Source organism: Paenibacillus sp. J22FR5, assembly GCF_059691975.1.
On the sequence record NZ_JCAUAN010000029.1, the window covers coordinates 1 to 57,671 of the forward strand.

52 protein-coding genes, 2 pseudogenes and 1 other annotated feature (1 of these 55 running past the window's edge) are annotated in these 57,671 nt (G+C 41.5%); of the genes and pseudogenes, 16 read left to right on the forward strand and 38 right to left on the reverse strand.

Features of this window, described 5'->3' with window-relative positions; translation table 11 throughout:
* Positions 1-391 precede the first annotated feature (391 nt).
* The 10 genes and pseudogenes from AC58P7_RS26455 to AC58P7_RS26500 all read left to right on the forward strand — a co-directional run bounded on the left by AC58P7_RS26455 (position 392) and on the right by AC58P7_RS26500 (position 10,869).
* The gene (locus tag AC58P7_RS26455) at positions 392-811 is read left to right on the forward strand and encodes a transposase (RefSeq protein ID WP_497348327.1); all 420 of its coding nucleotides are present in this window, start codon (positions 392-394) and stop codon (positions 809-811) included.
* A 576-nt stretch (positions 812-1,387) separates the two neighbouring features.
* Positions 1,388-2,782 (forward strand): spore germination protein, encoded by a 1,395-nt coding sequence (locus AC58P7_RS26460; protein ID WP_497348329.1) that lies wholly within the window; start codon positions 1,388-1,390, stop codon positions 2,780-2,782.
* Positions 2,782-3,954: a Ger(x)C family spore germination protein gene (locus AC58P7_RS26465; protein WP_497348331.1), complete on the forward strand. Its 1,173-nt coding sequence runs from the start codon at positions 2,782-2,784 to the stop codon at positions 3,952-3,954. The genes AC58P7_RS26460 and AC58P7_RS26465 overlap by 1 nt, the downstream gene beginning before the upstream one ends.
* Positions 3,951-5,039 (forward strand): GerAB/ArcD/ProY family transporter, encoded by a 1,089-nt coding sequence (locus AC58P7_RS26470; protein ID WP_497348333.1) that lies wholly within the window; start codon positions 3,951-3,953, stop codon positions 5,037-5,039. The genes AC58P7_RS26465 and AC58P7_RS26470 overlap by 4 nt, the downstream gene beginning before the upstream one ends.
* A gap of 507 nt (positions 5,040-5,546) precedes the next feature.
* The gene (locus tag AC58P7_RS26475) at positions 5,547-6,464 is read left to right on the forward strand and encodes an oxidoreductase (RefSeq protein WP_497348443.1); all 918 of its coding nucleotides are present in this window, start codon (positions 5,547-5,549) and stop codon (positions 6,462-6,464) included.
* A pseudogene (locus tag AC58P7_RS26480) lies at positions 6,422-7,117 on the forward strand (transposase); the annotation flags it as partial. The gene AC58P7_RS26475 and the pseudogene AC58P7_RS26480, both read left to right, overlap by 43 nt.
* Before the next feature lie 296 nt (positions 7,118-7,413).
* Positions 7,414-8,694, forward strand: a complete 1,281-nt coding sequence (locus tag AC58P7_RS26485) for an IS110 family RNA-guided transposase (protein WP_497348335.1) — start codon at positions 7,414-7,416, stop codon at positions 8,692-8,694.
* Positions 8,695-9,206: 512 nt separating this feature from the next.
* The gene (locus AC58P7_RS26490) at positions 9,207-9,629 is read left to right on the forward strand and encodes a hypothetical protein (protein ID WP_497348337.1); all 423 of its coding nucleotides are present in this window, start codon (positions 9,207-9,209) and stop codon (positions 9,627-9,629) included.
* 163 nt (positions 9,630-9,792) lie between these two features.
* A complete protein-coding gene (locus AC58P7_RS26495; protein ID WP_497348339.1) occupies positions 9,793-10,323 on the forward strand; it encodes a peptidase M56 in 531 nt (176 codons plus the stop codon).
* Positions 10,324-10,563: 240 nt separating this feature from the next.
* A complete protein-coding gene (locus AC58P7_RS26500) occupies positions 10,564-10,869 on the forward strand; it encodes a hypothetical protein (protein WP_497348341.1) in 306 nt (101 codons plus the stop codon).
* A gap of 989 nt (positions 10,870-11,858) precedes the next feature.
* Here the strand turns inward: AC58P7_RS26500 and AC58P7_RS26505 are convergent.
* The 23 genes and pseudogenes from AC58P7_RS26505 to AC58P7_RS26615 form a co-directional block, all read right to left on the reverse strand.
* Entirely contained in the window at positions 11,859-12,776 is a 918-nt protein-coding gene (locus AC58P7_RS26505) for a hypothetical protein (protein ID WP_497348343.1), read from the reverse strand.
* A gap of 211 nt (positions 12,777-12,987) precedes the next feature.
* Positions 12,988-13,683, reverse strand: a complete 696-nt coding sequence (locus tag AC58P7_RS26510) for a DUF7002 family protein (protein WP_497348345.1) — start codon at positions 13,681-13,683, stop codon at positions 12,988-12,990.
* A 57-nt stretch (positions 13,684-13,740) separates the two neighbouring features.
* The gene (locus AC58P7_RS26515) at positions 13,741-14,667 is read right to left on the reverse strand and encodes a LysR family transcriptional regulator (protein WP_497348347.1); all 927 of its coding nucleotides are present in this window, start codon (positions 14,665-14,667) and stop codon (positions 13,741-13,743) included.
* 666 nt (positions 14,668-15,333) lie between these two features.
* Positions 15,334-16,317: an SLAC1 anion channel family protein gene (locus AC58P7_RS26520; RefSeq protein WP_497348349.1), complete on the reverse strand. Its 984-nt coding sequence runs from the start codon at positions 16,315-16,317 to the stop codon at positions 15,334-15,336.
* Between the two features lie 873 nt (positions 16,318-17,190).
* Complete coding sequence (locus AC58P7_RS26525) at positions 17,191-17,409, reverse strand: hypothetical protein (protein WP_497348351.1); 219 nt, start codon at positions 17,407-17,409, stop codon at positions 17,191-17,193.
* A gap of 564 nt (positions 17,410-17,973) precedes the next feature.
* Complete coding sequence (locus tag AC58P7_RS26530) at positions 17,974-18,513, reverse strand: NAD(P)H-dependent oxidoreductase (RefSeq protein WP_497348445.1); 540 nt, start codon at positions 18,511-18,513, stop codon at positions 17,974-17,976.
* A 372-nt stretch (positions 18,514-18,885) separates the two neighbouring features.
* Entirely contained in the window at positions 18,886-19,401 is a 516-nt protein-coding gene (gene ilvN, locus AC58P7_RS26535) for an acetolactate synthase small subunit (protein ID WP_497348353.1), read from the reverse strand.
* Positions 19,398-21,116 carry a biosynthetic-type acetolactate synthase large subunit gene (gene ilvB / locus AC58P7_RS26540; protein WP_497348447.1) on the reverse strand — a complete coding sequence of 573 codons (1,719 nt, stop codon included), beginning with the start codon at positions 21,114-21,116 and terminating at the stop codon, positions 19,398-19,400. Before ilvB ends, ilvN begins: the two co-directional genes overlap by 4 nt.
* A gap of 93 nt (positions 21,117-21,209) precedes the next feature.
* Positions 21,210-21,479: a binding site (T-box leader), on the reverse strand.
* A gap of 242 nt (positions 21,480-21,721) precedes the next feature.
* Positions 21,722-22,447 carry a LytR/AlgR family response regulator transcription factor gene (locus AC58P7_RS26545; RefSeq protein ID WP_497348355.1) on the reverse strand — a complete coding sequence of 242 codons (726 nt, stop codon included), beginning with the start codon at positions 22,445-22,447 and terminating at the stop codon, positions 21,722-21,724.
* Between the two features lie 14 nt (positions 22,448-22,461).
* Positions 22,462-24,054 (reverse strand): LytS/YhcK type 5TM receptor domain-containing protein, encoded by a 1,593-nt coding sequence (locus tag AC58P7_RS26550; protein WP_497348357.1) that lies wholly within the window; start codon positions 24,052-24,054, stop codon positions 22,462-22,464.
* Positions 24,055-24,194: 140 nt separating this feature from the next.
* Positions 24,195-25,673 (reverse strand): sodium:solute symporter family protein, encoded by a 1,479-nt coding sequence (locus AC58P7_RS26555; protein WP_497348359.1) that lies wholly within the window; start codon positions 25,671-25,673, stop codon positions 24,195-24,197.
* On the reverse strand, positions 25,670-25,873 hold the full coding sequence (locus tag AC58P7_RS26560; RefSeq protein WP_497348361.1) for a DUF3311 domain-containing protein: 204 nt from the start codon (positions 25,871-25,873) through the stop codon (positions 25,670-25,672). Before AC58P7_RS26560 ends, AC58P7_RS26555 begins: the two co-directional genes overlap by 4 nt.
* A 297-nt stretch (positions 25,874-26,170) precedes the next feature.
* Entirely contained in the window at positions 26,171-27,229 is a 1,059-nt protein-coding gene (locus AC58P7_RS26565) for an LLM class flavin-dependent oxidoreductase (protein ID WP_497348363.1), read from the reverse strand.
* Positions 27,230-27,272: 43 nt separating this feature from the next.
* Positions 27,273-27,758, reverse strand: a complete 486-nt coding sequence (locus AC58P7_RS26570) for a MarR family winged helix-turn-helix transcriptional regulator (RefSeq protein WP_497348365.1) — start codon at positions 27,756-27,758, stop codon at positions 27,273-27,275.
* A gap of 550 nt (positions 27,759-28,308) precedes the next feature.
* Positions 28,309-29,046: an SDR family NAD(P)-dependent oxidoreductase gene (locus AC58P7_RS26575; RefSeq protein WP_497348367.1), complete on the reverse strand. Its 738-nt coding sequence runs from the start codon at positions 29,044-29,046 to the stop codon at positions 28,309-28,311.
* A gap of 40 nt (positions 29,047-29,086) precedes the next feature.
* Positions 29,087-29,188 (reverse strand): annotated as a pseudogene (locus AC58P7_RS26580) (NAD(P)H:quinone oxidoreductase, type IV); the annotation flags it as partial.
* A gap of 14 nt (positions 29,189-29,202) precedes the next feature.
* Positions 29,203-29,742: an NAD(P)H-dependent oxidoreductase gene (locus AC58P7_RS26585; RefSeq protein ID WP_497348369.1), complete on the reverse strand. Its 540-nt coding sequence runs from the start codon at positions 29,740-29,742 to the stop codon at positions 29,203-29,205.
* A gap of 399 nt (positions 29,743-30,141) precedes the next feature.
* Positions 30,142-31,194, reverse strand: a complete 1,053-nt coding sequence (gene msrA, locus AC58P7_RS26590) for a peptide-methionine (S)-S-oxide reductase MsrA (protein WP_497348449.1) — start codon at positions 31,192-31,194, stop codon at positions 30,142-30,144.
* 434 nt (positions 31,195-31,628) lie between these two features.
* Entirely contained in the window at positions 31,629-32,291 is a 663-nt protein-coding gene (locus tag AC58P7_RS26595) for a response regulator (protein WP_497348371.1), read from the reverse strand.
* Complete coding sequence (locus AC58P7_RS26600) at positions 32,288-33,514, reverse strand: sensor histidine kinase (RefSeq protein WP_497348373.1); 1,227 nt, start codon at positions 33,512-33,514, stop codon at positions 32,288-32,290. The genes AC58P7_RS26595 and AC58P7_RS26600 overlap by 4 nt, the downstream gene beginning before the upstream one ends.
* Positions 33,515-33,652: 138 nt before the next feature.
* Complete coding sequence (locus tag AC58P7_RS26605) at positions 33,653-35,224, reverse strand: putative bifunctional diguanylate cyclase/phosphodiesterase (RefSeq protein ID WP_497348375.1); 1,572 nt, start codon at positions 35,222-35,224, stop codon at positions 33,653-33,655.
* A gap of 428 nt (positions 35,225-35,652) precedes the next feature.
* Positions 35,653-36,222 (reverse strand): TetR/AcrR family transcriptional regulator, encoded by a 570-nt coding sequence (locus tag AC58P7_RS26610; RefSeq protein WP_497348377.1) that lies wholly within the window; start codon positions 36,220-36,222, stop codon positions 35,653-35,655.
* A 132-nt stretch (positions 36,223-36,354) separates the two neighbouring features.
* Positions 36,355-37,524 (reverse strand): YbfB/YjiJ family MFS transporter, encoded by a 1,170-nt coding sequence (locus tag AC58P7_RS26615; protein ID WP_497348379.1) that lies wholly within the window; start codon positions 37,522-37,524, stop codon positions 36,355-36,357.
* Positions 37,525-37,658: 134 nt separating this feature from the next.
* Here AC58P7_RS26615 and AC58P7_RS26620 point away from each other — a divergent pair, with 134 nt between their 5' ends.
* The 4 genes from AC58P7_RS26620 (at position 37,659) to AC58P7_RS26635 (ending at position 42,107) form a co-directional block, all read left to right on the forward strand.
* Positions 37,659-38,528: a LysR family transcriptional regulator gene (locus AC58P7_RS26620; RefSeq protein WP_497348381.1), complete on the forward strand. Its 870-nt coding sequence runs from the start codon at positions 37,659-37,661 to the stop codon at positions 38,526-38,528.
* A 221-nt stretch (positions 38,529-38,749) separates the two neighbouring features.
* Positions 38,750-39,850, forward strand: coding sequence for a GerAB/ArcD/ProY family transporter (locus AC58P7_RS26625; protein ID WP_497348383.1), 1,101 nt, complete (start codon positions 38,750-38,752; stop codon positions 39,848-39,850).
* A gap of 39 nt (positions 39,851-39,889) precedes the next feature.
* The gene (locus AC58P7_RS26630; protein WP_497348385.1) at positions 39,890-40,990 is read left to right on the forward strand and encodes a GerAB/ArcD/ProY family transporter; all 1,101 of its coding nucleotides are present in this window, start codon (positions 39,890-39,892) and stop codon (positions 40,988-40,990) included.
* Between the two features lie 16 nt (positions 40,991-41,006).
* Entirely contained in the window at positions 41,007-42,107 is a 1,101-nt protein-coding gene (locus AC58P7_RS26635; RefSeq protein ID WP_497348387.1) for a GerAB/ArcD/ProY family transporter, read from the forward strand.
* Between the two features lie 233 nt (positions 42,108-42,340).
* Here the strand turns inward: AC58P7_RS26635 and AC58P7_RS26640 are convergent, their stop codons facing one another.
* From AC58P7_RS26640 to AC58P7_RS26690, 11 genes are all read right to left on the reverse strand, one after another.
* Positions 42,341-43,504: a Ger(x)C family spore germination protein gene (locus AC58P7_RS26640; protein WP_497348389.1), complete on the reverse strand. Its 1,164-nt coding sequence runs from the start codon at positions 43,502-43,504 to the stop codon at positions 42,341-42,343.
* Positions 43,501-45,018: a spore germination protein gene (locus AC58P7_RS26645; protein WP_497348391.1), complete on the reverse strand. Its 1,518-nt coding sequence runs from the start codon at positions 45,016-45,018 to the stop codon at positions 43,501-43,503. The genes AC58P7_RS26640 and AC58P7_RS26645 overlap by 4 nt, the downstream gene beginning before the upstream one ends.
* 140 nt (positions 45,019-45,158) lie before the next feature.
* A complete protein-coding gene (locus tag AC58P7_RS26650; protein WP_497319598.1) occupies positions 45,159-45,395 on the reverse strand; it encodes a tautomerase family protein in 237 nt (78 codons plus the stop codon).
* A 70-nt stretch (positions 45,396-45,465) separates the two neighbouring features.
* Positions 45,466-46,542 carry an NAD(P)H-dependent flavin oxidoreductase gene (locus AC58P7_RS26655; protein ID WP_497348393.1) on the reverse strand — a complete coding sequence of 359 codons (1,077 nt, stop codon included), beginning with the start codon at positions 46,540-46,542 and terminating at the stop codon, positions 45,466-45,468.
* Positions 46,543-46,647: 105 nt separating this feature from the next.
* On the reverse strand, positions 46,648-46,971 hold the full coding sequence (locus AC58P7_RS26660) for an NIPSNAP family protein (RefSeq protein ID WP_497348395.1): 324 nt from the start codon (positions 46,969-46,971) through the stop codon (positions 46,648-46,650).
* Positions 46,972-47,031: 60 nt separating this feature from the next.
* Entirely contained in the window at positions 47,032-47,775 is a 744-nt protein-coding gene (locus tag AC58P7_RS26665; RefSeq protein WP_497348397.1) for an SDR family NAD(P)-dependent oxidoreductase, read from the reverse strand.
* A 212-nt stretch (positions 47,776-47,987) separates the two neighbouring features.
* Positions 47,988-48,620 (reverse strand): DsbA family oxidoreductase, encoded by a 633-nt coding sequence (locus tag AC58P7_RS26670; protein ID WP_497348399.1) that lies wholly within the window; start codon positions 48,618-48,620, stop codon positions 47,988-47,990.
* Positions 48,620-49,159, reverse strand: coding sequence for an NAD(P)H-dependent oxidoreductase (locus AC58P7_RS26675; protein ID WP_497348401.1), 540 nt, complete (start codon positions 49,157-49,159; stop codon positions 48,620-48,622). The genes AC58P7_RS26670 and AC58P7_RS26675 overlap by 1 nt, the downstream gene beginning before the upstream one ends.
* A gap of 72 nt (positions 49,160-49,231) precedes the next feature.
* Positions 49,232-49,555, reverse strand: a complete 324-nt coding sequence (locus tag AC58P7_RS26680) for an NIPSNAP family protein (protein WP_497348403.1) — start codon at positions 49,553-49,555, stop codon at positions 49,232-49,234.
* Positions 49,556-49,615: 60 nt separating this feature from the next.
* The gene (locus AC58P7_RS26685) at positions 49,616-50,359 is read right to left on the reverse strand and encodes an SDR family NAD(P)-dependent oxidoreductase (protein WP_497348405.1); all 744 of its coding nucleotides are present in this window, start codon (positions 50,357-50,359) and stop codon (positions 49,616-49,618) included.
* A 392-nt stretch (positions 50,360-50,751) separates the two neighbouring features.
* On the reverse strand, positions 50,752-51,741 hold the full coding sequence (locus tag AC58P7_RS26690; RefSeq protein ID WP_497348407.1) for an AraC family transcriptional regulator: 990 nt from the start codon (positions 51,739-51,741) through the stop codon (positions 50,752-50,754).
* Between the two features lie 278 nt (positions 51,742-52,019).
* Between AC58P7_RS26690 and AC58P7_RS26695 the strand changes: the two genes are divergently transcribed.
* Positions 52,020-53,426, forward strand: coding sequence for an MFS transporter (locus tag AC58P7_RS26695; RefSeq protein ID WP_497348409.1), 1,407 nt, complete (start codon positions 52,020-52,022; stop codon positions 53,424-53,426).
* A 63-nt stretch (positions 53,427-53,489) separates the two neighbouring features.
* On the opposite strand, the gene AC58P7_RS26700 is transcribed toward AC58P7_RS26695, so the two are convergent.
* On the reverse strand, positions 53,490-54,749 hold the full coding sequence (locus AC58P7_RS26700) for a hypothetical protein (RefSeq protein ID WP_497348411.1): 1,260 nt from the start codon (positions 54,747-54,749) through the stop codon (positions 53,490-53,492).
* 170 nt (positions 54,750-54,919) lie between these two features.
* Here AC58P7_RS26700 and AC58P7_RS26705 point away from each other — a divergent pair, with 170 nt between their 5' ends.
* The gene (locus AC58P7_RS26705; RefSeq protein WP_497348413.1) at positions 54,920-55,399 is read left to right on the forward strand and encodes a hypothetical protein; all 480 of its coding nucleotides are present in this window, start codon (positions 54,920-54,922) and stop codon (positions 55,397-55,399) included.
* 89 nt (positions 55,400-55,488) lie between these two features.
* Here AC58P7_RS26705 and tlp read toward each other — a convergent pair whose 3' ends face one another.
* The 3 genes from tlp to AC58P7_RS26720 form a co-directional block, all read right to left on the reverse strand.
* Positions 55,489-55,704 carry a small acid-soluble spore protein Tlp gene (tlp, locus tag AC58P7_RS26710; protein WP_497348415.1) on the reverse strand — a complete coding sequence of 72 codons (216 nt, stop codon included), beginning with the start codon at positions 55,702-55,704 and terminating at the stop codon, positions 55,489-55,491.
* A gap of 69 nt (positions 55,705-55,773) precedes the next feature.
* Positions 55,774-57,447: a ribonuclease J gene (locus tag AC58P7_RS26715; RefSeq protein ID WP_497348417.1), complete on the reverse strand. Its 1,674-nt coding sequence runs from the start codon at positions 57,445-57,447 to the stop codon at positions 55,774-55,776.
* Positions 57,448-57,602: 155 nt separating this feature from the next.
* Positions 57,603-57,671, reverse strand: partial view of a hypothetical protein gene (locus AC58P7_RS26720; protein WP_497348419.1) — the 3' end only. The gene runs 150 nt beyond the window's last position; 69 of the gene's 219 nt are visible here — the last part of the coding sequence; the start codon falls outside the window, past its right edge; it ends in the stop codon at positions 57,603-57,605.

Consider the following 57,671-nt stretch of genomic DNA (forward strand, 5'->3'; position numbering starts at 1 on the left):
ACGGTTTTAATCAACTTACTTTCTGAAAAATACTGATTTATAAGGTGATGAAATCCTGCGAGTGAGTGAGCATACGTGAGATAAACCCTTAAAACCGAGGGACGGAAAACGTTTGATCAATATACAGTAATGGGAGGCTGCCGAGACGATCGGCAGCCTTTCGCTTACCTAACGGGCAGCATAGTTGAATCAGATTAAAGGAAGATTTTAAACTCCGAGCAAATAAAACAATATGGCTTTTGGTTATTGTGAAGTAAGTAATTCCGTCTAAGCCAGTTTTTTATTCGAATTTCGTTAATAAGACGTTATCTGAAATCATGGAGAACAAGTCTTAAATTCAAAACAACAAAATCAGGAGAGAATTAATGTATATTTTGTCGAGATTCTAGAGATGATTGGACAAGATATCCTGGTACTCCTGGATAAGATACCTTTGGCTCAACAACTTCGCTCCATTCAGGGTCTTGGGCCCATCTTCGTTGCAGCTATCCTTTCGGGTGCAGGTCATCTAAGTCTGTATTCTCATGGGCGACAACTACTGAGAAGAGCAGGTATGAACCTAGCTGAGAGTATGCTGGGGAAACGGAAAGGGCAGATCGTACTCTCAAAACGGGGTGATGCAACGCTGCGAAAGTATTTGTATTTAGCGACCTTACGTCTTATTGGTAACAATCCGTTGTTTCGGAAGTGGCATGAACATAACGTACATGTAAGGCACATGAAAAAGTACCGTTCCTTGTTTAAATTAGTTGGTAAACTAGCACGTATTCTGGTTGGTCTAGTTCAACGAGGAGAGTCTTTTTTCGCCTGACAAAGCCGTTATTCATGACTGTGTAGCTTAAATTAAATCTATATTACGTAGGTTGGTTCATTCGCAGGATTACAAAGAAAGCACGGAGTACCAAGCTTCCTGTATTCGGATTGAAAGAGAGCGCTTCGTTTGAAATTGAGCTGGGCAAATGCATTAATCGGATTCAAACCTGGCCAACCTTGGCATCGCCATTCTGCCGGAAATTTTCGTCCTACATCTCGACAACTCCAAAAAGGCTATCCCTATCACCAGTCTAACCGTTCAAATCTCGCTCATTACCCGTAAGCCGTCGGTCAGCAAACAGCTGCTGAGTATGCCTGTTTTCATTCCGTCACCACTTGCTACCCTGGCGCTGGTATAAGCTTCGGTGAAATAACATAGGGAACTAATATCGGATCAAGCATGTATTTACGTGTTTTGCTATGGTTCGATTTATTAATTATCTAGATCGCGAAAATAAAAAAAGGCTCCAAGAGGCACTGCATTGAGCAGTGCTTCTCTTCATATTTGCTCGAATAAGGCAACAAATATATGCGCATAATAATCAATGAAATTTATGGAAAGGGAGGGAACGACGTGGAGCCTAGTATTCCTGTGGGTGTGAGCGAGAGTATTAAAATCAATCATGACGCGATGTATGGCATTTTTCATAATTGTGCCGATGTTGTATTTAGACCTCTTAAACTATCTGAACACTCGAACATTCTACTCGTTTATATTGAAGAATTAACGGATTCTAACAAATTGGAAGAGATTATTTCGGCATGTATGATAAGTCGTGATGTTGATCGACTGACACAGTATAAAATGGTTTTTAACATTTCGGAAATCGTAGCAAAAGTTCTGAAAGGAAGTACGGCTATCTTTGTAGATGGAAAGCCATTTGCTTATGTAGCGGTTCTAACCGCTTTCAAACAACGCGCGATCAATGAACCTTCAAATGAGGCATCTATACGCGGTCCGCGTGAGGGGTTCACCGAAGACTTAAAAACAAATTTAAGCATGATTCGAAGAAAAATAAGTAATTCGAAACTTAAGTTCGAAAATCATCAAGCAGGTGAGTTGACCAATACTTCGTTTGTCGTTGCGTATATCGAAGATAAAGTCAAACCAGAATTGCTTCAAGAAGTTAGGGCTAGACTTCAATCTTTCCATACAAATCAACTACTGGATTCAGGTTATATTGAAGAATTTATTGAGGACAAATCCTTATCCCTTTTCCCGCAAATTCAGAATACAGAACGTCCAGACACCGTTTCCTCAAGTTTATTGGCAGGAAGAGTGGCCATTATCGTTGACGGCTCCCCAAACGCACTGGTGCTGCCGATGACATTCTGGGCAGGTTTTCAAGCAGCAGAAGACCATTATGAACGCTTCTTATACGTTTCGGCCGTCAGACTTTTACGGCTCCTACTTGCCATTATGTCTTGTCTAGTTCCATCCATATATGTTGCGCTTACGACGTTCCATCCACAGATGATCCCACTGGCGCTAATGCTTAGTATTTCAGCAGCTAGAGAAGGAATTCCGTTTCCATCGGTAGTTGAAACTTTGTTGATGGAGCTTATGTTCGAAGGATTACGGGAAGCCGGTCTTCGATTGCCTAAAGCCATCGGGTCAGCAGTGAGTATCGTAGGAGCACTTGTTATTGGGGAAGCAGCCGTCCAAGCTGGATTTATCTCTGCTCCCATCGTGATGATTGTTGCGGGTACTGGGATTGCCTCGTTCGCTTTTCCTAGCTATAGTCTGGCATTACCTTTTCGAATGCTGCGGTTTCCGCTGCTGATTTCAGGCGGAGTCCTTGGTCTGTACGGGATTGCGATCGGCATTATGTTCATCATGATTCATCTTGTGACACTCAAGTCATTCGGTATGCCATATTTAAAACCGGTAGCACCTATTGGTCCAACTTTCTGGAAGGATACGCTTATACGAATGAATAAAAAGTACGTATCGGCACAAGAAAAATAATGAAGAAAATCGGGTGTTTCATCCTTCTTTTGATACAGGCACTGATGCTCTCGGGATGCTGGGACCGAAATGAAATTAACGATTACGCATTCTGGATTGGAACTGCCTTAGATTTATCGGAAAGCGGCAAACTTCAAAAAAGCGCTCAAATCGCGGTTCCCGCTGATTTCAAAAGTATCAGGGGTGGTGAGGGAAACAAACAAAGGGCCAACATTGTATTAACGGCGACCGGATCGTCAATCGTAGATTTGACGCAACAAATTCAAGACAAGCTGCCCCGTAAAGTTTTCCTTGGGCATCGCAGATCCATTTTTATTGGAGAAAAACTGGCAAGAAATGGGCTAATTGATGTTATGGATCAATTTACACGAAATACAGATACGCGTTTGCGGACGGATATTTTCGTTGTGAATAACGGAGAAGGAAAGGAAGTATTGAATATTAACAGTCCGTTCAATCAATTTTCATCGATCGTGGCTGTTCATCAAGATCGATATTGTCGCTTAGGAGACACGGCCTTACGAGATGTTTTAATTGATGTAGGGCGGGATGGCATTCGTCCGTCCATGCCGATGGTCGAGATTTCACCAATGAATAAACAAGAGAAAGACAAAATATTTGATGTCAGATCTGTTGCCATCTTTAATAAAGATTTGCAGATGGTCGGGGAAGTGAGTGGGAGAGAATCGCTCGAATTATTTTGGGTCAAAGGTGTATTGAAAAATCAATTCGTGGCGGAAGAGATCGAGGAAGGAAGTATATCTTTATATGAATCCAATTTAAAACAAACCATTCGAACTCAATTTGATGGTAATAAGCTGAAAGCCTATGTAAAACTAGTGGGAACCGGAAGGGTACTTGAAAACAATACGGACATTGATCTTTCTGTATCCACCGAACGCATTCACATAGAAAATAAGCTAAACGCAATAAAAGCAAAGCGAGTAGAAGAAACAATAAAGAAGTTGCAGACTCAGTTTGGGCAGGACGTGTTCGGAATCGGCGAAGAATTTCACAGAGAACATCCTTATCGATGGAAAGAACTTCGGAATAAATGGGATGAAATATTTCCGACTGTTGAAGTGGCGGTCGATGTCAAGTTGATTATTCAGAGTACGGGAGATATCCGCAAGCGAATCGTAAGAAAAGGAGATAAAGGAGAAAAAGAATGAAAATTTCAACTTGGCAGTTGTTCTGGATGTTTACAACGTTAGAGATATCGATGTCGATATGGCTAACCATATCGCCAACCATTGAAATCGCTAAACAAGACGCGTGGATCTCACTTGCGGTGGCGGGTTTTATTGGTTTGGCCGTAACGATGATTTTAGTTCGAGTCAGTCAGCGACATGCTTCCCATACGCTGGTCGAGTTTGCGCAAAAGCTTTTTGGGAAGTGGGTCGGAAAGCTATTTAGTCTGATGTATATTTTGGTTTGGTATTCCGTATGTGCTGATATATTGCGAATATTTTCATTATTTATTAAGCAGATTCTGTTCCACGATACGCCGGTATGGAGTATCTCCGCTCTGATGATGGCGGCAATGGTTTACATAACCTTCGCTGGCAGTGTCGAAGCCATTGCACGTTTCAGTGAAGTGGCTGGACCACTGATTCTAGCCGGCATTGTCATTTCATTTGCATTAAATATACCCAATTTGCACACAGCGCTGCTTCTGCCGATATACGCGGATTCTGGCGTCATGAACATTTTAAAGGGGTCATTGGTGAATGCATCCTTCCTGGGGGAATCCATGATGATCATGATGTTAACGCCTTTTATTGCGAAGCCGGAAAAGCTGCTTAAGCCGGTCCTATTGTCAATTTGCATTCCGTCCTTGCTCGCAATTGTTGCGACAATTATGGTTATTTCAACATTCGGAACCAATATCGGTTCGAGCATGTATTTTCCGTATTTTGCTATGGTTCGATTCATTAATTATCTAGAGTTTATTCAAAATATGGATGTATGGATTGTGTTCATCTGGATTTTCAGCGTATTAGTAAAGTTGTCCATCTACTTGTTCATCAACAGTTATGGAACAGCACAATTGTTTGGTATCAAGAAATGGCGGGGAATGATCGCAATAACTGCCCCCGTCATTTTCGCTATTTCATTAATACCTGCAAACATCTTTGGGATATTGGATTATTCGAACCTTGTCTGGATTACATATATTTTTCCGATTTTCATCGTCGGTTTTCCGGTTATTTTTCTACTCATTAGTCTTATTAGGGGCCGATCATTCGCAACATAATAGTGCAAGTGATCTGGCCCCGCTGTCGTACCAGGTTATTGTTGGTAGGGGGAGAGCCAACATTTTAACGGTTTTATACGCTAAGTGAAATCGTTGAGTTTAATTGACCGCTAAAGATCATTTGCTGCAATCAAATGCATGAAATACAGTCTTTTCCACTTAGTCTCAGCGGAAGAAACTGGAATGAATATATTCTTCGCAACGGAGACTATATCGTCTTCGTGGACGATGCCCTCAAGCAAAAAGACCTTTCTGTTCGGCTCAGTCTGGTACCTTATGAAAGATATAAAGAACAACGAGCACAATGGAATGCACGTCTAAGCGATTTGGTTTTGGTGCTTCCTCATTGGTCAATACGTTCCGTGAAATACTTCGTTTCCAGTAGTCAAATTGCTAATTAAATAAGACAATGTGTTGTCAATATATAAATTTAGGGGATGAATTGAATTGGCTAAAATTAACTCACCTTTTTCATCTAAGAATTTAGAATTGAAAAATCGAATTGTTATGCCTCCCATGTGCCAATATTCCGTCGACGCCGAGGATGGTGCACCAAATAATTGGCATTATGTGCATTACGTTTCTCGAGCAATAGGTGGAGCGGGTCTCATCATTATGGAAATGACTGACGTTGATCCTGACGGAAGAATCACGAACAGAGATCTCGGCTTGTGGTCAGATGATCAAATTCCTGCCTTTAAACGTATCATTGACGAAGTCCACAAGTACGGAGCGAAAATTGGTATACAAATCGCGCATGCGGGACGAAAAGCTCAAGATGCAGAGAAGCCTATAGGAGCTTCTGCTATTCCGGTTCCCGAAGAAGGCTTCAGAACACCGCGCGCTCTTACTACGGATGAAGTCAAAGCAATGGTCGTTAAATTTAAAGAAGCAGCAAGAAGGGCAATCACGGCTGGTGTCGATACGATTGAGATTCATGGTGCTCACGGATATTTAATCCATCAATTTCAGTCTCCAAGTATCAACAATCGGACTGATGAATACGGTAAAGACTTATCTCTTTTCGGTGTGGAGGTTATTCAAGCAGTCCGTAGTGTGTTGCCTTCGGACATGCCACTAATCATGCGGATGTCAGCAATAGAATATATGGACGGTGGTTACGGTTTGGACCACTCTATCGAAATTTCCAAGAAATACAAGGCTGCCGGTATTGATATTTTTCATGTGTCAAGTGGTGGTGAAGCTTCTCCAGGGAAGTTGAAACCAGGCATCCACCCGGGATATCAAGTTCCGTTTGCCAGAGCGTACAAACACGCACTTAAGCTTCCTGTTATCGCGGTCGGGAAATTGGATGATGCACACCTGGCGGAGGCAATTAAGTCCATAGCTCATGTTGTAGAACCGCCGGTTCAGTATGCAAGAGCGATTCCTCGTTCTTTGGTTACAAAACCCATATGGCCATGAGTGAGGAGCGGATTATTACGGCAGCCGTTGTAACGACGGGTGAGAAGAATGACGGCAAACAACTGCAGAGCCTCATCGAAAATAGCAAGCAAGCCGGCATGGAAGTGAAAACCGTCATCGGTGATTCGGCATACTCCGAGAAGGACAACATTGCTTACACCAAGGAGAATACGATTGAATTGGTGGCTAAGCTTAATCCGTCTGTTACGCAAGGCTACCGTAAGCATGAAGATGAATTTCAGTTCAACAAGGATGCGGGTATGTATGTCTGCAAAGCCGGCCATATGGCGATTCGAAAAGCACGTCAAGGCAAGAAAGACGTTGGAACGAACCAGACAGATACCTACTACTTTGACGTGGAGAAGTGCAAGAGATGCCCCCTCCGCGAAGGTTGCTACAAGGATGGGGCAAAAAGCAAATCCTATTCGGTGAGCATAAAATCCAGTGAACACACCGAGCAGATGGCATTCCAAGAGAGCGAGTACTTCAAGACGAAGGCAAAAGAACGCTACAAGATTGAAGCAAAGAATAGTGAACTCAAGCACAGGCACGGGTACGATGTAGCCACATCCTCGGGTCTATTAGGTATGGAACTACAAGGTGCTATGGCCATATTCACGGTTAATCTAAAGCGAATATTGAAGCTAATGTAGTAAAAACCAATCAACAAAACCTGAATTAGATAGGAGAAAAGACGACCCTCATCCCCATAAACTGGGAATGAGGGTCGTCTTTTTATTCGTGTCTCGTATTGTTCCGAAAACCAAGAAGTTCTTCAGTGGCCTCCATCGCGGCAACTCCTCTTTTTTGTTCATTCAAGTAACGGGCAGCATTCCTATTATGAAGAAATACGAGGTTTGAAAAATAAAAAGACTCCTTGGTATGATGTAAATGGATCCCAGTTGCTGGCCAGCGACAGATCCAAAAACAAAACTAAGGAGACTACAACATGCATTCTACTCAAAATGAACGAATTAATCAAATCACTTATTCTACCTTAATTATCGGAGTCGACATCGCAAAATTCAAACATGTGGCTCGTGCGCAAGACTTCCGCGGAGTCGAGTTCGGGAAGCCGATTACGTTTGAGAACAATAGAGAAGGCTTTGAGTTGTTCATGAGCTGGTTTCAGAAGATTTCAATGGACCAAGGGTTCCAGGACGTTATAGTTGGCATGGAACCTACAGGTCATAACTGGCTGAACCTTGCTCATTTCCTTAAAGAAAAGCAAGTGAAGTACGGTGTGGTGAATCCATTACACGTGAAGAAAAGCAAAGAACTAGACGACAATTCGCCTACGAAGAATGACACTAAAGATGCGAAAGTGATTGCACAGTTGGTCAAAGACGGGAGATACGCCATACCTAGCCTTCCTAAGGGCATTTATGCCGAACTCCGGGAAGCGATGAAAATTCGCGAACACCTAACAACTGACCTTTGTGTTGTGCAAGCACGCGTCCATAACTGGTTAGATCGGTATTTCCCAGAGTTTCTGACGGTCTTTAAAGATTGGGAGTGCAAATCTGCCATCCAAATGTTAAACCTTCATCTACTGCCTCACGAACTTGTTCACGTGCCGGATACAACCTTACTACAGCACTTGAGAGAAGCTGCAAAGCGAGGGCTTGGTCTAGGTCGAATCATTAGTTTGAAAGCAGCAGCAAGCTGTTCTGTCGGCATACGAGACGGTTCAGAGTTAGCTAAAATGGAGTTGAAGCTGACCCAGTACGAATGGTTTCAAAACAAGCTTGAAGAGCTGGGGGCAAAGTTGGATGAACTGCTCATGCAGATCCCACATGTGCAGCAATTGTTGGCCATGAAAGGGATCGGCAGGGACACCATTGCAGGTTTTCTAGCTGAGGTGGGCGACATTGGTCAGTACCGTCATCCCAAGCAGATCACGAAGCTTGCTGGATTGAACCTGAAAACAAACTCATCAGGTACACACATTGGACAGTCGAAGATAACCAAGCGAGGCCGTAAACGTCTTCGTGCTTTGCTCTTTCGAGTGATGATGCCGTTAGTCGCTAAAAACGCAGCCTTCCGGGCCTTACATGAGTATTACACCAAACGACAGGTGAATCCGCTCAAGAAGATGCAATCTCTCATTGCGTTGTGTAATAAGCTTATACGAGTCTTTTTCGGCATATTAACAAAAGGTTACGAATTTAGTGAAGAAAAGATGATGCAGGATATCCCTAGATTTGCAGAGTTACCACAAGCAGCTTAAATAACGATACTCAGCGTTATTAATGATCTCAAGAAAGGCAAGAGAACGATAACAAGAAGCACGGATGAGTCGGAAAGGCACTATCCTTACGGACGAAGAGATCCTGTCGGGCAGTATATCTGACCTCCACCTCATGGACAGGTTGAATGAAGGAATGTGGGAGCGTAGACTCTGCGAGATGTGGGAGGGTTGACCGCCATGAGCCCATGTGGAGATCCAAAGGTGCAACTATACTTTACCATTATATCCACTATTTTCAGCATGTGGATTGGGTGAACAGTTTTTTTGCACTTCAGCAGACCCATAAATTTCTTCTTCTACAACATCGTTCCAATAAAATGTTATCTTCTAATAAGCATTTATGGTAAGAATCTAAGAAAACGAGAGCATTTAAGAGATAAACGATTCTCCATAGAGGGAGGATAATGGAAATGTCTGGAGAAGAGATTATGGGATGTAAAAGTGAAAAATAGACGTTTTAGGTTATGTCCATATTATTGAGGCTAGAATGTATGCAAAGTAGATTAGAACAAGACATTATTTCAACGGCAGAAAGCTTCACAAATAATTTTTCTGATAAAGGAAATTTCGATTTTAGTGTACAAAGTTTACGTAAAGTAGAAGATATTCTTGAAGAATTATGTGAGTATGAAATAGATAATGATTCTTTGGATTCTGTTTCTTCTATGGTTGGAAGTTACATTTTCGAAGTAGCAAGAAGGAATTATGGTGGGAAGTACTATTGGATGCAAGATAGAGAACAACCTGTTTTAGTTACTGGTGAGCCGGAATTTTCAATTTCAATTTTTGCTTTCGATAAAGTTAGAGGTAGAATTCAGAATGGGAAAGAAGATGAGATACCATATTACTTTGATGGTTATATCAATGCAGTTGAAAAAGGTAAGGAAACAGGCTACTGTGCAACAATTGTTTAAAGTCTAGGAGATAAGCTAACGGCGGACAAGAGTGTAATAAGCACTATAGCTCAATAGACATCACCAGAAGGCTGCCGGTACGATCGGTGGTCTTCATTACGTTAACGGGCAGGTTAATGGAATACTTATACCATATCAGGAAAAGATAAACTAGGGTGATTAAATGAGAAAAAAGTTGTTATATACTCTGGTTCTTATCATTAGCATTTTGTTTCTTCCTCAATCGACATTAGCTGAACCTCAAAAGTTAATACATGACGAAACTAAACCGCCAAACTATAACATCTATAAGAATGTTGATTACCAAGTTGAGTTCCAGTATCCGAAAACGTGGAAACCAGTGACAGGATACACCCCTGCTAAGTACGAAGGTACAGACGGATATTTTTTAATTAGTGCAGTATCAGGGGTAGGCTTGAATATAGATGATGTTGTGAAATTTAATGCATATCATAAGTTACAACCATATGGATCAAGACCTAAAATAGAAAGTTTGATTATATCAGGACAAGAAGCAAGACTAATTTTGCCTTCCACTGACCAAGATGAGCATATGCATAATGAAGCAAGTTTAATTATCAAATATCCTTCACCAGTGACTATAAACGGAGATAAATACTACTATCTCATCATCTATGCAGATCAAAACCATATATATCAAATCGGTAATACTGTTTCTTTTATACATTCATAAGTAAAACCATATCCCTGATGTAGACAAACATTAACGAGCAGTTAGCCGTGGCAACCTGTTCTTTTTGTTGAACTAACGAAGAACTTTAGCTGCATAGAGACAAACAAAGTAGGCGCCGTGGCGACCTGCTTTGTTTATTAAGGTAACGGGTATTTACAGGCATTTACCCTCAATTAAAAAAGAAGGAAATTGTTGAGTATTAGTTGAATAACTCAATGTAAGAAAATAGGGGGTATTTATGTGGGATATGAATTAAATATTACGAGGGCTAAGTACACGTTCGAAGCGAAAGAAAATCCAATAACTTTAGAAGAATGGAAAAACTATATTTCCAATGACGATGATTTAAAGTTACAGATAGAGGACATTTCACAAACACTTCCTAATGGAAATGTACTATCAATGAAGAGTGGCGAAGGAATGGCATCTTGGAATTATAACGGAGAAACAGTTTTTTTTCGTTATTCAAGGGGGCTTATATTGGCTCCTTTTCATCCTTACGGCGATGAACCTCAATACATAGAAAAGTTAAAGCTGAGAAGTTAGACATTAGAAACTGTACACAATTGAAGGTATGGGTGAAGAAATGGCAAAACGGAGAGGCCTTTAAAGTACGATCAGAGAAAACAACCTCGCCTCTTACAGGACGTCCTCGCACGATCTTTGGTACGGTGGAAGAAGAACGGGATTACCTGAAAGCGCAGGTAGATTACGTAAAAAAGCGGTATCCAAATCTAGTAAAGGAGAAGCCCCGAGTTAATAGTCGAGGAACTACGTCTCGTTCCGAAAAAACAATAAAAACTAAAACACATGGATTGTGACACAAGACATAAAAACTCATATATATAAAGGGCATATACCTGTTTTATAGACATGTGTATAAAATACGGATTTTGTGAAGAAGCACTGTCTTGCTCTTAGCCAACTTCTTCTCCTAAGACGGTTCAACACTCGGGACATGCTCATCGTAAAAAGATTAATTTGTTCAATGGGTTTCGTTCTACAAGCATACTATTTTATTATTTGAATAAACCTACAAAAATAATTGCTAAAAACCAAATTAGCATTAGAATTCGATCCGTTAGAATCCTTTTATAATGCAAGATAGATGAAACTAGAAATATAACAATAATGAGAATAATAATCATAAGATTTGATTGGATGTGACTTTTGATTTTGGTTCATACATGACTAGGCTTCTAATGGCATATCCCCTCCACAAACTAAAAATGACTCTAATCGGAATTAACATTCCGTATTACGTTTTTGATTTTATCATGCTATACAATAATCGTCAATAAACGGAATATAAATTCCAATTTAGTACAAACAGTCTGCAGGATGTACTCTTAAATAATCTCTAAAAATACCACGCCGCCCCTTCCCTCTTAAGATCTTCTGAACGCAAAAAGACACCTGAAATCACCCCGTTAAGTGTTTTTCAAGTGCCGTAAAGTTTGTCTGTCTTCTCAAGTTTATCGTTTACCCAAGTTGTTCGTAGCCATTGATTGACTGTCTTCTGTGTTACCTTCTGTTTACACGGCTATGTCTTGTTTCGCTCGTTTGTTTCTGAACTGACGGTATGCTGCAGAAATACACATCAAAACTCCTGTTGTGGCAAAGACGCCAACTGGAAAACCCCAGGTTCCCCATGCTGGGTATATAAGTGGCATCAACGAGACACCAAATGCAACAGGAACAGGAACTTTAAACAAATTACAAAGAATGACTGTAATCAATACATTTATGACACCAACCCAAATGATTGAACCTGCCAACAAGTGATAGACTCCTACTGAAAGAATAGCCGTTATCGTCAATACCGCTAAACGAGATGGAATCAATTTCCAAGTAAATTTCTCAGTATGAAAGAGCTCAAAAATGAGGGCAAATACAGGCGGAACCACTATAACTTCTAGTTTTGTTACGAATGCCAGCCCAATCCAAAGGCATAAAACAATGGTAATGATAACCGTATCCGTTTTCTTTCGAAAATTCAGCGTACCATCAGGCAACTTTTCTGGATTTCTCAATCTAAAAGCGGCCAACATAATCACAAACGTAAAGACAGTAGTTGAGATTACAAAAACATAGTCATGTAGACCTAAAAAGATCGGCAGCAATGTAGCAGGAATCGTTGGTCCAAAATTGACGCGAAATACATGCATTAAAATGACAACAATCACAAGACCAAACCATATTTTCATCAGAGGCGTTAGGGACAAATCGTTCAAAGAAGTACCAATGAATGCACCTAATGTTGGGGAAAGCCACAGGTGGACTGGCTTCTTTATCCAATGCGGTACTGGAAACACCATAATCCCCATGGCCATACCAGCAATTTCCGGGAATAGAATATCCTTTTGTTGTAGAACTACAGCACCAACAAGCATGAGAATAACTAAAATATAAGCTGATAAAAAACTTCTGGATTTTAGGTTATTCCAAACCATTTCAATAGTTCTCCTTTTTCGAGACCAGTCCATCATTACTATGAAGAAAATGTACTGGTTCCTTTGTCATTTGAGATTTCAGTTCAATCCTTAATAGGCTTGTTCCAAATCGTTATCGACGTTCTGACTCTTGATTTGGATAATCATACGTATTATCCGTTTGACGAAAGGATTTTATACGCCTTTGGTTTAACATGTCAATCATGTATGATTAGGGTGCATTTATCCCATTAAAATCCTGAAAAGATTGTGCATACTTCCTCCATCTTTCGGGAATCTCCATAATATTTTTACAATAAACAGCCTGTAAATAACGGGACAAGTTCGTTACTTTCTCTTCCACAAGGACCTCGCGTATCTCAGAAGGTTTTGAGGGCACATAATTTTCCCGCACAATCTCGAATTGGTCTAGTGGCAAAAACATTTGCAAACTTTTTTTATAGGAACAACGAGTTGGGTAACGAGGTGAGCTTCCCGAATCGTACTTAGACAACTTAACAGTGTCATAGAAGTCATAAAGCAACGAATGTGCATCCAATTGAAGGATAGCAAATGCTTCATTTGGTTCTCTTTTTGAATATATCTCCAGCATTTTTTGACAATCCCTTTGTGTCGGCCAAAAAAATACGTGCTGATCCAGATAATTATAAAATTGTTGATGAGTTGTTTTTGCATCCATAACTTGATCTGCAATTCGTAGATGAGCGTTTGCTACAAAAACATTGCCGTGAAAATGAACTTCTCTACTCATTATCCGTCTTTCATTCGATAAATTAGGATCAACCTTATTACAAGAATACAAAGCATCGAGATGCGCAATTGAAGGCAAGTTTCGGACTCTTGTAAAATGAAATAATGACTTCCTTTTTGAACTGTTCGATATTTTTTTTGCAATTAAATCGTTCATACTATGATACCTCTTATCCGATCTCATTTCTTTGTAATTGGGTCAGTAATGTCTCCATCAAGCTTTCGCTTCCTGATCGCAATATGCTGTATGTTCTTCCTTCTTAATAGACTTAATATAAGAAAGAATAAGATCGATAAATCCGCTTGCTGCCCGGCCCAAATACTTATCTTTATGATAAACGATCCCTACTTCTCGGCAGAGCGTTGGGTTTAGGATAGGAATGATGATCAAATCCTCATATTGATACATCTCGATTAATGTTTTAGAAAGAATAGTGGCCCCTGTCCCGGACCTTACTAAATTGAATAAAGAATCGACCGTTGTCGTTTCAATAAAAGGTTTTAATTCCAGCCCTGCTATTTTGCATGTGGAATCAATCAGCTGCCGGCATCGGTGTGTTTCAGGAAACATCACAATCGGGGTTGTTACTAATTCTTCAAAATCAATTTGAAGGTGGCTGGCTAAAGGATGGCTGGCCGTAGTCACGAAAAAGAAGGCTTCTCTATAGAGAGGCTTAATCGCCAATTTATCATGTTCTACAGGTAAAATAGAGATGGCAAAGTCCAGTTCATTTTGCAGGACCCGTTCAACGACATCTTCATTAGCAATCAACTTTATGCGTATATTCGGATAATTGCGATGATAGTTGATTAATAGTGATGAAACCAGCTCATTTAATTCACCCGGCAAGGCGCCAATCGATAAAGTGCCGCGTTCTACTTTCTGCAACTCTTGAATTTGCTCGCGTGCACTTGCCAAGGATCCTATAGCTTTATGGGATTGCTGGTATAAGATCATCCCCGCTTCTGTGATCATCGTCTTCTTACCGATTCGATCAAACAATTGAACACCAAGCTCGTTCTCAAGCGCCTTAATTTGATGACTTAACGTAGGCTGTGTAATACCAAGTTTTTCTGCAGCCCGAGTGAAATGGAGTTCTTCGCAAGTCGTCATGAAATATTCTAGTTGTCTTAATTCCATCCTCATTCACCTCGTGTTTCTTGCTTCATTATCTCAGTATATAAATCCATTTGTCTGCAACATCTTTACACTTATTCAAACGTAAGCATATCGCCGCGCCCCCATTACATCCATGATTGGGCTGAACAGCTCCTTTGAGAATTTGCTGGTCGCAAAGACAACAAACCCATACATGACTAGAGACTCATGGATGGATCAAACGATTTTATGATTAGTATGAAAAATATGAGTGAGACACACCACTTTCGCATCAAATAGTCTTCGTAAAACATCCCACTACTAGTTGTTATTATTTGTTACTGACAGGAGGACAATACATGCGAAAACCTCACTATCAAGATTAGGTTTGGAGTTAAATTGCTGTTTGTCCGATTGATTCTTCTCGTGTTTTAATCTAATTATATAAAATCAACATATCAACCAACAATGTTCCTTTTTCTATCATAATGATGCATAATTTCTATGGTTTCTCGCTTCGTAAGGAGGTACAATGATGCAAATGAGTAAAACATATGCAGACCGAGCACACGAGTTGTATTTGTATCCAACTGGTTTTCAATTAAAATATAAAAGTCCCTTTCCGATATTTCGAAAAGGGACTTATGACGAACTCATCTGTGTACTGTGTACGATTACCTACGCCTTTATTTGAAAGATGAATTTACCTTAACCTTTAAGCAATTTGCCATTGAACAGAATGTTCAGCGTACGAATAAACAGAACGATCAGAACGATACTAAGCAATGCCAGAATGATCGCGGCGATGGCGATTAACAGCCAGGAATGTACGAACAGAGCATACTCCAAAGCAGCGTTGCTAAGCGCAGCCATCGGAAAGCTTACACCCCACCAAGAAGCGCCGAACGGTACAGACTTTTTGAAGACTTTAAAGAACAGGACGATGAATAAAAATAAGCCAAAGTAAAACAATATTGATGCAAACTGATCAATTTGTTGCATGAAGTTTGTATAACTAAGAAAGCCAACCTCAAACGGTGCAATCAAAATGAGCATGGAAGGCGTTAACCCAGCTGGCATTGGAGCATGATGGATCAATCTGGATACGATGATGACGAAGTAAACTAAAGCAACTATTCCGCCGATCGCTAAGCACAACAGATTGATTTCATGCGCCCAAGGAAACGGCATCGTTCCGCCGGCGACGCCAACGTCGAGTGTTGCCACTACAGGAATAATCCATGCAGGAACCGCATTTGCTGGTTCTTGATTCCCATTTAACAATCGCGAAATGAAGACAAAACTAAGCACTAAAGTGGTCGCCGTTCCGATGATCCAAACCGTTTGGCCTAATACTTGACTGTAGGTACCTAGCACAGAAGAAAGCAATAGAATCGAAATCGCGATTGTACCAAAAAAGTTCCCTAAGATAGGATGCGTAAATTCGCCTACCACTTTCTGAGGGTATAGAACCCATTTTGAAATATAACCTATGCTTAACGCGATAAACATAAGTACCGCGACGATTCCAATAATATCAGCGATGGCGGGGGAAGTACCAAATAGCTTGCTCGCTTGTCGCCAAGCCAAAGACAAACCTGAAATACCCATAACTGACGCGAATAAATTAACTGGCAAGAATTGTACTGAACCGATCCTTCTTTGTTTCTGTACGGCAGCTATTGTTTGCATTGAAAAGTCACCATTTCCTTTTTATTTTATGATCCAATTAACTAATTGTTTAGTTAACACCTTATTTTTGATATCAAATTAAAGAACAAATAAAATTGCTTATTGGCTATCAAGTCCTATCACCTGGTGATGATCTACCTTCAACGAACCAGTTAGCCGACTACCTATTAATAAATAGAAAAACGACAATGGGTAAACTCACAAGTGAAGGACGAAGGTTTATTGATTATGCAAAAGGGGCGCGGGACCCGAATCACTGACGAAGCGAAACTCGAAGAGTTTAAGTGGAATAACCCTTATTCGCTTACTTGCATTGTTTATGGAGTGCAAAGTGCCTCTTAGTGCGTAAGAAATCTCAATGACCAGAGCCGCTAGACCAGATGGATCTATATGCTGAAGAGTTTCTTTAACAAAAACTCAGGAGACCCATGATGGAAAGCAACAAGCTCGTTGTTGAGCCTAAACTTACTAATATGTGCGTACGAAGTCCAGTCTGCTTGATGGCTCCACTCCCCCTCAAAACCTATTAAACCCCACATCTAACGGCTACCACTACACGTAAGGCAAGCTCCATATTTGATAGATACCAAATATCTAGCTTCCACCCTTCTGTAACGACTTCCTTATTTTAACCTTGCCCCGAAAAGTGATCAATATCGTTGTTTCTATTATTCCTATAGATAAGACTATATTGATTAATAGAGCATTAAAATAATAAAACCGCGCTGCGCGCGGATCTCTATAGATATATGTTCTTGTCCTCTTACACACAATCACAGTTTTTCTTTTGTCAGAACTGTTCTTGTCATCAGGCAAGTTCATTCGCTTACATTTGAGACAAAACATGCGATTTGATCAACGCCAATCGTTTGGTTAATCAGGAAAAATCATATACACTTCAGGAGGAGGCATATGAATGAACGATGATTGTGCACGTAAATGTTGCCTGCCGTTTATCCAAACGTAGCTTTCGTCATATCTTTCTATTAATCCCCCACCTGAGACTTTCTCATCAGTTACAACCATCACATAATGACAAAAAAAAATAGCATTTTCAAAATCGATGTCAAATTGAAGCGTAGTATGGTACATCTAATTCCATCCTTTCGAATGATAGTTCCTAGCCAATACAGCTAATGACCCAAGCCGCTAGACCAGGTAGATCTATATTCTGAAGAGTTTCTTTAACAAAAACTCAGAAGACCCATGATGGAAAGCAACAAGATCGTTGTTGAGCCTATACTTTCTAATATGCGCGTACGAAGTCCAGTCTGCTTGATGGCTCCACTCCCCCTCAAAACCAATCAATCTCCCACATCTAACGGCTACCACTACTCGTAAGGCAAACTCCATATTCGATGGATACCAAATATCCAACTTCCACCCTTCTGCAACGACTTCCTTATTTTAACCTTGTCCCGAAAAGTGATCAATATCGTTGTTTCTATTATTCCTATAGATAAAACTATATTGATTATTAGAGATTACAGACCCACCTCAAATAAACGGGATACTCTCGCGATTTGGGCAGTATGGTTCACCATTGCCTTTTCATATTACGGCATGTTTCTTTGTAGTAGCCCCCCTCCTTTTTTAAAAATATGAAAAGTAAAGGAGCTGCCTCGGCAGCTCCTTTAATCGTTTCTATAGAGTCCTTTATTTAACCACAACTTGCTTTACAGTTTTAAAATGTTGAATGTAATCGTTGCTGCTCTTTGCTAATCGTTCATCAGTAACGTTCGAAGTATCATTAAGTGCAAAGTGAGGCAGATAAGAAGCGCTGATAAAGTGGGCAAGTGCTTCGATCGGTCGCAATATTTCCTGTAGTGTAAAGCGGTTCGACCCAGTTGCTTGATACGACTCCTCAGTTCCATATGTCGAGATCGCTACACCTATTTCTTTACCTGCTGTTTTACTACCATCTGGTCCATAGGCCCAACCATATTGCAAGACAGTATCAAACCACTTTTTAAGTAATGGAGGTGTACTGTACCAATAAAGGGGATATTGGAAAATAATCCGATCATGCCCTTCAATTAGCTTTTGCTCCTTAGTAACATCGATATTTTCGTCTGGGTATTCCTTATATAATTGATGAATAGTGAAATCACCATGCTTTTGCAATGCTTCCAGCCATGATTTATTCCAGTTAGATGTTTCGATATTTGGGTGAGTTATGATGACTAAGGTTTTCATTTTAATTGCTCCATTCCATTGTTGTATTTTTTTACATTCAGGTTTCATGTACTATTTTCATTTGTTTTCGAAAAATGCTGCGTTTTTCATAAAAATACTTTCTTGTTTATTAACTAAAGCTTCATTTATTTGCCTCATCGATATCTTCCCAAAATTGCGTCACTTTCATCCCACCCCCCTAATTCAAATATTTGAGTGGACATAACCTCGTTAGTATTTATCCAATATTACATTCTATTTCATTGTAAATCTTACCATTGTCCAGCGTTTTGGCCGCCATCAACTCATTATACCTATTAAAAGGTAGATTCGTAGAACTGCAGCACCCAACAAGCATGAGAATAACTAAAACCGAAAATTTCAGTTCAAACCTTAATAGGCTTGTTCAAAACCGTTATCGATATCTACGACCTCTCCACGAGACATAGCCGTCATACCTGTACGGGTTAGTTCCAAGATGCCATAGGGTCTCAGCAGCTCAATTAATGAATTAATTTTATCTTGATCGCCAACAACTTGAATTATCAGACTTTCCAATCCAATATCGACTATAGAAGCACGAAAGGGTTCAACAATACTTGAAATGACCGGTTTCATTTTGGACACAGCACTTACTTTGATAAGTGCAAGCTCGCGGTCAACCAGCGGATAAGCGGTTAATTCAATAATTTGAATAACATCGATTAGTTTATTAAGCTGCTTTTGCACTTGTTCGAGCATTTTGTCATCCCCAGACGTTACAATGATCATACGGGACAATCCAGTTTCTTCTGACTGGCCTACAGTTATACTGTCAATGTTGAAACCGCGGCGTCCGAATAATCCAGCAACTCTCTGTAAAACACCCGGATGGTTGTTTACAAGAACAGAAATCGTGTGACGTTTCATCTTTCATCCCCCATAATCATATCATCTATCGTGGAACCCGGAGTAACCATTGGAAAAACATTCTCTTCCTGACTGACAACAAAATCAATAAGTACAGGGCCCGGTATTTCCAGAGCTTTTTTCCACACCTGACGAGCCTCTTCTTTATTTGTTGCCCTGAGCCCTGTAACACCATAGGCTTCAGCCAGTTTAACGAAATCTGGACTACCAGAGAGGTCCATATGACTAAAGCGACTATCGTAAATGATTTCTTGCCATTGCCGTATCATGCCGAGGACCTGATTATTCAGAATAACGATCTTCACGGGAATGTTATGAATAGCGCAAATCGCAAGCTCTTGTGCATTCATTTGAATCCCTCCGTCGCCATTGATGGACACCACGAGTCGGTCTGGGGAACCTACCTGTGCCCCTATCGCCGAAGGTAAACCAAAGCCCATTGTTCCAAGTCCACCAGAGGTAATGATCGAACGCGGATGCTTAAACTTATAAAATTGAGCGGCCCACATTTGATGCTGCCCTACGTCCGTAGTAACGATCGCTTCGCCATTGGTAGTTTCGCTGATCATTTCAACTACGAATTGTGGTTTTAAAGTTATTTCCGAATCCGTATAACGAAGAGGATTCTTTTTTTGGTTTTCTTGAATTTCTGTCAGCCATGCTTCTGATTTTACCGGTTTCGCATGAACGTTAGCCTGTTGAAGCACGGATTTCACATCGCCAATACAAGGGATTGCCGTTTGAACGATTTTCCCAATTTCTGCTGGATCGATATCAATATGCGCAATAATTTTCGCCTTAGGAGCAAATCCACTCGTTTTCATCGTTACTCTGTCATCAAAGCGTGCTCCAATACTGATGAGAAGATCGCAATTTTGTAAGGCTTTATTGGCTGCGTATGTTCCATGCATGCCCGGCATGCCCATCCATAATTCATGTGCACTTGGAAATCCTCCTAAACCAAGCAATGTCGTCGTAACTGGTATCCGGGTTTTTTCTACAAATTCTAGTAATTCCTTGGAAGCGTCCGAATATATAACGCCCCCGCCAGCCAGAATGACAGGGCGTTCGGCTTCTTCGATAGCCCTGAGTAATTTTTCGATTTGTGTCATATTCGGATCGATGTCCGGGAGATATCCTTTAATCTTAGGAGTACCTAACGGATATTGAAAGATCATCGTTTGGCTCGTTACATCCTTTGGAATATCGATCAAAACTGGCCCCTTTCGTCCAGTGGAAGCAATATAAAATGCTTCATGAATAATCTTTGGTAACTCATTGACATCACGAACTAAATAGTTGTGCTTCGAGATAGGCATTGTGATGCCGGTAATATCTGCTTCCTGAAACGCATCAGTACCAAGTAAGGGCGTCGGGACATTTCCTGTAATCACAACTAATGGAACAGAGTCCATATTAGCAGTGGCGATACCCGTTACTAGATTAGTTGCCCCAGGTCCCGATGTTGCAAAGCAAACCCCAACTTTTCCTGTAGCGCGCGCATAGCCGTCTGCAGCATGAATGGCCCCCTGCTCATGACGAGCTAAAATATGGTTAAACCCTGGAATGTCATGAATGGCGTCGTAAATATTTAGGACACTTCCTCCTGGAATCCCAAAAACAGTATCGACACCTTCAATTAGCAAGCTTCTGATAAGCGCCTCCGATCCTGTTATCATATCGCTCTTCATTAGCTTAGTTAGCCATTCTTGCATCGAGTGTTGTCCCTCAATCTTAATCATGGTTTATTCCTCCAATTTTCTAAAATATAAAAATCCTTCCATCCCTAACCGCAATGTTATACAGCGATTAGGGACGAAAGGATCATTTCGTGGTACCACCCAGATTCACCGGAAATCTCATGACTTCCAGCCTCATGAAGTCAAAGTAAACGCTTTGACCTCTAGCATAATAACGTGTGCTAAACGTTTGAGCTTATTACTAGATTTAAGGTTCAATCTAGTTTTCACTCAAAAGCTCCGAGATGACCGTACAAGGGTTTAAGGCAAAGCTTCCACCAAATCCTTTGCTCTCTGGACTTAAGAGCCCTTGTGCTTTATTCTCTTCATCGCTTGGAATTATTTGAAATATTTAAAAGTATCGTGATTACCTTCTAGACTAGGTTATCATAAAGTGATCTATTTTAGTTATGGAAAGACACGATACCAGGTATCTCAAAACAAGATAACAAAGGGGATGTCAGAATGATGATTGATTTGTTAGAAGGGAGATTTTACAAGACGTTCCTTGCGGTGATGGAAGAAAGGAGCTTTAAAGGTGGTCAGAAAAATGGGGGAATGTTCTATACGACAGTTTAAACTTAAATTTCCAGCTTTAAACGAAGCTCTCTCAAATAATTCCGACTCACTGGAACAGAGCTTTTGGACTTGTCCTTCATAATTAGGTTATACGCCCCATTCATCCAAGCTTTTAACTCTACAATGTGGTTCAAGTTCACCAAATAACTTTTATGACTGCGAAAAAAGGAAAATGACTTCAGTTTTCCTTCCAATTCGTGTAATGTATAGTTCGTTTTGTGAATTTCATCTTTGGCGTGTATTAAAACATGCTTGCCTTCTGTGCTCATAAAAATAATGTCCAGTGGGGACAAATATTTAATGGAACCATTCACCTCAATTGCCAGCTTAAGCGGAGCGGTTTGTGGCGATATAACCGCACTGCTCCTCTCCATATGGATCTCCTTTAAAATCCCCTGAATATTAGCTTCATCATAAGGCTTCAATAAATAATGAAACGCCCGCAGTTTGAATGCTTCAATGGCGTACTGATCATACGCAGTGCAAAATATAATTTTCGACTTTACTCTTAGCTCTTGGATCACTTCGGCAGCTTGAAGCCCTGTTAAACCAGGCATTTCAATGTCAAGAAAGATAAGATCAGGCTCAATTTCCTTCGTCAACTTAATCGCCTCCATTCCGCTTTTGGCCTGAAGGATCTGCTCCACTCCATCAACATGTTGAAGTAGATAACTCAATTCTTCACGAGCAGGAGTTTCATCATCCACGATTAATATCTTTACCCCCATGCCTTATTTCCCTCCTATTTGATCCAAAAGTAAACCTTTGTTCCTTTTCCGACCTCGGATTCTATATGTAGAGCCTGATCTTCACCGTAGTGATAGCGGAGCCGCTGCTCAATATTATGCAGGGCCAATCCTGCATGTTCATCGCTATCCTTTATCTTTACTGCAGGAAATCCTACGCCATTATCTTCCACGAGAATGAGAACCCTGTCCCCATCCTCTTTGATGATAAGCTTGATAGATCCCTGTTCTGTCGATTGGATGCCATGGACGATCGCATTTTCCACCAAGGGCTGGATGCTGAATGGCGGCAGCTGCCGCTCTTTGACTCCTTCATCAATAATCGTAGTGATTGTCATCTTACCTCCCAGCCGAGCTTTTGATAAATCCAAATAGGCCATCACCAGCTCTAGTTCCTCACGAATGGAAATCAAAGGTTTACTGCTGTTTGTCATATTTTTGCGTAAAAATGTGGCAAGCTGAGTCACTAAATGTCGCGCCGTCTCGGGCTCGGTTCGGATAAAGTATTTCATTGTATTCAGAACGTTAAACAAAAAGTGAGGCCTCATTTGAGATTGTAACGAACGAAATTCTGCATCTGCCACGAACTTCTCTTGCTTCTCAGCTTCCACAAACGCAAATTGCTGAGAAAGCAGTTGAGCTAGTGAACCGATCATCATTTGCCGATAAGGATTGATATCCTGCTGCCGCCGAAAGTACAATCGAAAACTTCCGATTTTCTTTTTATTTTGCATCTCGATGGGCATGTCAATCCAGTAGGGTGATGTCCTGCCTTCTTTCACAGATCCATCATTTGTATTCTTGCTGAAGAATGCGCCAACTGCATCGATTTCCTCCACGAGGACCTGAGCAATTTTGTGGACCGCTGTTTCAAAGGAGCTTTTCCAATAAGGCAAGGTAATATCTGCAATCTGCAACGCCCTTCTTGCATGGATAGAGCCAATTCGCTCTTCTTCTTTTTCAATCGTATTATAAACCATGAAGAACAAGGCCACGCCAACACTGTTAGCAATCGTTTGTGGGAATCCGATTAATTTCACCAAATGTAAAGCTTCATTCCAGGGCTTAGCCAGCAAAAGAATTAAAACCATCTGTAGAGTTTCTGCAATTAAGCCAACTACAAAAGCCAATGGTACTATCGATACGTGGTGAAATCTTTTCTTGATAGCGCCACGGTATAAACCGGACAAAATTCCCTGCAAGATCGGAGCTACCATACCAGCAATAGCAACAAATCCCCCTAAACTGTAACGATGAAGCCCCGCAATGAGTCCAACGATAAATCCACTTTTCACCCCGCCAAGTAAGCCTGCAATGACCACCCCTACTGTTCTCGAATTAGCAATCGCCTCTGTGGCAGATACATTTCCAACCCATGGGGCTGCGTGGTAATCGTATTTGGAAACTGCAACACCTGAATACGTACCAAGTATGGCATACATGCAGAAAAACAAGAGGAAACGCCAATGGTATCTTTGTTCCCCTTGATAGCTCATATAGCTACGCATCCATTTACTGCGCGAGATTACATAAGCTGTTGAAGTCAAAAATCCTACCCTTTCCAGCATATCAACCATAAGATGCAGCATGCATGCACCCCCTCATTCTCAACTCTTACATAGATTAACCACTTCCCTCACTTCCTACAATAAGAAAAAAAATAGACCAGCTAATATAGCTAGTCTAGTCTATCTATACATGACTTGGACATTTCAAATGTTGAACGACTTCATTTAGCCGCGTTCTTCAAGTCAAAAATTGTATGCAAGACTGAATTGGTACGAAGCTTTGCTTTTTTAACATAAACTATATTAACCAATCCCAGTACGATAATGTTGACAAGAAAACCCCAAAATCCTTCATATATGCCATAAGAATGACCGCTTGCATATACAAGGAACACCGTTAGCATACCTGCAATCAAACCAGATAAAGCTGCTTCCTTGGAAAGATTTCTCCAAAATAAGCTGAAGACAACAGCAGGGAAAATCTGCACAATACCTGAAACTCCCATAAGCTGAAGAGAAACCAATGCATTCGGAAACATTAATCCAAATATCAAAGCCAGACCGATAACCAGAAAGACCATATAGCGGGTAACACCGGTTAATGTTTTCATGCTTGCTTTTGGCGCAATCAAATCTCGATAAATGTTATTCGCAAATAAATTGGATGCCCCAATGGCCATTATGGAACAAGGTACTAAAGAAGCAAGCGCTATGGTTGAATAAGCCAAGCCCTGCATCACACCGCCATAAGACTGATGAATCAATGTTAGAAAGGCGAACCGTGGATCTGTTCCTTTGGGAACAACAAGACTTGCTGTGATACCTAGAAAAGTTACGAGCATCAATACAATGTTGTAAAATGGAAGAATAATGGTGTTTCTCCGCAGCGATTCAGCGCTTTTTGAACTAAATATGCCTGTAACCGTATGTGGCCACATAAACAAAGCCATAGCAGAAACTAACGCAGCAGTCGAAAACCATGGAATCCCTTTTGCACCAGAAGAAGGAATGGTTAACATTTGGGGAGACTTAGCTACAGCCGTATCCATCATACTTCCCCAGCTTCCAAAATGAATAATAGGAATGGTCACGACCATGTACAGCATGATGACCCAAACCAAAATATCCTTAATAATCGCTGTGTAAGTCGGAGCTTTAATACCGCTGAAAAACGTATACAAGGCTACTAGAGAAAAAGATACAATAACCACTAAGACAACATTAATTTGCCCATTACTCGCTATCTTAATCGTGTCTAATATGCCGCTTAACTGGAGATCAATATAGGGGATCAGCATGAAAACACCAATTATAGCGACTAAAACAGATAATGTTTTACTTTCAAATCTGCCCTTAATATAGTCAGCCAAGGTAGTAAATGAATGCGCTTTACCAACTTTCCACAGCTTAGGTAAAAAGAAATAAGCGATAGGATACGCAAGCACTACATAAGGAGTCGCAAAAAAGGCGATACTTCCTCCTTTAAACGCTGAGCTCGTCAGTCCAAGGAATGTATAGGCGGTATATACGTCAGCACCAATCAAAAACCAAACAAACAAACTGCCCAGCTTTCTTCCGCCAAGGGACCATTCTTCAACAGAGCTTCTAGATGATTTGTTCCGGCCTGCTACAAAGCCAATCAACATGACTAGAATAACGACAGTTGCTGTTATATAAAAGGCTACCAAATTCCCGCTCATGATTCAAAACCTCCTGATCGTTTCTGAATTTGATAAATCCCCAAAGTAAAAAGCGGCGTCAAAATCATCCATAAAAGCAGCCAAAAATGAAACAGGGGAAATCCAAAAATGAGAGGATGTATTCGATTTACTAATGGCAGCGCTATCAATTGGGCGATGAAAGGAATAACGACCAATATAAATATGATGAATTTCTTCATTTAACAGTTCCCCTCCTAGCAAAGTGTAAACCTCAATATAGTTGATATTACGTTGCTTCATCATTATAAAAGATTTAAAAGCATTCTAGAATACTTTTGGATTAACATGTTGAAAGCGCTACCTTACATGCTGAAATTCCGGTTTCAAAGGATTTCTTCTCATATGCCATCTCTCATCGATGTAGGGGGGTTGAACGTCCAAAAAGGCCGACCCGAATTTTTACGTTTCAGGTCAGCCTTGGCATCATCATTTATTTTACATTGTCCTTAATTTAAAATGAGTAAAAATCGCCCCGATCATCTTCCCTCATTGTCGGCTTCCCATCTTGCGACCTCTTCCCGAACTCGCGGTGCGACTTCCTTACCCAATAGTTCAATGGATTTCATAACATCCTCATGTGGCATGGTGCCGGCAGGTAAATGTAGGAAAAATCGTGAGAAGCCTAAATGTTTTTGCATATAAATAATTTTGTTGGCCACCGTTTCGGGATCGCCTACGTAGAATGCGCCTTCTGGGCTGCATGAGGCATCGAATTGTGAACGGCTATAATGTCCCCAACCGCGCTCTTTACTCATTGAATTAAACACTGCCTGAGTGGGAGGGAAATACTTTTCCGCCGCAAGTGATGTACTCTCCGCAACGAACCCGAGTGAGTGTACGGCTATCTTTAATTTCGATGCATCAAGTCCTGCACGAGTAGCAGCGTTCTTATAGAGCGGCACGAGCGGAGCAAATTGCAAGGGGCTCCCGCCAATGATCGCCAAAACAAGAGGCAGTCCCAGTTCCCCTGCTCGTATGACAGATTGCGCATTACCCCCACTGCCAAGCCACACGGGTAAAGGGTTCTGAACTGGACGCGGATACACACCCTGATTCGTAAGGGCAGGTCGATGCTTTCCTTTCCAGGATATCTTCTCCGAGTCCCTTAATTTTAATAATAGTTCCAATTTTTCCGCGTAAAGCTCATCATAGTCTTTTAAATCATAACCAAACAATGGAAACGCATCGACCATAGAGCCTCGACCCGCGATAATCTCAGCACGACCATTTGAAATACCATCGAGCGTGGCAAATTGCTGAAACAAACGTACTGGATCAACTGCAGAGAGCACGGTAACCGAACTGGTTAAGCGTATCCTTTTGGTCATGGACGCCGCTGCAGCCAGCACAACGACAGTAGCGGAATCCGCAAATTCCTTACGATGATGCTCACCGACCCCAAATATATCCAACCCAACCTGATCGGCAAGGACGATTTCTTCAACAACCTCACGCAACCGCTCCGCATGACTAATTGTCTTGCCCGTTTTAACATCCGGAGTCGTTTCGACAAATGTATCTATTCCTATTTCCATTTTCAAATCCCCCTACATACAAAATTTAAGTAAAATCCTTCTTTCAAAAAGAATCTGATCCATCATTATTGGTATTGCCTTCACGATTCTTGATACCATACCCAATTTTCTTCAACACGTGAATAAGTTCGAGCTTCTCCCCGTCCGTTGCGAAGGACAAATTATCGGAGATCGTTTGGACATGCCTTGGGAAGATATTATCAAAGTAGCTCCGCCCTTCAGCAGTCAATGTCACATTCGTTTTTCGTCGATCACCCGGGATGGGGAGTCGTTCCACGAACCCCTTCTTCTCAAGCTTATCGACCACGTAGGTGATACTCCCGCTTGGAATCGAGAAGGTGTCGCTTATTTTCTGGATGGGCTGCGGTCCTTTATTATAAAGAAACTCCAAAATTTGAAAGGTCTCCCCACTGAGTCCATAGCTGTCAATGTCACGTTCTAAGCTCCCGTACAACTCTTTGACCATGTTTCTTATTACGCGTATTAGTTTTAAATCAAGTTCCTTACCCTCAGCATCGTGTTCAGTCATTCTCCATCCCCCTTTTCTGGCCTTATCTAGGCTCAAGCCAAATTTGAAAACCCTCGTAACCCGCTTGGACGCTTTCCTCGTGTTGAATACTCGAGCCCGCTTGCATCACTTGAATATCACTCTGTCCAAGGTTGCTTTCAGTGCTGAGTGTCTCTTTGAAAGCCCTGACCGGCAATGCCATATGAGATAATCTCAAACCCCTGGTGAGGATGAAGCCCGATTCCTCCTTTTGCCGCAAATGGACAAAAACCGCAGATTCCGCCAACCGCAGCAATCGGGTCCACAGAAAAGATATCTTATTAATATTATTCCAACAACTTAATATCCTAACATTAGTTATTCTAATATTAGAGTTTATATCTGTCAACTTGTAAAAAGTAGGAACATCTGCAAAGAGAACGCAAACCAAATTTCCCTACAACAAGGAGTCCTTCAGCTGTTTGCTCGCAAATTAAGCATGCAAATAGGGCAGCAGCCATGAATGGGCTGCCACCCTATTGGGAGAGCTTTTATTCCACAATATTAATTTTCACATCGATATTGCATTTGCTTAGTGACCAGCATTCTGTCCGCCATCAACATATAGGATTTCACCAGTTACAAAGTTAGCTGAATCCAGATATATAACTGCTTCTACGATATCATGCGACTCGCCCATCCTTCCCATAGGATGCAGTTTAGCTAGAGCATCGTGAGCTTCAACTGGATGCATTGGTGTTTTAATCACCCCTGGTGAAACGGCATTCACACGGATACCTCTGGAAGCATACTCAATGGCAAGTGATTTTGTTGCAGCTTTCAGACCGCCCTTTGTCAATGAGGCAAGTACGGAAGGAACGTTAACTGACGGTTGGTCAACCAGACTCGTCGTGATGTTAATGATGTGCCCGGTACCTTGTTTCAGCATCTCAGCCGCAGCGCGTTGAGTAACATGGAAGAAGCCGACGACGTTCGTAGTTAAATATGTTGTAAAGTCCTCTTCTGTATACTCCGTAAAAGGTTTGGACATGAAGATTCCGGCATTATTAATTAGCGTATCGATGCGCCCATAGTTAGCCAAAACTTCGTCGATTAGACGCTGTGCAATCTTAGGATCTGCAATATCACCAGCAACATAACGAACTTGCTTTCCTGTGGGATCAATTTCTTTTGCGGCTTCAACCAACGCTTGTTCGCGCCGTCCATTGATGACTACATTCACTCCTCGATTCACCAGCTCAATCGCCATCGCTTTCCCAAGACCACTGCTTCCACCAGTTATCACAAATACTTTTCCTTGGTTACTCAAGTGTTATTTCTCCCCGTGTTTTATTTATGGTAAATAATGAACGATCCACTGTTACACTTGTACCGTATGGATTACCTCCTACAACCGACGGATCAGTAAATCCATGAGCTGCAACAATCGCACCCAAGTTGTATCTTTTTGTCTTTCGGTAACTGTTTAACCAATCGCCACTGGCTTTACATTTTTAACATAACGAATGTAATCGACTTTACTTTGTGCCAATCGTTCATCATTAAGGTTAGAAATATCGTTCAGTGTAAAGTGAGGCAGATAAGAAGCGTTGATAAAATGAGCTGTAGCTTCAATTGGAAGCAATATTTCTTGCAGTGTAAAACGATTGGATCCAGTTGGTTGATAAGATTCATCGGAACCATATGTCGAGACAGCTACGCCAATTTCCTTACCTGCTGTTTTAGTGCCTTCAGGCCCATAAGCCCAACCGTATTGTAATACGGAATCAAACCACTTTTTGAGTAATGGCGGTGTGCTGTACCAATAAAGCGGATATTGAAAAATAATCCGGTCATGCGCTTCAATCAATTGCTGCTCTTTAGAAACATCGATGCTTTCATCTGGGTAAGCCTTGTATAATTCATGAATTGTAACATCACCATGCTTTTGCAATTCCTCCACCCATGCTTTATTCACGCGGGATGCTTCCATGTTCGGGTGAGTCACGATTACTAATGTTTTCACTTTAGTTGCTCCTTTTTATAGTTATATGTTTTTTATTTACGACGGATTTCCAGCACGCTTTCAATTATTCTCGTTTTAATTCAATCCATTCAGCGTTGCGGAAACGATCTAGTTGAGGTTACGCATTTCCATATCGGCATGCTCGACAACATAATAGAGACGGTTATTTTCCTCATCAATATCTTCCCAAAATAGCTTCACTTTCATACCATGCTTTATCGATAACATGTTCTCTGAACCTATCTTGAATTACCTGCTACAACATCCTTCACCTTCTCCATTGAGTAAAATGGTTCGTTACTTTTTGATTATTTCAGTACTTTCAGCATAGCCCAGATGATTCCCAGATGATTGATGTTATGATTATTGTTATTTAGTGTCTATTCTATCCAATCATTTTCAAAATTTCTGCCCGTTAAATTGCTCGGCATAAGCGCCATATCCTCTTTTTTCAAGTTCAGTTTTCGGTACAAATTGTAAGGCCGCAGAGTTAATACAGAATCGCAGTCCTGTTGGTTGGGGTCCGTCTTTGAACACATCACCTAGAAAAGAATCAGCATTACGGCTTCTGACCTGGGTAGTCACCGAAAGAAAACCAGATTTTTCTTTAAATATAATATTGTTTGGCTCTAAAGGTTTTGTAAAACTAGGCCAGCCCGTACCTGCATCAAATTTGTCCTTTGAGCTAAACAAAGGCTCACCCGAAACAATATCCACGTAAATACCTTCTTCTATGTTATCCCAATATTCGTTTTTAAATGGCTGCTCGTCCATATCATTCTGAGTAACATCGTATTGGAGCTTAGTCAGTGATTTCAGCTTTTCCTTTTTATTAAAATCTTTATACAAACCTATCTTTGCTGGAATTTTCACTACCCGGTCGTTGCCCCAAGTTTTATCCAAAAATGTATCGCGACCAGAGCCGAATTCATTTATCTTGTAGCTGATTGGGTTTTTCTTGTAATAGTCCTGATGTTCCTCTTCAGCTTTGTAAAACACGGATGCAAATAAAATCTTAGTTACAATCGGTTTATCAAACCTTTTTGAAGCTGCTAATGCATCTCTGGATGCTTCAGCCAACTCTTTCTGTTCATTACTATTGTAAAATATGGCAGATTGATATTCATTGCCACGATCAACGAATTGACCGCCTGCATCCGTAGGATCAACATTTCTCCAGAAAACTTGAAGGAGGTTGTCATACGTAATCTGATTCGGGTTATAACGAACTTTCACCGATTCGAGATGTCCTGTATTTTCAGAACCCACTTCTGCATAGGTGGGATTTTCCTTATGTCCTCCCGTATAACCACTTTCAACACGCAAGACACCATCTAGCTTTTCGAAAACAGCTTCCATACTCCAGAAACAACCACCAGCAAAAATAGCGGTTTCGTAAGGCGTGCTCGAATTTTCATTAACTGTAGTTAAAACCTCCTGAGCCCTCGCCATTTCATTTTTGTGAAAAGAAATGTAAAAGGAATAAACAATAAAGACTAATAGGGCGATGGATAAGACAACTAATTTTCGTTTTTTAAAATTCAATTTCCTTTTCACCTCCGTGGTATTTATTTGGGATGGTGCATCCCACTCTTAGTTGTTCAAAAAACAATTCATTTCAAAAAAAGATCCAACAGATAAAATAATGAGAAGAAATACAATGATTAATCGCACCGTCAAGTTAGATTTTTTCACTGGCATCAAATCCACTCTCCTTTTTTAATAGAGGCTCCTATCCTCCTCCGATGTCTTACACTTGGATTTTAACAAGAAAAGAACGGAAGCAAATCTGTGGAAGGTCATGTTTTCACAAAGAAAAAGGCAGAACATTTGGTCGCCAAAGCATGATAAATCTCACGCCCTATGCCAAAAGTCATGCCCTTTGATTATATGGAATGACGAACTGAAAACACTGCAGCTTGTGTTCTGTCGCGTAGCCCAAGCTTAGCAATGAGATTTGAAACGTGATTTTTCACTGTACCTTCCGTAATAAATAGTAAGCCTGCAATTTCTTTATTATTTAATCCTTGACCCAATAAAGCTAGTACTTCTTTCTCTCGTTCGGACAAAGATTCCAATCCATTAGGGTCATTTTTACTTAATGTGTATGCTTTATCCGGGTTCCATTCCGACATTTTTTTAAACTCTTTTAACAGCATTGCCGTTATATCGGGTTGAAATACGGTCCCTCCATTGTATACCGTTTGAATAGCGCTTATGATCGCTTCCGATGGCATATCCTTCAATAAATATCCATGGACGCCTTTCTCCAAAACTTGCATGATTAATTCCGCGTCATCGAAAGTGGTCAGAATCAATACCTTGGTCTCCGAAAAGTGCTTGAGAATCAATTCAGCTCCTTCAACGCCATCCATTCCTGGCATTCGAATATCCATCAACACGACATCAGGTCGCCATTCAAGTGCTTTGGTATAGGCATCTCTCCCATCAACGGCAGTTCCAACCACTTCCATATTAGGTTCCAAACCGATGATGGTCGCGAGACCCTCTCTCATGAGCCGTTGATCGTCAACTATCAGAATCCTCAATTATTGACACGCTCCATTTCCGTTGAAGAATAAGGGAATTTCACTTCAACAGCAAAGCCCATTTTATGATCCATCCTAAAATGCACCTCTCCGTTCCACTCCCTCACTCTTTCTTGTAAATTAATTAGGCCAAACCCTGGCTTCAGTTCAACAGGCATATCTCCATCATTACTTATGGAAAGTGAAAATCCGGTTTCGGAATAGGACAACGAGATTACTGCATTTTTCGCATGTCCATGTTTCCGAGCATTAGTAAGTGATTCCTGCACAATTCGATAAGCAGTTAATTGAAGATCGCCTGGTAGTGCGACAGGTATCCCATCCACTTCAAAGATCGTTTGAACCTCTGCAAATTTGGTAAACTCCTCAGATAGCTTTGCAAGGCTATCATTCAAAGAAGTCGATTTACTAGGTTCATCTCGAATAGCCCTTACCGAAAGTCGAACCTCTTGTAAAGTAGCTCTAATTAAATCTTCACATTCCAGATAGGTTTGTTCACTGCGTGATGAATCCAACTTGCTTAGCTTGCGAGCTGCCTGCATTTGAACTAACAATGCCGTCAGTTTATGACCTACCGTATCGTGAATATCCCTCGCAATTCGCACTCTTTCCCTAGTTGCGGCCCACTCTTCCGTTTTAAGTGAATATTCCTGCAGTTGCTCATGGGATTGCATCAATTGTGCATATAGCTGCATCGTATCCCTGCGTGCGCCTTGATAAAAATTAATTAAACAGCACACAATACCTGAGAAAACAATAAACGAACAGGTAATAAAATAGCTGATTTCGTCAAATCGTTTATATAAATACCAATCAATACTACCCATCGTAACAATATAGAGGATCAGCAACAATATACATGTGATGATGAGCATACGGGTATTCTTTAAAAACATTAAAATAGCTAAAGCCGTAATGCCAATAAAAAGGTGATTCGGGAAATTCCCGCTGATATAGACATAACCATAAGAAGCAGATACCAAGAAATCTATGATGAGGAGATGAAAAAGCCAATTTTGTTGCTTTTTCATGATTGAGTAGTAGTGGTTAACTAAAAGAAAAGCCACCAATGAAAAGACAATAAAACTAAGTCTCCAAAAAATCGCAATCGAATTTTCAAAATAAAAAATACCTGTTAGGGCTAAATCAAAAACGAGCTTTAACCCAAAAAACAGTCTCCATGAAAGGGGACTCTTTCTTATTATATCCGTTTCTTGGAGCATTTTCTCTTACACTCCTCACAAAGAATCGATGTACTCATTTCTTGATGACATGACATTCTCTTCTTTAAAGATGTCACCATTGCCGTAAGTGTTCATACCTCATATTTTCGTCGAATTGGCATATCATGATGTTCCTCTTTAACATCCCCAGGATTTATTTAATAAACGTTCCACAGCGGAAGCAGGCAAGGGCTTGCAATACAGAAAGCCTTGGGCTTGATGACAGCCGTTATTCAATAAAAATGTATGCTGAGCATAGTTTTCTACACCCTCGGCGATGACTTGAAGCTTCAGCTTTCGCGCCAAAGACAAAATCATTTTGGGTAACACTTTGTCTCTAGGCAAATCCTTGATAAACGAGCGGTCGATTTTTAACGCATCTACAGTGAAATGTTTTAAATAGTTTAATGAAGAATATCCCGTACCGAAATCATCGATTGAGACATAGATTCCCATATCTTTGAACACCTTCAGGGTGTAAAGGATATGTTTTTCATCCTTCATTAGAGCGCTCTCGGTAATTTCTATTTCCAAGTACGTAGGATCCAACTGAGATTCTTCTAATATTTCCTTTACGCGATACAAAAATGAGCTGTGGCAGAATTGTTTCGCAGAGACGTTGACTGCAACGCGAACCGGTGGTAACCCTTGCTGCAGCCAACGTTTATTTTGCATACACGCTTCTCGCAGTACCCATTCCCCGAGAGGCACAATAAAACCGGTCTCCTCAGCCAAAGAAATAAATTCAACCGGTCCCACGATCCCTTTTACGGGATGATTCCACCTCACCAACGCCTCCAGACTGCTTATCTCCCCCGTGTCCAACTCGATTCTCGGCTGATATTCCAGAATGAATTGCCGCTTGATCAAGGCAGATTCGAATTGGGATTTGAACAAGAAACGATTGTCATTTCCCTCATCGTTAGAAGGCTGATACATGACGCAAAGGTTCCTACCGTACTGCTTCGCTTGGTACATAGCCTTATCGGCTTTCTTCATCAAATTGCTGACCGCCGTTCCGTGGTCTGGAAATATGCTGATACCGGCACTGAGCGTTACACGGATTTCGTGATTGTCCAGCAGCACCGGGATTTTGAAGGAATCAATGATGCGTTCAGCCACCTTACTTGCATCCTCTGCAGATTGAATATCGTTCACGATGACCGTAAATTCGTCGCCTCCAAGCCGAGCAACTACCCAATCATGACTGACACTTGCTTTGATTCGCTCCGCCGCTTGAATAAGCAGGCGATCCCCTGCATCGTGGCCAAGAGAATCATTCACCCATTTGAAATGATCCAAGTCGATGAAAATCAACCCGAGCTTTTGGGATTCTTGTCTGTGCTCATTAATCATTACATCAAATCGATCCGTAAAGTGCCTCCGGTTTGACAATCCGGTCAAGGTGTCGTAGAAAGCCAAGCTTTTGATTTCTCTGTCCTTTTCTTTCCGTTGGACGGCTACATCGGTTAGATCGTTTAGGGCCGCGACAATTTCCATCTGTTCCGGTCTGAGATTGCCCCATTCCCCGCGTGCATTCCGTGCGGTTTCCATGTAACCTGGGACGTAGTTCCTCCCTTTTTCTTCAATTTCATGTAATATACGGTTTAGAGACTCTCCAGACACGATGAGTGACAAAATGTCGGTTTTTATTCTCAAAATAAGGTTTTCCAACTCAATTTCAGGCATCTTACGTTGTTCTGAATTCATATGACTGCCCCTTCTCCTAATGGCTGCATCACAGGGTAACCCTATCGATGCTACAATTGCACATACAGACCCCAGAATGCTGATGCACTTCTGTCAGTAGAGTGTACACACGCATTCATCATACAATGATGCCTGAAATCATGTACAATCCAAAATAATGATATCCGGTATCTCAAAATCAGATACCTATTTGTACAAGAGGTCTAAATGGATACTTTATCGGTGCCTTATAAAAGAACCCCTAATAAAAACGGTGTACAATAAAAATGAAAGGAGCTGACGCGGCAGCTCCTTTCATTTTTATTGTATGATGTATCAAGCTTGAAGTATTTCGCTGTCCACCTTGAGAGTCAGCTCCATTGCCGTTAAATCCCCTACTTATCAAAAAAATGTAAATTATTCAAAAAAAATAATATCCGCCTTCTTTTTTAAGTTAAAGCGGATATTAATCCTTCGGCAATCATGTCAAACCTACTTAAATCCCGAAAACTTCTTGCAAGTAATTGCGCACCTTGAAGCGAAGCAAGGAATTGATGGGCTTGCACATCCGCGGCAGCTTCAAAGTTTAGATGCCCTTCACGCCGCCCCTGATCCAACACTCGTTCCAGCCATTCTAAATTAGCGGTGAAAAGCTGAGCTAGCCCTTCTCGTGTCTTACCAGATAAAGTAGCTAAGTCAGTAGAAATCATGACGCCCAGACAAGTACTATAATCTTGAACAGGGCCACCGTAAAGTAAAGTGAATTTACGCAGCTTTTCCAAATTGTTCTGTGTCTCGGTATCGATTTGAGTAATTGCAGAAATAAAATTTCTGTGATACCGTGCAATCAGCGCTTCTCCTAAATCCTCCTTGTTTGGGAAATGGTAATGAATACTGGCAGTCCGTATCCCTACTTTTTCTGCAATGTGTGCATAGCTAAATCCGTTAAACCCGACATCCTGAACAATCGACTGAGCAGTATCCAAAATAGCCTCTGCTGTATTTTTAGTTTTAGTCATGTTTTAATTCTACCTTTTAGTAGATAGCGTTGTCAACTAACCTTGCGTGCTTCTTCAAAAACCGAAAGTCTTGGTAGCTCAAGACGAGAGAATCCTTCATTAATTCTGGCCGTGTCAAACCTCAAACCATTATCATTTAGCTTGTTTGAGCTGCCGGTCGCTTCGGCCTATACCCAACGGCAAGCTAAGCGCCCCCAAGAAGACGATGAAAGCCGCTCCGATTAAAGCGGTGAGATAGCTCCCATTTCCCGATATCAAAAGACCTGCAATAAGCGGTCCGATTATTTGCCCCAAGCCAAAAAAGGTGGTCAGCAACCCTATAATCTTTCGGTTGTTTTGCGGGTATAAATCCTTGGCAAAAGCGACGGACAGCGTCGTTATCCCCATAAAGGTTACACCGAACAGAATGGCGCCTGCGAATACGGCGGTTGAAGAAGGAATAAGAACTGGAATCGCAATGCCTATGGATTGCAGCAGCATGGCAAAGGTCAATGTCCACTTTTTTCCCCATCGAGAGGCAAGCATCGACCAACCGACGCACGAAGGCGTCGCGGCAATACCAACCAGTATCCAACTAAGTGACGCAATATTGGGGATGTTCGAAACCGACTTGGCGAAAGCTACAAGGTAGGTCCCGGTAACAATGTAGCCCAAGCCTTCCAAGCCATAGGCAATCATCAAACATATCAAGACCCGCCGAACGGCCGAAGGATGATGGTCGTGGTCATGAGGAGAGCTTAACGTCTTCGTACCGGTATGCCTGTCCCGCAACGAATACCAGGCTGTCAGACCTAAGATCAGACTGATCAGTCCCAGGCCCTTCCATACTTCGGTCCAATCGCTGTTTCGGGCAAGCAGCGGAACTGAAAGTCCGGTCAGCAGAATGCCGGCTCCCACGCCTCCGTAGAATATTCCAGCTTGGAGCGCCGATACACGATCCAGTACGATGCTGGATGCGATGACAAAAACGATTGCGCTGGCAAGGCCCGATAAAAACCGGAGTACGAGCCAGGTCTCTAGGTTGTGGAACACACCCATTCCCCATGTGGTAGCAATACATACGATTAACCCGGCGAACAGCAGCATGGATCGGCTTTTAACCTGGACCAACGTGAGAGCAAACGCACCAATCAAATACCCTAAATAATTGCTTGAAGCCAGATAACCCGCACCCGCGACGGAGAACAGATGGTGATCCATCATCATCGGGAGGATAGGCGTAAAGGCGAACCTTCCGATTCCCATAGCCACCATTAATGCTGCTATGCCCCCGAGTAAAACGATCAACGTCCTTCTCTCCATTCGCTATCCCTCCTGTTTTTACCCTCGTCTGTTCATTGATCATACAATGATTCCTGTTATCATGTATAATACAGAATAGTGATATTAAATATCTTAAATTCAGATGTCTAAATCTAAATATACAGGAGGTCTATATGGATATTCAGTTGCTCAAAGTGTTTTTTACCACGGCGCACGAAGGTAGCATTTCTAAAGCGGCTCATAAATTAAACTTTGCCCAATCCAACGTCACCCATAAGATTCAACAGCTGGAGACCGATTTGCAGACTCAGCTTTTTTACCGCCACAATCGGGGTATTACGCTTACCCCTTCCGGTCAAATCCTTGTTTCCTATGCGGAGAAAATATTGCATGTCATTCAGGAAGCCAGATTGGCCGTCGGAGACTCCTCCGTTCCAACAGGGCCGCTTCATATCGGGTCTCTGGAAACAACCGCCGCCGTTAGGCTGCCTACGCTGCTTACCAAGTATCATACCGAATATCCGGCGGTCGACTTCTCTTTAATTACCGGTACTTCCGAGAAGCACATTCATGCCGTTCTTCATTATGAGCAGAATGGAGCATTCGTGGCCGGTCCCGTGGAGCATCCCGATTTGGTTCAGGAAAACGTCATTGATGAGGAGCTGGTACTTGTCACCTCAGTCTCCCATCCGCCTGTTAATTCCATCCATGATGTGCAGCTGTCTACGCTTCTCGTATTCCACAACGGCTGTTCCTACCGAGCAAAATTAAATCAGCTGCTCCATGATGAAGGCATATTGCCCGTTAAGCTGATGGAATTCGGATCGATTGAAACGATTATAGGCTGTGTAGGCGCCGGCCTCGGCATTGCTCTTCTGCCGCGTTCCATCATAACCGAGTCGGAAAAGCAAGGCCGGATCCGCTGCCATGCGATCCCCGGCAAGCATGCCATCGTCACAACCGTGTTCATCAGGCGCAAAGACGCTTTAATCACGCCCGCATTGTCAGCCTTCTTATCAGAGATGCGAGCCCATTTTAGCTAAAGTACTGGAATTGGATTATCTATTCAACTCATGAATTATTCAAAATTAATTTCATATATGAAAGAATAAGAGCAGCCCCAGTGCCGTGTTGGCAATGGGGCTGCTCTTATATTTCCTAACCACGAGAGGGTACTTTATCCATTCCCGGATTGCTTGCCAACTGTATACAAGATGTTAAGAAGGGAATACTTGGAGAGAATCTGCTCTGAAGGAGAACGCGAATGAAGTCCGCTGAAAAAATATCGGGAACTCAATTATGTTTGTTAATTTTCTCCTTTATAGCTCCCATCGTCATTCTTATCATGCCGGGTTTGGAATCGAAGTTCTCCAAGCAAGATGCATGGATAACGATTTTTCCTGCTGCCTTGATCGGATTATTAACTTTTTGGGTGATGATCATATTGTCGAATCGCTACCCAGGTCTTACGATTATACAGTACAGCTCTCAAATCATAGGGAAATGGCCTGCAAAATGCTTAGGATGTTATCTTATTTATTACTGGATTAATTTTGATTTCATCGTTCTTAATCAACACATACAGTTTATAAATACCGTTCTACTCATGAGAACTCCTGCTATCGTTGTCAGTCTAACGTTGGCACTCATATGCGGTATAGCAGCCTATATGGGTATCGAATCTATTGCAAGATCTAATGAGTACATTTCCTTACTCATCATTGTTTTGTTAATTCCACTCTTGATACTCATGCTCATGGAATCTGAATCGGAGCGGATCCTTCCTGTGATGAGTCAAGGAATGGTTCCAGTCCTTCAGGCGTCCGTATTCCCAACCGCTTACTTAAGTCAATTTTTTATTTTGGGGTGGCTTCTTCCTTATTTGAACCAACCGAAGAAAGCAACCAAAGTTTCGTTCATCGCATTGTTTCTTATCGCTGGTCTTCTCTCCATTACTGTTATACCTCTGATTATGATCTTTGGGCCGTTAACCGATAAATTGACTTTTCCAGTGTTAGAAGTAATTCGGTATATAGGTATAACAGGAAGCTTTGAACGCTTGGAAACTTTAGGGATGGCTATATGGGTTTTGGGCTGTTTTGTAAAAGATTCTCTCGCCTGCTTTATTATATGTCTAAGTCTAAGCCATCTTTTTAACATTAGAAATTACAGGGATTTTGTATTCCCTATAACGCTTTTGGGAGCGATAGGATCGGTTTCGGTTTTTAAATTTTATTCCACTGATTTGACTACTCTTCTTAGATATACTTATCCAAGTTATGCCATTTTTACACAATTTATTTTACCCCTTACACTTCTAATCATTGATACGATAAAGAGGCGCTGGAGGAAGTCAGTGGTTTAGATTTTTTGTCGTTTTAAATTTGTTCTGAGGAGAACGCGAATGCAGTCCACTGAAAAAATATCGGGAACTCAATTATGTTTGTTACTTTTTTCCTTTATAGCTCCTATCGTCATTCTTATCATACCGGGTTTCGAGTCAAAGTTCGCAATGCAAGATGCATGGATAACGATTTTTCCTGCTGTCTTGATCGGGTCATTAACGATTTGGGTGATGATCATACTGTCGAATCGCTACCCGGGTCTTACGATTATGCAGTACAGCTCTCAAATCATAGGGAAATGGCCTGCAAAATGCTTAGGATGTTATTTTATTTATTACTGGATTAATTTTGATTTCCTCGTTCTTAATCAACATATACAGTTTATAAATACCGTTCTGCTCATGAGAACTCCTGCTATCGTTGTCAGTCTAACGTTGGCACTCTTATGCGGTATAGCAGCCTATATGGGTATCGAATCTATCGCAAGATCTAATGAGTACATTTCCTTACTCATCTTTGTTCTGTTGATTCCACTCTTGATACTCATGCTCGCGGAATCTGATTCGGAGCGGATCCTTCCTGTGATGAGTCAAGGAATGATTCCAGTCCTTCAGGCGTCCGTATTCCCAAGCGCTTACTTTAGTCATTTTTTTATTTTGGCGTGGCTTCTTCCTTATTTAAATCAACCGAAGAAAGCAACCAAAGTTTCGTTCATCGCATTGTTGCTTATTACAGGTCTTCTCTGCATTACGGTTATACCTCTGACTATGATCTTTGGGACGTTAGCGGAAAAATTGACATTTCCGGTATTAGAAGTAATTCGGTATATAGGGATAACAGGAAGCTTTGAACGCTTGGAAGCTTTAGGGGTGGCTATATGGGTTATGGGTTGCTTTGTAAAAGATGCTCTCGCCTGCTTAATTATATGTCTAAGTGTATGCCAGCTTTTTAACATTAGAAATTACAGGGACATAGTATTCCCTATAACGATTTTGGGAGCGATAGGATCGGTTTCGATTTTTAAATTTTATTCCACTGATTTGAATACTTTTCTTAAATATACTTATCCAAGTTTTGCCATTTTTACACAATTTATTTTACCCCTTACACTTCTAATCATTGATACGATAAAGAGGCGCTGGAGGAAGTCAGTGCTTTAGATGAAGGAGAACGCGAATGGAGTCCACTGAAAAAGTATCGGGAATTCAATTATGTTTGTTACTTTTTTCCTTTATAGCTCCCACCGTCATTCTTATCATGCCGAGTGCGTTGTTGAAAATTTCCAAACAAGATGGATGGATAACGGTTTTTCCTGCTGTCTTGATCGGGGCATTAACGATTTGGGCGATGATCATATTGTCGAATCGCTACCCGGGTCTAACGATTATACAGTACAGCACTCAAATCATAGGGAATTGGCCTGGAAAATGCTTAGGATGTTATCTTATTTATTACTGGATTAATTTTGATTTCATCATTCTTAATCAACACGTACAGTTTATAAATACCGTTCTGTACATGAGAACTCCTGCTATCGTTGTCAGTCTAACGTTGGCACTCTTATGCGGTTTAGCAGCCTATATGGGTATCGAATCTATCGCAAGAAGTAGTCAATTCATTTCCTTACTCATCCTTGCTTTGTTGCTTCCACTCTTGATACTCATGCTGGCAGAATCTGATCCGGAGCGGCTACTTCCTGTGATGAGTCAAGGAATGGTCCCAGTCCTTCAGGGGACCCTATTCCCAGTCGCTTACTTAAGTCAATTTTTTATTTTGGGGTGGCTTCTTCCTTATTTGAATCAACCGAAGAAAGCAACCAAAGTTTCGTTCATCGCATTGTTGCTTATCGCTGGTCTTCTCTGCATTACGGTTATACCTCTGATTATGATCTTCGGGCCGTTAGCGGAAAAATTGAGTTTTCCCGTGTTAGACGTAGTTCGGTATGTAGGTATACAAGGAAGCTTTGAGCGCTTGGAAGCTTTAGGGGTGGCTATATGGGTTATGGGTACCTTTATTAAAGTATCTCTCGTCTTCTTTCTTATAAGTCTAAGTGTATGCCATCTTTTTAACATTAGAAATTACAAAGACTTTGTATTCCCTTTAACGATTTTGTCAGTGATAGGATCGGTTTCGGTTTTTAATTTATATTCCAGTGCATTGAATACTTATCTTAGAAATTCTTATCCAAGTTATGCATTTTTTACGCAATCCATTATACCCCTTACACTTCTAATGATTGATACGATAAAGAGGCGCTGGAGGAAGTCAAAGGTTTAGATTTCATTGTTTTAAAATGACTTTTCCGATGGGTTCAAAAATGAATCTCACAGGAGCTGTTGTGCTTGGTATTTGAACATGGGCAAATAATAAAGAGCCTAGAATCAAACATAATCCCATCAAACAACTATATATAATAGCCACTTTAGGCTGTTTTTTATTTAGAAACATCTTAACTCTATAGCAAGACCAACCCAACGTGAAAATAACAAAAGTAGATATTTGCAGGATCATTATTCGGACTCCTTTTCTTTCAATTCGAAGGAAGAATGTACCATTCCCTCTCCTTTTATTATCAGGTTAACTTCAACCGATATATCTGCCTCTGGAAACCGAGTATCCCATTGATTTTTCAGATTTGCCCACTTTTCAGGGTTATGCTTATAAATTTCTTGGCCAAAGCCCACGCTATCCACTTTATATTTCTTTTGGATTTTAAATATAACATCTTGTACTAGTTTCTTGGCTGCATCTTCCAGCGCTTTTGTTATTAGCTTCAAATTCTTCGGTTCGTTGATATCCAGACCGGAATTATTCTCGGCCAAACTTCCTTCACCTTCCAATTTAATCTTAAATTGTACAGCATCATGCCCAGTCTGCGTAATGATTTTGCGATCAGCATGGGTTATCAACATCCCAACTTCCCCATTACCTTTGGGTAAATTTGCCGTGATTCGACCGAACTTCAGCTTGTCCGTCACCCACATCAGCCCCAATGTTTCATTTATATCTAATAAACCGGATAATTTTAAATCTTTAAAAACTCCGGCGCCCGCTAACCTAAATAGTTGCTTATGTGGATCTTTGGAGTGGATATCGGGTTCAATTACCCCTACGACGGGATGAACACCCTCACTTTCAGACGAAATAAAAAAATCCTTCAATGTTACTGCTAAATCATCTCCTGAATTTTCCATTTCCCTCACTGCTTCGATTGGTACTTGTTTTAAAGGATAATTCATTTGCAGAATATTCTGCCCTTCATTCCCTTTAACAACCATGATATAAGTCTTTAAGCGATTTCTTGGGTCATGCGTAAAGATATCCAGTACACCTTCAATTCCATGCTTAGCTAAACGTTCACTAATAAATACAACGCTGCGATGAGAGTAGAACAATTTACGTGAGCTTTTCTTCTGAAGTTTTTGATGAATTTCATTTCCACTCTTTCCTTCTGCGGATATAACGAAAAAATTATATTTGTTGCCGCTCCCTCCGCCACTCATTCCTCCTCCAGTAGATGGCGTTGCGATTTGAAGGGTACATAGCTGGTTGCCGTCGTCCGTCAGGTCCATCGCAGTACCCGTGACAAATGCAAGATCATTCATTTCCGTACGATCCCAACACCCGCTAATAAAGACAACTACGAGAAGAATCATATATTTTAGTCTTCTCATCTCTTAACCCCCGATCGAAATTTCGCCCAAATCGGTATCCTTATCAAAACATCCTTCAAGCCTGTCAACTTAAGCGGAGAGACTGGAGAAAAATAAAGTACTCCGAAGGAACGAAGGGAGGTTACGTGTAATATGATGCCTATCAATCCTAGAACAATGCCATAAAGGCCCAGTGTCCCCGCTAAGAATAACATTGGAAAACGAAGTAATCGGATCCCATTTCCAAAACTATATCGAGGAATCGTAAACGCCGAAATGCCAGTGATGGACACGATAATGACTACTGGAGCAGATATTAATCCCGCTTGAACCGATGACTGGCCAATGACTAAACCTCCAACGATACTTATGGTTGGGCCTATCTGTTTAGGCAGACGATTTCCGGCTTCCCGCAGAGCTTCAAATATGACTTCCATTAGAAAAGCTTCAATCATCGCAGGAAAGGGAACGGCTTCCCTCGAGGCAGCAATACTCAGCACAAGATTAGTGGGTATCATTTCCTGATGGAAGGTCGTAATAGCTACATACAGCGGAGGTGCAAATATCGCTAAATTGATAAAGAGGAATCGAATCCATCGAACAAAAGTAGCGACTGGCCAACGAGTATAGTAATCTTCACTTGCCTGAAGTCCTGCCCAGAACGTCATCGGAACAATAAGGACAAATGGGGTAGTATCCACAAGAATGGCTACTTTTCCTTCAAGCAATTCAGCAGCCACCACATCCGGACGTTCTGTGTTGTGGACTTGGGGAAATGGTGAAAACGGTTGATCCTCAATAAATTCTTCGATATACGCTGAATCAAGTACACCGTCCACTTGTATGGAATTCAATCTTGTTCTAACTTCGTCAACTAATGTTTCCTGCACAATACCCTTTAGGTATGTAATGGCTATTCGAGTCTTGGACAGCTCTCCTAGGGTAATATATTCTACCTTTAATTTTGGCGTTTTGAGTCTGGTACGTATCAGACTAATGTTTGTTGAAATATGTTCAATGAAGCCGTCCCTTGGGCCGCGTATAACCGGCTCGGATGACGCTTCTTCAATACTTCTTTTAGATAAACCGGGAATTGAGACCGTTATCACATTGCTGCTGCCTTTCATTAGAATGGCGGCATAACCCTCTAATAGGTTACGAATGGTTTCCGATACTTTTGTAGAGCTATTCGTGGTTCCAACGGAGATCATCTCACTTAGGAGATCTCCTGCTTCCTTCGGAAATTTATCATTTGTTACGCCCGTGAGCATTGGTTTAATTACATGCTCATCGAGCATTTTGGTATCAATCAAATTATCTATGTAAACAATGAGCCCTTGAAGGTTATGGTTACCTTCTATCCTTCGGAATTCCAAGTCAGAACAATCCTGAAATGTTTCTTTTAAAATCTTTTCGTTTTGCTCGATATCCGATGTAAACTCATTATTATTGTCTTCCTCCAGGTTATCGCTTTTCATTTTAGGAAGATTTTCATAATTATTGAATGTATCTTTACCTCTTATATACCATCTCATGAAAACTCCTCCTGATTGATACAGTCACTGCTATTATTCCAACTGGAGTAAAACATATGCGATGAATAAAGACGCTCCTTATACAAATCGAACCCAGTGCCGTGTTGGCACTGGGTTCGATTAAAAAGATATTAAAGTAATTACTTCATCTTAGCGGCAAGCTGCCGGCGATATTCCAACGCAGGTAGTCCTCCCCAACCCCAATTCTCGGTATCAACCTCTTCGATAACTACGAAGGTAGATTCTAACGGCTTGTTCAGAACGTTGAGCAGAAGCTCGCTGGCCCCTTTAATGAGCGCCGCCTTTTCTTCGGCCGTGACAGACTGACGATCTGGTGCGGTACCCTCACGGGTCACTTGGATCGTAACGATTGGCATGGATATTCTCCCCCATTCGGAATGTTATGTTTAGTTATTACTGTCCTAAACCGTTTTTAACCCATTTTATTTAATAGAGAATAATTTGCGCTTGACTGATAGTTTCTTGCACGATACTCTCTGCACTTTGGCCAGAAGTAAGCATCCGCAAACCTTGTCCTGCCCACAAAGACATGTAATCGGGATTATTTTGCTTGGCCGCAGCAGTTCTAATATCTCTAGTCGCGGTATTTTGAGTAGGGAACGGAAGCGGCTCTAACCTGCTCTTATCCCAGATTTCGATAAATTCGTTAGCAACCCCTCTGGCCGGACGACCGGAAAAGACGTTCGTGATCACTGTGCTCTCCTCGGTGCTGGCAAGCAGTTTTTGCTGATACGAGATATGCGCTCCCGATTCAACCGAAGTCAGGAAGCGCGTTCCCATCTGCACACCCTGTGCCCCAAGTGCGAGGGCGGCGACAAGCCCGCGGCCATCCATAATCCCTCCTGCCGCAATTACCGGAACATGAACACGGTCAACAATTTGCGGCACTAAGGCCATTGTGCCGATATTAGCACCCATGGGACGATTGGAGATGTCAAATGTCCCACGATGCCCCCCAGCCTCGCTGCCCTGAGCCACAATCGCGTCGCATCCCGCCTGTTCAGCAAGGAGCGCTTCATTGACCGTCGTCACCATTGCGACAATTCGAATGCCGGCTGCTTTGGCTAGCTCAATCATATGTGCAGGAAGTACGCCAAACGCCGTGCTGATAACCGGGACTTTTTCCTCCAGTAAAACGGTGAATTGTTGCTCGAAATGATCTGGTGTCCGCACGGCTTCTCCCGAGACCTGTGGTAATCCAAGTTTATTTCGCATATCATTCAATTCCCGTTGAACTTCTCCGGTTCTCGTATTGTCATCTCTAGCCCGAATAGAAAATAAATTCACTCCAAAGGGAGCATTCGTTAACTTACGAATGTCACGAATCGCACTGCGGATCGCTTCGGGCTCCATATAAGCGGCTCCCAGCGTGCCAAGCCCACCCGCATTGGATACGGCCGCAGTCAAGCTGACTGTTCCAGGTCCTCCTGCCATGCCCGCCAAGAAGATTGGGTAACGAATATTAAAAATGTGACAAAGTTCTGTGTCAAGTTTCATATTCATCTTCCTCCTCTTACGTTACCTTAATTATCCTGTGGTAGTTCTCCGGCGTTGAGAGAATCGAGAATGCCAGTTTACTAGGCTCCAATGGCTCATCGGGACGTGTTTTTAATCCATTTGGAAAAACGGCGCGTTTTTCATATAGACAATATCGATTTTCTCATGTAGGGGACCGTTTTGTTCGGTTCTATCCTTAAGCTCCAGCCATTCTGAATCTTCTAGAAAGGCTTGGAAGTTCCGTTCACGTGATGCCGCGTCTGGATGCTCGAGTACGTAATACAACCGTTCTTGCGTTTCGTCCGCGTCCACCCAAAAATTCGTTGCCTTCATGTCATGCTTAGCAAAAATTCTTATCGTATCATCCCGAAACCGATCCAGTATCGCTTGCATGCGGCCGGGAACCACTTGGTAAATCCGCAGTTCGTACAGCATAAACGCCATCCTCCTTTTCTGAATTCAGTATTTGTCCGTATTCAAAATTTTATTTACGGCTTACCACTGTCCGGCATTTTGACCGCCATCGACATGAAGAATCTCTCCGGTCACGAATTGTGCGGATTCCAGATACACAATGGCGTCAACAATATCCTGAGCCTCGCCCATTCGTCCCACTGGGTGCAATTGAGCCAAATATTCATGTGTCTCAACCGCATGCATCGGCGTCTTAATGACCCCTGGCGCGACTGCGTTCACACGAATGCCCTTGTCCGCATACTCAATCGCCAACGATTTCGTTGCCGCGTTCAGGCCTCCTTTGGTCAGTGCGGTAAGTACGGATGGCACGGCTTTAAGAGCTTGCTCTGCGCCTCCGCTTGCCGTGATGTTGACGATATGGCCGGAACCCGCCTTCAGCATCTCGGTCAGCGCACGCTGAGTAACTTGGAAGAATCCTACCACATTGATCGACAGTATCGATTCAAAATCCGCTTCAGTGAAGTCCGTGAATGATTTCGCTATAAAAATGCCGGCACTGTTCACCAGTGTGTCGATACGTCCAAAGCGCAAAAGTGCTTCGCCGATTAAGCGTTCAGCTATTTGGGGATCTGAAATGTCGCCGGCAACATATGCGACATGCGCGCCTGTCGGATCGACCTCTCGTGCAGCCTCTACCAACGCTTGTTCGCGGCGGCCACTGATGACTACATTGGCTCCTCGTTTCACCAGTTCAATTGCCGTTGCTTTCCCAATACCGCTGCTTCCACCTGTAATGACTATTACTTTATCTTGAATATTCATTTCACCATTCTCCTTTATTATCTAGCTATTAAAAGGTAGTTTATATTTGAAAAATATCAGGCCTTCTGATCTGCTAATTCAGCATACAATGATTTTGTTATCCTTAATAATACAGAATACTGATATTGAGTATCTCAAATTCAAATATCTAATCCCAGGAAGTCTATATTCTAGGAACAATGGGAAAGTCCATGGCGAGCCATTGCAGCAGCTTAACTATTCTCAAACACGCTTATAAATTCACTAGGAGATTGTAGACCAGATAGGCTGACCTTCTCGTTGATGACAAAGTAAGGCACCCCTCTGATTCCCAGCTTTTCCGCGTTGCGCTGTCCTAATTCAACCTTTTCAATCCCATCGCCTTTAATAAGCCGCATTTTGAGTTCAGCAGCATCATCAGTGATCCCGTTTGCTCTTGCTATTTCCACAAGTTCATCCACATTACCGATATCGATGCCATTTTCAAAATAAGCCGTATATATCTTCTCAATCAATTGCTCTTGCAAGTTCTCTGGCGTAATAGCTATTAACTGATGAGATAAGGTAGTATTCGGTGTATATTTCACAGTATCCATTTTAAATGTAAGACCGAAATGAGCACCGGTTTCATTATACTGCCTCATTCTTGCTTCGAATTGAGGAACCCCGCCTAACCTGCCCATCATAACCTGGCGATAATCTTCTCCTTCAGGACGAATGCCAGGGTTTATCTGAAAAGCATGCCAACGAACGGTTGCCTTAGTGCCTTCTGGCAATTGTTTCAAAGCGCTTCGCAGACTGCTAGTTCCCATACGACACCAGGGACACATCGTATCCATATAAACATCAATGATCAAGTCTTTCATTAGTCCACCACAACTGGCTTTACTGTTTTAATATGATTAATGTAATCGATACTGCTCTGTGCTAATCGTTCATCCGTAACGATAGAAGTGTCGCTTAGTGAAAAGGGAGGCAGATAAGAGGCACTAATAAAATGAGCCAGTGCTTCTATAGGTCGCAATATTTCTCGCAGGGTAAAGCGATTGAACCCGGTAGCTTGATACGACTCTTCCGTACCATAGGTCGAGATCGCAACACCGATTTCTTTTCCTGCTGTTTTAGTGCCATCCGGACCATAAGCCCAGCCGTATAGCAATACAGAATCAAACCACTTTTTGAGTAATGGCGGTGTGCTGTACCAATAAAGCGGATATTGAAAAATAATACGGTCATGCGCTTCAATCAATTGCTGCTCTTTAGCAACATCGATATTCTCGTCTGGGTATGCTTTATATAATTCATGAATCGTGATATCGTCATGCTTTTGCAATTCCTCCACCCATGCTTTATTCCAATTGGATGCCTCGATGTTCGGGTGAGTAACGATTACTAATGTTTTCATTTTAATTGCTCCATTTCATCATAGTTTTTTAGAAATCTTTTTTAATTTACGGACAGGTTTCCTACATGATTTTCATTTGTTATCGAAAAATGATACGTTTTTCATAAATATACTTTCTTGTTTATTAACTAAAGGTCCCTCAAGTTCTGAGATTCGTTTTACTTCAATCCATTCAGGATCGTTCCGGAAACGATCATAGTTATGGTTACGCATTTCCATATTGGCATGCTCAACAACATAATAAAGACGGTTATTCGCTTCATCTGAATCTTCCCAGAAATGCGTCACTTTCATACCATGCTTCATAAATAATTGAATAACATGATCTCTGAACCTTTCTTGGATAACTTTCATCTTGCCTGGATTTACATCATAAACTCGCAGTTCATATAGCATCTCTTCCCTCCTCCTTTTCTGAATTCAGTATTTGTCTGCATTCAAAAGATTATTTACGGCTTACCACTGTCCGGCATTTTGACCGCCATCGACATGAAGAATCTCTCCGGTCACGAATTGTGCGGATTCCAGATACACAATGGCGTTAACAATATCCTGAACCTCGCCCATACGGCCCATTGGGTGCAATTTAGCCAAAAAGTCGTGTGTCTCTATCGAATGCATCGGCGTTTTGGTGATTCCTGGCGCGACTGCGTTCACGCGAATGCCCTTGTCCGCATACTCAATCGCCAGCGATTTCGTTGCCGCGTTCAAGCCTCCTTTGGTCAGTGCGGCAAGTACGGATGGCACGGCTTTAAGGGGCTGCTCTGTGGTTCCGCTTGCCGTGATGTTGACGATGTGACCGGAACCCGCCTTCAGCATCTCGGTCAGCGCACGCTGAGTAACTTGGAAGAATCCTGCCACATTGATGGACAGAACCGATTCAAAATCCGCTTCAGTGTAGTCCGTGAATGGTTTCGCTATAAAAATACCGGCATTGTTCACCAGTGTGTCGATACGTCCAAAGCGCGAAAGTGCTTCGCCGATTAAGCGTTCAGCTATTTGGGGATCTGAAATGTCACCGGCAACATATGCTACATGCGCGCCTGTCGGATCGATTTCATTTGCAGCCTCAACCAACGCTTGTTCGCGGCGGCCATTAATGACTACATTGGCTCCTCGTTTCACCAGTTCAATTGCTGCTGCTTTTCCCATACCGCTGCTTCCACCTGTAATCACTACTACTTTATCTTGAATATTCATTTCACCATTCTCCTTTGATGTCTACCTATTAAAAGGTAGTTTATATTTGAAAAAAAATCAGACCTTCTGATCCGCTCATTCATCATACAATGATTCCTATTATCCTGCATAATACAGAATAATGATGTCAGGCATCTCAAATTCAGATATCTAAACTAAATATACATATGTCATTCAAAAATGTTCTACTTCACAGCTACCGTTCTCCACAAAGTAATTAATATCGGGTTATCATACACAGTTATCCCCTCGAATTTATTTGAATGGTAAAATTTTACATTCCCACTGTAAGTTATGCAACCTATTTTAGTTCAATTTCTGCTGAGTATTGAGGTGGGTAACAACAAATAGCCGCATTTTTACCAACCTCGTTCGCTTAAGTAGACAACATTTTATCCACCAGCTGCTTCATACTCTTTATCTAGCAACAAGCCTGCTTCGAAACTTTTCCGCACAGTCTTTATATCTTTAAGGGGAGGCAGACCAAAAAGCCTCCGATATTCTCGGCTAAATTGTGATGGACTTTCATAGCCAACCTTCAAAGCTGCAGTCGTTGCATCCATAGAACCACTTAGCATCAGACGTCTCGCTTCCTGAAGACGCAGTTGTTTCTGAAACTGTAACGGCCCCATTGTTGTAATGGCTTTGAACTTATGATGTAGTCCCGAAATACTCATATTATTTGATTTTGCGAGTTCCTCAATTGTAAATGAGGAAGCATAGTTGCCTTTGATCCATTCAATGACATTGGCAACGCCATTTGCTTGCTGGTCAAAGAGTACCTGTTGAAAAAATAAGTGTCCAAAGTCTCCAGACAGTAAAGTGAAAGTCATTTCACGTTTGACCAGCTCTGACAGATAACGAACTTCTTTAGGTTTGTCGATTAGCTCTAGTAATCTGATAAATAATTCTAAAAGCCTTTCATCAGATTTCCCAATAAATGCTCCTGTGTTCTTCTTTTTATCCTTTGGTTTAACATTAATTTCAGCCTCTATAACCACAGATGCAATTTCGTTTGTCGTGAAATCAATGCGTATTCCGATATAAGGTGAATCCTTAGTTACATCGATAATTTGTGCAGAAGCAGGCATATCAATCATTGATGCCACATAATCGCCTGGGTGATACTGAATCATATTTTGCCCAATTTGAATATTCTTTGCCCCTTGAAGAATGAGACAAAATGAAGGTGTCAAGACACTTGGAACCAGCGGAGTTTGATGACTGTATCTGGTAATTGATAGAAACGGGATTGTGGTTTGCGTCCTTCCCTCTACACCAGTTATCTTCTCAGTTATCGATATCAGCTTCTCCAATAATTTCTGATGAATGGTGACTCTCTCTCCAAATAAGCTTCCGGATTTGAATATTTGTTCTCTCATTTATTTTACCTGCCCTTAATAATTGCCTCAATATTAACATGGCAACGGATAATCCACATATTAAATCGCTTCTTACTTTTAAGCAAGTATGTTCCTTAGTTTCGCCTATTTAAAAATTAATATTCTTAAGACAAAATCACCTTTGCAGTTTTAGGCAAGTTTTTGGCATGAAAAGTCTACTTCATTTTTACTTTTCAAGCAATAATACTCTTAAGAAGATTACTACTAAGTACTCTTAGTGTGAGCTCAACCAATTTCCCGAAAGGATGATAACATATATGGATCAGTCAAAACGAATTATCCTAACCATTATTATTGCATGTCAACTTATGGTAGTACTAGATTCAGCCATCATGGTAACAGCGCTACCTGAAATTGGCAATACGCTTCATATAACAACAGCTAATTTGACTTGGGTGCAAAATGCTTATATTTTGGCATTTGGAGGTCTTATGCTGCTAGGTGCACGGGCGGGGGATATCTTGGGTCGAAGGAGAATGTTTAGCGTAGGTATTGCCATATTTACACTTGCATCAATAATGGTTGGTTTAGCGCACTCCGAGGGGCTCCTGCTAGTAAGTCGTGCATTGCAAGGCCTTGCGGCTGCGATAGCGACACCATCCACGCTCGCATTATTGTCGGTGACTTTTGTTGAACCCAGAGAACGTACGAAAGCGATCGCCCTATACAGTGCTGTTTCAGGTGCTGGCGGCAGTATCGGTCTCCTACTTGGTGGCGTACTGACAGATGTAATATCTTGGCGTGTGGGAATGTTTCTTAACGTCCCTATTGGTATAACACTTCTAATTATGGTTCCACGATATTTAAAGGAGACTGAGAGAAACACGGGCCTCTTTGATGTTATGGGTGCTTTGACCTCCGTAATTGGAATAACGGCAATGGTATTTGGGTTTGTACAGGCAGCAGCTAGAGGTTGGGGTCATATAGTGACATTGATTTCACTTTTTATTGGTGTTGTATTGTTAGTGGCATTCGTGTTTATCGAAGCTCGAGCGAAACAGCCGATTACACCTCTCCGTTTGTTTGCGAACCGTCAGCGCTCGGGGGCTTATCTAGGTAGATTTTTATTTTTATGTGGTAATTTTTCGTTATTTTTCTTTATTCCGCAGTACTTACAAAATGTTCTTAACTTTAGTTCTTTTGAAGCTGGGCTTGCATTTCTACCTTTTACGGCAGTGATGTTCGGAATGATGTATCTCATGCCTTGGTTAATATCCCGTTTTGGAAATTTAAAGGTGCTAGTCGCCGGTTTGATCATTGCGATTATTGGTACGAGTTTGTTGAGTAGTCAAATATCAATACATGCTCATTTCTTTCCGGAAATTTTCTTCCCATTGATTATCATGGGTATGGGGGCTGGGATGATATTTCTTCCTTTAACCTCTTTTGGTTTGTCTGGTGTAAATTCTAGTGACTCGGGAGCCGCGTCAGGACTTATCAATGTAGCCCACCAAACGGGCAGTTCGTTGGGTTTAGCAGTGCTAATTGCAGTTTTTGAGGCAGCGAACCGATCAGCTTCACCTTTAGAAGAACCATTTACGCATGCTATTTCTATATCAATAATGGGTTCAGCACTATTTTTAACAATTTCTCTTGTTGTAGTTCTCCTCTGGTTTCTTCCCTTCAAGAGAAAAAGCAAAGAACCCGCACTTAAAACTGCTTAATTTATTTTTCATCAAGGACTTTCCTTTCAATTATGAATGGCGCGAAGTTCGTTCATCGTTTTTTCAATTCAGCCATCTTTCAACTTGTGCCTGCACGGAAAAAGCATCTGCTTCCTCGGGGAGGTTTTTGTATTCTGCCATCGTACATTCAAATTTCAACTTCATTTCATTGGCATTTTCTTCAAGAGTCGGCAGTTCTGATTTTTTATTCCTGAATTCCGTTTGTTTAAGTTTTGCAACATTCCTGTCTTCCTCTTTTTGACTTGTATCGAAGATCGCTTTTAGTTTTTTAAATTCCTCATTCAACGCAATTGCTTTATTCTTGGCATCAATAAAAGCTTTTGCCGCCGAGAAATAAGCCTGCTGAGTATAAATCTGTGTACGCTTCAGAATGTTGTTTCGTTCTACAGCATCTCTACCGAAAATGCTCGTATAATAGCGCTGTGCATCCGCACTTTCTTCCATTGTCAACACTGATCTGGCGTTGACAACAGCAGCCGCGCTCATCACATGGTCAGGAATTTGTTTGTGTGGCGGTTCCGGGAATTTTTGTGCGAGTATATATCGGGCAATAAGGAAAAATTGTTCACCATGCCTTGCTTCATGGTAGAGTGTAGAAGCCGCCTTCTCCGGCTCTTTCTCTAATGTTTCCTCTGAAATACCGGCTGACCATGTTGTTGAGTCGAAGTTACCATTCTGGCTACTTCCTTTTGGAATTACGCGTAATGTCGGTACCGGAACCCCGCTGCTCGTAAACATCGGCTGCAAACCTTCTACTAGTTTTGCTGCTCTTGTTTGAGAGTTCATCTCGCTCCAGCCGCTTTTAACCCCTTTTACATGTCCCGCATAACTTTTCATTGCATCCTCTGTCTGTAGATTTGGCCTAGTAGGACGCTTGTCTTCCTCTTCTTCCTCATCCATTGCTTCAGGCCCATATCCTCCAGGTCCACCCCAGCCCGGATTCGTCGTCCGTTCCACATTCCCGCGAATAATACAAAAATGGTACTCGCGACCATTCTGATTGTGCCCTCGGAACCAATGCCCGCGGGCGTCGCTCTCCAAATATGTACCAATCTTCGGACTGCCAAATGGCAATGTCACGACAAACCATTGGCCAACATCACTTGGTAGTAATGTTTCTGATGGTTGAAGTTGAATCAGATCTGAGCGCATCATTTGTGTAACTGCCCTGTTTCCAATCGTTCGCTGCAGGTGATGGATCTGAGAAGCATCTCTTCTTGATGTTATGTTTCTTGGCACAATGTTTTCTTGTTTAGCCGAATGGGCCTGTGTTTCTCTATTAGGATTAATCGAAGATTTCATTCTCGCTCCTCATGAGTTCTCTTATTATTAAAATATTCCACATGTAATTCTACCAATATATCTATTTTCATGACAAGAGCTGAATCGCCTAATTCTATCTCCCGGTAAATGAACGATCATCATAGATCCAACGTCTTAATTATGAAAATATTAAAAGAAGGAGCTAAATAATGAGGAAATTTTTCACATCACGATTTAACTGGCATTTATTTAGTGAACAGTTAGAGACTTATTGGGAAGCAAAAGTATTGAAGTGGAAAAAACGTTTAAACCCTTTGACTAACAAAATGGGATTTGGTATTTACTTTTTTAAACATATCACCATTAACCTAAATCGTCTGAACAAAGAGATATTACAAATTGCCGAGGATAGTGTCCATCTGTCACAGTTCAAGAAATCAGAATTTCCTAGTTTTATATCCGTTGTCGATGGCATTAGTACGACGTCGATGGTTATGAAATTGCCAGACCATATCATTCAACAAATCACATCTCTGATCAGAGCACTCCCAGGGTTTAAAGCGTTGCAATCCATATCACGTTCGAATGGGTACAAATGTGAACTTCATTACAACCAAGGAAAAGCATTTTTCGGCTCATTACAGATTCACTTTATTAAAATCAACAAGAATCCATCTCGGACAGCATGATTTGCTATCATTTTCGCTACATACCTGCTGAACCCCGAATAAATAAAGAAGCCCCTCCCACAATGGGAAGGGCTATACTTTTCATTCACTTATGTGTTTGATTCGTCTTTTTTCTCCTCAATGAAGCCGCTGATACTTGCCTGGCGACGCGCATTTTTGGATTCGATACTCTGCTTTTCCTCAGCAGTTATTTCATCCGCATGTTCATCCAGATAATCCTCAGCTTCGTGCAAATTAGCTATCGTATGATCAATGGCGTTCTGGATACGAGCTGGGTTATCCTCACGATTGTCTGGCTTTGCCATAATATTCCCCCCCTTTGCGATAGATTGTCATCCTGTTATATAATTCCTCAAGACCAATTAGATTATTCTTTAAACTTGTATGATAATCGGCAAAATCATTGGCCTTCTTTTGGTCTGTGTATATAGATATTTGCCAATCGCTTCTTTCAGAGCTTGCTTATAGAGACCCCATTGGCTCGTTTTCATCTCTTGTAATTGTGTGAGTGTAGTTAGGGCAATGCGGTGGACTTCCTCCATTAGTGCTTCTGATTCCTTGACATAGACGAATCCACGTGAAATGATATCGGGTCCCGAAACAATTTTGCCATCTGACCTACTAAGTGAAATTACAAAAATCAATATACCGTCTTCTGATAAGACTTTTCGGTCCCTTAATACAATTTGTCCGACATCTCCAATACCTAGTCCATCAACTAGGGTATTGCCATTCGGAACATGACGATCTTGGCGAGCTTGTGAATTTATAAAATCTACAACTTCACCATTATTAATGATAAAGATGTTATCTGACACAACACCAACTGCTTCAGCTAATAATCGGTGCTGATACAGCATGCGATATTCGCCGTGAATCGGAATAAAATATTTGGGTTTCATTAACGTCAGCATGAGCTTTAATTCTTCCTGACTCGCATGTCCAGATACATGCATCCCTGTTACCGATCCTGAACCGTAAATAACCTTAACTCCTTTCGCAAACAGGTTATCTACGATTCGAGCGACATTCCGTTCATTTCCAGGAATAGGCGTGGCTGCTAGAATAACGGTATCACCTCGTGAAACTTCAACTTGACGGTGTGTACCGCTAGCTAAACGAGCTAAAGCAGCCATAGGTTCCCCTTGACTACCCGTACAAAGAATGACAAGTTCATGTGAAGAATAACTATTCACATCTTGAGCCTCAATCAACATGCCTGGAGGCATACTTAAATAGCCGAGCGTTATGGCGATATCAACAACATTGACCATGCTTCTTCCTAAAAGGGCGATTTTGCGATTCGTTTTCTCCGCGGCAACAATGACTTGCTGTAATCGGTTGACGTTGGATGCGAAGGTGGATAGAAATATTTTGCCTGTAGCTTTTGAGAAGGCTTCCTCAATATGATCGCCAACTAAGCGTTCTGAAGGTGTGAATCCTGGCCGCTCTGCATTCGTACTTTCCGAAAGTAGCGCAAGTACACCATTTTGCCCAATAGCTGCCATCTTATGTATATCTGCATATTGTTCATTTACCGGTGTCAGATCAAATTTGAAATCGCCAGTATGTACAACTGTTCCTTGAGGAGTATCAAAGACAATCCCTAAGCAATCGGGAATACTGTGGTTCGTTCGGAAGAAGCTGAGTGGAATGTCGCCTAGAATAAGCTTTGTATTAGCATCAATCTCGTGCAAGTTCGTAGTGTTCAGCAGTCCATGTTCTTTCAGTTTGACTTGAATAAGGCCAAGTGTAAGGCGCGTAGCATATATGGGCATGTTTAACTGTTTAATAATATAGGGAATGCCGCCAATATGATCCTCGTGACCATGTGTAATGACAATCCCTCTTATTTTCTCTCTATTTTCAAGTAAGTAGGTGATATCAGGAATGATTAAATCTATGCCCAATAAGCTCTCATCGGGAAATTTGGAGCCACAGTCAATAATGATAATATGATCGTTATATTGAAGCGCGTACATATTTTTGCCAATTTCATTTACTCCGCCGAGGGCGAAAATTGAGAGCTTATCGTGATTTGACTTCATTAAGAAACCTCCATCATTTACTAATTCACCGTATGAATTCCCTGTTCTAGTATGTCCAATACGATTCGTCAAACATTCATCTTTTGAGTAAATATGGATCAACACGTAGCCAAACAAAAAAGATCTCCGGCTATGGAGATCTTTCTGAATGAAATCTATTTCATCCAGTATCGAATAAAGGCTAGCAACGCTAACAAGCCTGCTGCGATGGAGATGACATATAA

Coding starts and splice junctions, on each gene's coding strand:
- AC58P7_RS26650 (WP_497319598.1), bottom strand. CDS start 45,395: ATGCCAATCGTTACGATCCAAGTGACCCGTGAGGGTACCGCACCAGAT.
- ilvN (WP_497348353.1), bottom strand. CDS start 19,401: ATGAAACGTCACACGATTTCTGTTCTTGTAAACAACCATCCGGGTGTT.
- AC58P7_RS26470 (WP_497348333.1), top strand. CDS start 3,951: ATGAAAATTTCAACTTGGCAGTTGTTCTGGATGTTTACAACGTTAGAG.
- AC58P7_RS26655 (WP_497348393.1), bottom strand. CDS start 46,542: ATGAATATGAAACTTGACACAGAACTTTGTCACATTTTTAATATTCGT.
- AC58P7_RS26625 (WP_497348383.1), top strand. CDS start 38,750: ATGAAGTCCGCTGAAAAAATATCGGGAACTCAATTATGTTTGTTAATT.
- AC58P7_RS26605 (WP_497348375.1), bottom strand. CDS start 35,224: ATGAATTCAGAACAACGTAAGATGCCTGAAATTGAGTTGGAAAACCTT.
- msrA (WP_497348449.1), bottom strand. CDS start 31,194: ATGGCGAGGGCTCAGGAGGTTTTAACTACAGTTAATGAAAATTCGAGC.
- AC58P7_RS26670 (WP_497348399.1), bottom strand. CDS start 48,620: ATGAAAGACTTGATCATTGATGTTTATATGGATACGATGTGTCCCTGG.
- AC58P7_RS26600 (WP_497348373.1), bottom strand. CDS start 33,514: ATGCTCCAAGAAACGGATATAATAAGAAAGAGTCCCCTTTCATGGAGA.
- AC58P7_RS26570 (WP_497348365.1), bottom strand. CDS start 27,758: ATGACTGAACACGATGCTGAGGGTAAGGAACTTGATTTAAAACTAATA.
- AC58P7_RS26665 (WP_497348397.1), bottom strand. CDS start 47,775: ATGAATATTCAAGATAAAGTAATAGTCATTACAGGTGGAAGCAGCGGT.
- AC58P7_RS26475 (WP_497348443.1), top strand. CDS start 5,547: ATGCCTCCCATGTGCCAATATTCCGTCGACGCCGAGGATGGTGCACCA.
- AC58P7_RS26465 (WP_497348331.1), top strand. CDS start 2,782: ATGAAGAAAATCGGGTGTTTCATCCTTCTTTTGATACAGGCACTGATG.
- AC58P7_RS26455 (WP_497348327.1), top strand. CDS start 392: ATGATTGGACAAGATATCCTGGTACTCCTGGATAAGATACCTTTGGCT.
- AC58P7_RS26695 (WP_497348409.1), top strand. CDS start 52,020: ATGGATCAGTCAAAACGAATTATCCTAACCATTATTATTGCATGTCAA.
- AC58P7_RS26545 (WP_497348355.1), bottom strand. CDS start 22,447: ATGGGGGTAAAGATATTAATCGTGGATGATGAAACTCCTGCTCGTGAA.
- AC58P7_RS26525 (WP_497348351.1), bottom strand. CDS start 17,409: ATGTACCATACTACGCTTCAATTTGACATCGATTTTGAAAATGCTATT.
- ilvB (WP_497348447.1), bottom strand. CDS start 21,116: ATGCAAGAATGGCTAACTAAGCTAATGAAGAGCGATATGATAACAGGA.
- AC58P7_RS26660 (WP_497348395.1), bottom strand. CDS start 46,971: ATGCTGTACGAACTGCGGATTTACCAAGTGGTTCCCGGCCGCATGCAA.
- AC58P7_RS26685 (WP_497348405.1), bottom strand. CDS start 50,359: ATGAATATTCAAGATAAAGTAGTAGTGATTACAGGTGGAAGCAGCGGT.
- AC58P7_RS26495 (WP_497348339.1), top strand. CDS start 9,793: ATGAGAAAAAAGTTGTTATATACTCTGGTTCTTATCATTAGCATTTTG.
- AC58P7_RS26530 (WP_497348445.1), bottom strand. CDS start 18,513: ATGAAAACCTTAGTCATCATAACTCACCCAAATATCGAAACATCTAAC.
- AC58P7_RS26705 (WP_497348413.1), top strand. CDS start 54,920: ATGAGGAAATTTTTCACATCACGATTTAACTGGCATTTATTTAGTGAA.
- AC58P7_RS26610 (WP_497348377.1), bottom strand. CDS start 36,222: ATGACTAAAACTAAAAATACAGCAGAGGCTATTTTGGATACTGCTCAG.
- tlp (WP_497348415.1), bottom strand. CDS start 55,704: ATGGCAAAGCCAGACAATCGTGAGGATAACCCAGCTCGTATCCAGAAC.
- AC58P7_RS26490 (WP_497348337.1), top strand. CDS start 9,207: ATGCAAAGTAGATTAGAACAAGACATTATTTCAACGGCAGAAAGCTTC.
- AC58P7_RS26515 (WP_497348347.1), bottom strand. CDS start 14,667: ATGGAATTAAGACAACTAGAATATTTCATGACGACTTGCGAAGAACTC.
- AC58P7_RS26620 (WP_497348381.1), top strand. CDS start 37,659: ATGGATATTCAGTTGCTCAAAGTGTTTTTTACCACGGCGCACGAAGGT.
- AC58P7_RS26635 (WP_497348387.1), top strand. CDS start 41,007: ATGGAGTCCACTGAAAAAGTATCGGGAATTCAATTATGTTTGTTACTT.
- AC58P7_RS26630 (WP_497348385.1), top strand. CDS start 39,890: ATGCAGTCCACTGAAAAAATATCGGGAACTCAATTATGTTTGTTACTT.
- AC58P7_RS26565 (WP_497348363.1), bottom strand. CDS start 27,229: ATGGAAATAGGAATAGATACATTTGTCGAAACGACTCCGGATGTTAAA.
- AC58P7_RS26520 (WP_497348349.1), bottom strand. CDS start 16,317: ATGCAAACAATAGCTGCCGTACAGAAACAAAGAAGGATCGGTTCAGTA.
- AC58P7_RS26690 (WP_497348407.1), bottom strand. CDS start 51,741: ATGAGAGAACAAATATTCAAATCCGGAAGCTTATTTGGAGAGAGAGTC.
- AC58P7_RS26640 (WP_497348389.1), bottom strand. CDS start 43,504: ATGAGAAGACTAAAATATATGATTCTTCTCGTAGTTGTCTTTATTAGC.
- AC58P7_RS26700 (WP_497348411.1), bottom strand. CDS start 54,749: ATGAAATCTTCGATTAATCCTAATAGAGAAACACAGGCCCATTCGGCT.
- AC58P7_RS26550 (WP_497348357.1), bottom strand. CDS start 24,054: ATGCTGCATCTTATGGTTGATATGCTGGAAAGGGTAGGATTTTTGACT.
- AC58P7_RS26485 (WP_497348335.1), top strand. CDS start 7,414: ATGCATTCTACTCAAAATGAACGAATTAATCAAATCACTTATTCTACC.
- AC58P7_RS26675 (WP_497348401.1), bottom strand. CDS start 49,159: ATGAAAACATTAGTAATCGTTACTCACCCGAACATCGAGGCATCCAAT.
- AC58P7_RS26615 (WP_497348379.1), bottom strand. CDS start 37,524: ATGGAGAGAAGGACGTTGATCGTTTTACTCGGGGGCATAGCAGCATTA.
- AC58P7_RS26645 (WP_497348391.1), bottom strand. CDS start 45,018: ATGAGATGGTATATAAGAGGTAAAGATACATTCAATAATTATGAAAAT.
- AC58P7_RS26560 (WP_497348361.1), bottom strand. CDS start 25,873: ATGAAGAAATTCATCATATTTATATTGGTCGTTATTCCTTTCATCGCC.
- AC58P7_RS26715 (WP_497348417.1), bottom strand. CDS start 57,447: ATGAAGTCAAATCACGATAAGCTCTCAATTTTCGCCCTCGGCGGAGTA.
- AC58P7_RS26555 (WP_497348359.1), bottom strand. CDS start 25,673: ATGAGCGGGAATTTGGTAGCCTTTTATATAACAGCAACTGTCGTTATT.
- AC58P7_RS26680 (WP_497348403.1), bottom strand. CDS start 49,555: ATGCTATATGAACTGCGAGTTTATGATGTAAATCCAGGCAAGATGAAA.
- AC58P7_RS26505 (WP_497348343.1), bottom strand. CDS start 12,776: ATGGTTTGGAATAACCTAAAATCCAGAAGTTTTTTATCAGCTTATATT.
- AC58P7_RS26510 (WP_497348345.1), bottom strand. CDS start 13,683: ATGAACGATTTAATTGCAAAAAAAATATCGAACAGTTCAAAAAGGAAG.